This window comes from Cupriavidus sp. 05L310 (assembly GCF_056398185.1).
Genome location: NZ_JBFTOX010000006.1, coordinates 115344 through 169946, shown reverse-complemented (window position 1 = coordinate 169946; position 54603 = coordinate 115344). Strand labels below are relative to the sequence as shown.

The following is a 54603-nucleotide window of genomic DNA, read 5'->3' as shown; positions in this document are numbered from 1 at the left end:
TCAAGCAGGTCATCAGCAACTTTGTCTCCAACAGCATCCGCTTTACCGAGCAGGGCAGCGTGGATATCCGGCTCGACGGATCCACTGTGCGAGACGCCTGGCAAGCGCTCCACATCGTCATCCAGGACACCGGCATCGGCATTCCCCCCGGAGCAATCGGCAAACTGTTCCGCCCCTTCTCCCAGGTGGAATCGCCCGAGCGCGCGAATACCGGCGGCACCGGCCTGGGCCTCTCGATCGCGCAAAACCTGGTGCGAAGGATGGGAGGCGAGATCTCGCTTGAGAGCGAGCCCGGCCTCGGCACGAAGGTGGTGGTGCGCCTGAACCTCGAAGTTTCGGCATCCCCGCCCCAGGAAAGCGCTTCGATTGCCGGCACGCCCGACATCTCCGTGTTCCCCGCCGGCATGCGCGTGCTGATCGTGGATGACCATGCGCCTAACCGGCTGTTGCTGGAGCGTCAGTTGGAGCGGCTAGGCATTGCGGTAGATACGGCGGAAAACGGCGCCCTTGCCCTGGAAGCCCTGTTGCGCCACCCGCCAGACCTGATCATCTGCGACTGCATGATGCCGGTGATGGACGGCTTCAGCCTGGCCCGTGCAATTCGCGCGCGCAAGGACTCCCTGGGCAAGATACCGATCATCGGGTGCACAGCCAGTGCCCAGAGCGAAGATCATCAGCATGCGCTGGCGGCGGGAATGAGCGAGGTACTGGTCAAGCCAATGGGGCTGGTCGCACTGGAACGCGCCCTGCGCCGCCATCTGCGCGCAAGCCATGGTGCCGGGCAAGGCGATGCCACACCGGCCTGATTGCGCGCCGGAAGCGCACCTTGAAGTTGAAGTTGGGGTTGAAGTTGGGGTTGAAGTTGGGGTTGAAGTTGGGGTTGAAGTTGGGGTTGAAGTTGGGGTTGAAGTTGGGGTTGAAGTTGACGTCGAAGTTGACTCCAACCCCTACACCCAAACCCTCACGCCGCCCGGGGCGGCGGCCGCATTGCCAGCAGCGAAGCCTCAAGATGCTCCACCGTCGCGGCGAGAATCGGCAACAACGCCCGCGCCGCGGCCAGATCACCGAACTGCGCAACGGCTTCCAGCCGTCCGCATAGTGTCACCAGCGCCGCGCACTCCAGAATCCGGGCCGAGCCTTTGATCCGATGAGCACCACTGTCGAACCGCTGCCACGCGCCGTCCGTCAGCGCGGCGTGCATCATGGCGAGATCGATGCGGTTGGTGTCGACCAGGCTGTCCACCAGATCCCTGACGATATCCGCGTCGCCCCCGGCCAGGGTATCGAGCAAGGCGCCGACGGCCGCGCATTCGTCCGGCGACACCGCGACAAACCCGTGTTCAGCCAGCGCGCGCGCCAGTGAACTGGCATTGACCGGCGCGGTGAGCGTGGCATCGAAGGCCGCGCCGTGGGCCGCATGGGTTACGCGCTTGCCGGCATCGGCCGGCACCACCGCAAACAGCAGGCTATCCGGCGACAGGCCGAAGTCACTGCGAGCCGGTTCGCCCTCATGGTCATGCGCAAGCCAGACAAGCGCCAGCCGGATACGCTCGGTTTGCGCGGGACCGGCATCCGGCTCGGCCGCATCCCTGTGCTCGACGGAAAACCCCAGGCCCGCGAGCACGGTCGCGAGTCCGCTGATTTGCAACGCTTGCACGCCACTCTCGGTAGTGCTGAGTAATAGCGCGCGGATCATGAAATTACCTTCGGGAACATTTGCATTTTGTTGAGCCACTGTCAGCAAGTGGCCACAAGCTGGCGTCATTGCGCCGGTGTGAGGCGATATCGCCGGGCGAAATCGACCAGGTCCACCAGCGAGCTGACCTGCAGCTTGCCCATGATGCGGGTCTTGTGGCTGCTCACCGTCTTGTTGCTGATAAATAGCAGTTCGCCTATTGCTTTATTGGAAAAGCCCCTGGCCAGCAACTGCAGGATGACGATTTCCTTGTCCGACAGCCGAGCGAGCCGCTCTTCGTCCGCCAGCTGTGCAACCTTCGGCAGTTCGCGCTCGTAGCGCATCTCCGGAAACACCGTATAGCCGGCCATCACCGCTTCGACGCAGCGCACGATTTCCTTCATGTCCTGCATCTTGCTGACGAAGCCCTGGGCACCAGCGTGCCTCACCCGAGGAGCGAACGTGGCCTGGTCTTGTCCGGAAATCACCAGGATACGGATCGGCGGGTAGATCAGCTTCAGGCGTGGAATCACGTCAAGGCCGCTGATCCGGGGAATATCCAGGTCCAGGACGGCGAGATCCGGCTGGAACTGCCTGGCGGCTTCGATTGCAGCCTGGCCATTGTCCGCTTCCAGAATATGGCTGACCCCCAGCACTTGCGACAACTGGGCCTTGATCACCAGGCGGAGTGCCGGGTGATCGTCGACGACCAAGATAGTTGCCACTCGCATTCTCCCCAAAAAAAGCCAACAAGGAACTCACCTGCGCCGGGACACACCGATAATCAAAAGGTGGAGCGCGGATTATGTGGCGAATTTACGCTACAGCCGGCCAGAAATTTCCGAGCAAGTTATCGGAAATTTCCTAAAGAAGGGCTCCCGCAACCTCGAATCGCGCCTTCACAGCCAGGGCTCAGGCTGGACGTTCACTGATAAAAATGAATCGTGAATTGCGTTTAAGGAGAGAAAATCCTGCGCTGGACGCAGGCAGACCGCGATGCCAAAAAGGATCTCGCCGACTACTTCCGCGCTGAGTCCATCGTCGAAGTATGTTCTGCTTTCCTTGGTCACTCCCCCTCTTCTCCACGAGCACCCCGGAGCCCGGTCCCGCTTTTGCGTGGTCGGCACGAAACCCGGGTCTTGCCCGGACCGCCGAATGCTCCGAATCAAGCTGCTGAAAATTCCGCAAAAGACACAATATCCCCACTATCCCCTTGACCGTCGCCCGAGGCCGACCGCCACGGCATATTCCGCAGCGGCACGCCTGAAAGCGACCAATGACATGGATCACTGACATGGCGGGACGCAAAATGCGGAAATTTCGCAAACCAGCACCGTGCCGTCGGCGATACAGTCTGCAGTCACAAAACAGTACTTTCGCCGGCGCCCCGCGCCGCCATTGACCACCGTCAGCCGCACTGCCATTGGCGTAACGCGGCCTGGGCGGGAGAACACGGAAGCAAGCCATGAGCGATATCACCCCAATTTGCGCAACCGGGGCGCCGGAGCCACCCGCGCAGCTGGAACGGCTCGCGCGGCGCAAGCCATCCCGTCCGACGTACTCATGGATATGAGCCCATGCTGGCCGACGTCTCGCTCTCCAAATCCCGCATCGTCATCGCCGACGATCATCCCGTCATGCTGGTGGGCCTGCGCGGCTTGCTCGCGCAGTTTGAAAGCGTCGAAATCGCCGGCATTGCCCGGAACTCCACCGAGATCCTCGCGTTGCTCAGCCGGCAGCCCTGCGAGATCCTGCTGACCGACTATGCGATGCCAGGCGGCGCCCATGGCGATGGCCTGCACATGATCGAGTTCGTGCGCCGCCGCTACCCGGAACTGGCGATCCTGGTATTCACCATGCTGCACAACCCCGAGCAGATCAGCGAGCTGGTCAGCTTCGACCACTTGTCCGTGGTCAGCAAGCTCGACGACGCATCCCATATCCCGAAGGCGCTGGCACACCTGCTCGCCGGCGTGCGCTACCTGTCGCCGGCGATACAGCGGCTGCTGGACAGCATCGGCCCGCCCGCTGACCTGCGAGCCCGGTTCGGGCCGCTCAGCCCGCGCGAGGTCGAGGTGATCCGGCTTTACCTGTCCGGCATGTCCGTCAGCCAGATCGCGGTCAGCCTCGGGCGCAGCATCAAGACCATCAGTACGCAAAAAATGTCGGCCATGCGCCGGCTCGGGCTACGTGGCGACCTGGAACTCTATAACTACGCCGCTTCCATCGGCCTGCTCGGGCAGCACCACGCGCGCCGCCTGAACGCCACAACCCGGGAATAACGGCGCGCAATGATGCAGGCGAGCGCCCTGCCCCGCCGATACCCCGCCTCCAAACGCGCGCGAACGCCTCGAAGCCCTGCCCGGTGGCGAACGCGACGCCCGGGCTAGTTCGCCGGGACGCGAAGCGCCGCGCCACCGTCGGCACCGTCGGCACCGTCGGCACCGCGGTTCCGGTCCAACCGGTCCTTCGGCTCCGCCGACGCGGCCGCCGCCGCATGCATCTCGAACCCCGGCTCGGGAGACGGCACCGTGATGGTGCTCAGCAAGGACAGCGGACACCACCAAAGCGCTTTCAACGGATTCACTGGACTTTCCCCTGAGTGCCGGTGACCATGGTCGGGCACGATACACCGCTTAACGGCAGGAAGTGGCGATCCGTTGAACTTGTCACAAACTATTCTTCAAGCCAAGCGCCGGTTGTGCCGCGCGGAAAGCGCGGAAAAAAAGGAGGGACATCAAATGAACCGTCTTCGATACTCGGTCGACCTGTCCTACGAAGTCCTGGATGCCGAGGCGGACTTCCTCTTCAACATCGAAGCCGCCCGTACCGCCCGCCAGACGGTCGTTTCCGAGCGCCTGACGCTACCGCCCGTGCTGCGCATGGATCACTACAACGACCCGTTGCTATGCAACCGGCTGATCCGGCTGCGCGCGCCGAAGGGACATCTGGCCATTCACTATGAAGCCGTGGTCGATATCGACCATCGCCTCGACGAGCCATCGACCTTGTCGGAGGTCCCGGTCGCGCTACTGCCGTTCGAGGTGCTGCCTTACCTGGCGCCGAGCCGATACTGCGAATCCGACCGGCTGATGGAATTTGCCCTGCGGGAGTTCGGCGCCATTCCGTGGGGATACACCCGTATCGTCGCGATCCGGGAATGGGTGCGCAACCACGTGCGTTTCCTGTCAAAGTCCACCAACGAGCGCACCTCGGCCGTGGATACGATTGTCGAACGCACCGGTGTGTGCCGGGACTTTGCGCACCTGATGATTGCGATCTGCCGGGCCCTGAGCATTCCCGCGCGCATTTCCAGCAGCCTGGACTACGGCGCCGATCCCGCTCTCGGGCCGCCGGATTTCCATGCCTTTGTCGAAGTCTTCCTGTCGGGAAGATGGTACCTGGCCGATCCCTCCGGCACGTCCATTCCCACCGGCCTGCTGCGCATCGGCACGGGCCGGGACGCGGGAGAGATTCCTTTCGCGGCGATTTTCGGCAAGGTGGAATCCGAGCGGCCCTTCGTGCAGGTCCATGCGGTGACCGATGCGGCGCTCGGACTGGAGATGCCGCTTTTCACGGACTGGGGCATCTGTACCTGGTAGGACGGTTCTCCCCGGCCACGCCGCTTGCCGGGCCTGTCAGCGGAAATAGGCCTTGGTATATTCGTGCACATCGTCGCGGGCAAGCAGCTCGGCCGGCGCCATCCAGCAGTACGCGCTGTGCTGATCGGGCTGCCCTGGCGGCTTCCCGTCCGGCTCGCCACCCGGCAGGGTCCAGGCATAGGCAAGCACCACATAGTGCGTGGTAACGCCGGGTTCGCCGGCAAAGTTGTCCGCATAGTGATGTTCGAACACGCCGCGCGGGACTGCATCGCCACGCCTGGCCCCGGCGACGCCCAGTTCGTCCGCCACGATGCGGCGGAAGGCGGCGTCCAGGCCTTCGTCCTTGCGGATGCGCCCGCCCGGCACGAACCACACACCTTGCGCCGGCCGGTTACGGCGCCGGCCAAGCAGCACACGGCCGTGCGCATCGGTGACGAGCAGGTCGATCGAGACCAGCGGTGCATGGCGCACCACGAAGAAAAAATCCTTTCCGACGAGCATTGGGATCGGCTCCGAAATCGACAGGCAACATGCTGTTCCGCCGCGGAACAAGCCCGAAAGCTGTCGGCGCGACGCTGCCGGTGCAGAAAGACGCCTCGCCCACCGGGGGATAGGCGAGGCGCAAAGCGCGAACAGGTGGGTCAGACCTGCCCGCGACGTATGGAGCCTACCCGCGGCCGTGCGAATAGAACGTGGGCTAGCGCACCAGGCATTGCTGCGGCGATGTCACTGAGGATGGCAATGGCCTTGCCCGCACGGCCGGCAAGCTGGCTATCGGGGGCGGCGGCGCAAGCCGGCGGGCGCGGGCTCGTTGCCACGAAGCAACGCCAGACCCGCGTGCGCACGGCTTTGTGGCCGCTCCGGATGCATGGCCTGCGCAACGCTTATGGAAAAATCATAGGCAAAACAGACCCGGAGATGCGCCGCCACCGAACTAAAAATTTGCGTGCCGCTGCCGTTATTCCCTGAGCGGCGGGCTGCGCCACGCCGCATGTTGGCGCTGCCCGCGCCCGACAGCGCCATGGCGCCCACAGAAGTCCGAGTATCCCTATGCAAGACAATCTGCCACAGCTCGCCGCGCTATGCTGCACCTTTGCCGCCGTGCTCTGTACAGCACTCGCGATCCGGCGTGCCCGGAAACAGACCCGCGTCGATCACCGCATCTGCGACCTGGAACGGCTACTCCGCGAGCGCCTGCCAAAGCGGGACGACGCAGCGGCCGACACGCGCATCTTTGGCTAACGCCATGCATCTGCCGCGCTGCCCCGGAGGGGGCAAGGCACAAGCGAACGAGGACGAACCCGAGAACAGAGAGGAAAAATGGGGGCTATTCTCTATACGTTGTATCAACAAGAATACGTATGATCCGTCGCGTGACAAGTCGCAGTGCATAAGTTAATAGATCTGACAACTGGACCATGAGCGGTATTGCCGCCTGGAACGACTTGTTTGCCGATCTTCGCAGCGTGATCCAGCATGCCTACACAGGCCAGAGAGCCAACGGGGCAGGATCTACGAGGTGTGGATGTCGCGGGGTGTAAAAGGCCATTCTTCGGAATGGCTTTTTTTATTGCGCCAGGCGTCAGGCCGGCAGCCCTCGATGTCGGTAAAGCCGTGGAAAGGCGCCCGGCGCGCAGATTCGTCTCTTTGGACGACGCACGGGCGCACCGCGCTCGCGACACTGCTGCAGGTTCCCTGCCGGATCGCCGCAGGGAGGAACCCTGATCCTGGCTAAGGAAGCGTCGTGACCTACACAGCTTTTGACCTGACCGGAAAGGTTGCCCTCGTCACGGGCGGCAATAGTGGAATCGGACTCGGCATGGCCGATGCCATGGCGGCGGCCGGTGCCGATATCTCGATCTGGGGCACCAACGCCCGGAAAAATGCCGACGCGGCCGCGCGCCTGGCCGCGCACGGCCGCAGGGTGCACACGGCAGTTTGCGATGTGGGCGACGAGGCCGCGGTGCAAGCCGCCTTCGCCGAAACGGTCGCGACCCTGGGCCGCGTAGACGGCTGCTTTGCCAACGCGGGAATCGGCGCGCGCGGCGCCCGCTTCGAGACGCTCGGCACGGAAGACTGGCATCGCGTGCTGCGGGTCAACCTCGACGGGGCCTTCTTTACACTGCGCGCCGCCGCGCGGCACATGCTGGAACAAGGCGACGGCGGCGTGCTGGTTGGCACCGCGTCGGTGGCGGCCATCGAAGGGGCCGCGCGCAACCAGCACTATGCCGCCACCAAGGGCGGGTTGATATCGATGATGCGTGCGCTGGCCGTGGAGTACGCGCGCCACGGCATCCGCGCGCATTCCATCCTGCCGGGCTGGATCGCCACCGACATGACCGCCAGGGGGCAGGCGGATCCGGCGTTCCAGGAAATGGTAGGCAAGCGCGTGCCGATGCGCCGCTGGGGGGAGCCGGCCGACTTCGGCGGGATCGCCATCTATCTGATGAGCGCGGCATCCCGCTATCACACGGGCGATACGCTGGTCATCGATGGTGGCTATACCTTGTTCTGAGGGAAGAAGAGGTATCGGGGGACGCCGCTGCCGCACCCCCGATACGCATGGCGGCTAGAACCTTCCCGCGGCCTTCAGGATGCCAACCAGCCCTTCCGGCCATACGGTCTCGGTGGTCGAGGCCAACTCCGCCTGCGACCACCACTTGTGGTCCGCGATCACGCTCCTTTCATTGTCGGTCCAGTCGTCACGCGACAGCGCCTCGCCATTTGCCGCCACGACAAAATACCGCTCGACCGCCAGGACATGTTCTCCGTCAGGCAATTGCAGCGAGACCTCACGCGTGCTCACCGGCGCATCGACCGCGTCGACCCGGATCCCCGTCTCTTCGCGCAGTTCGCGAATCGCCGCCGCTTCGAAAGTCTCGCCGGCTTCCAGGCCTCCTCCGGGCGTAGCCCAATAGTCCTGGCCAGCCAGCGCCCCCTGCCGGTGGGTGAAACGAAACAGCAGCAGTCTTCGCGCCGGGCTGAGGACGAGAAGTCTTGCGGCAGGACGATGGCGCATTGCAGGCATCCGGTAACAGGTTCCGGCGGATTCTATGCGATTTTGCCAATCCGCCCCCATCCAGACGGCACGCCCGCTTCCTGCCGATACCTGCCAAGCCTTGCCGGCCTTAACTCGTGTCAACTCTGAAGCGCTCCCTCCAGGCAATCCTGCAAGCGCTCCGCATGGCCAGCGATCTTGTCGGCCTGATCGAGCCTGTTGATGATCCGCCGCGCATTCACGTAGTCCGTCTTGTCACCCGTGAGGTAGGCGGATAGCGTTTTCCCGGTGAATACACCTTCGCGCATCCCGATGGACATGATCCGATAGGCAGTCAGAGGATCCAGGACCCGCTCCGGGTCATCGACAAGCGAGGTGCCCAGTCCCAGACGCTTGCTCAGCTTTCCGTAGTTCCCGCGCCCGGTGATTTGCACGTAACCGCGGCCCTTGAACCGCAATCCGTCGCCGGCCTGCGTATTTCCAAGTGGTCCGGCCTTCGGCGGACGCTCGTACTGGAGAAAATACGAGTCCTTTCCGAACTCCGTGATGGGCTGCCAGCTATCCGCGCACTCGTGCTTCACGGTTGCCAGCATGTAGGCGACCCAGCGAACGTCCACGACGTCCGGATCGAGCTGCACGAAACCGAGGAGCCTGTCCAGGCCCGACAGCTTCGGCGCGGAGAGCGGCGCGAACGCCTGCTCATAGGCTGTGTAGAACGTCTGATGGTTGAACCACATACTTCGTCTATCATTTCCGCGGCGATTGCGCCAGGGGATTATAGGAGGTCGATGTATGCACGCCCCTCAGCCAAAAGAATGAACAACCCGGCAGCCGGGATATCGAACGCTGCCGCCATTTTTCCAGAACGAGGCGTCGGCCGGGGCCGTGGTTCAGCGCCGCGCAAGCGCGAGCGGGCGGCAAACGGCAGCCGGCACCTGACGTTCCGGTCCCGTAGCTGCGCCGCATGCAAATCCAGGTGCGCCAGCCGCGCGCTCCTACGCGGCCACGGACTGGTGCAAGCCGAATTTCACCCCTTGCGGATCGCGGCACATGCGGAACAGACCGAACCCGGGTTCACCGGGCCCGGCGTCATCGGCGTGACCGCCCAGGGCTTTCACCCTGGACACAGCGGCAAGCATGTCCGTCACCCGGAAAAAGACCAGCACCTGTGGCTCCGGATCATTGCCATGCAAGCCGACGCGGATCGACGGTGCCCGAAACCAGCCTTCACCGGCAAGCTCGGTGGGCTGGAAGGGCCAATCGAATAATTGGCGAAAAAAGTCCTGCGAGACGCGGGCATCCTGCCCGCCGATCTCAAGATAAGACACGCTGCCAGTCATATGGCACTCCTTGATCGCTGAAGTTGAATCCGGAGTATCTGGCCTGGCGGCGGATGCGGTCTTGAATAAAAATGACCTGCGTCCGCATGGACTATCTATGCATCCAGCAATGATGCGGGCTTCCCCGGCGCATCCGGGAACCCGGCCTGCGCATAAGCGGCTGGCGAGCATCCGGCAAACGCCTGGAATTCCCTGGTGAAATGACTCTGGTCGCTATAGCCGCATGCCGCGGCAACCTGGCTAAGCGCCATGCCCGGCGCCGAGGACATCAGGCCGTGGGCGCTGCCAAAACGAATGCACCGCGCCGCGGCCTTCGGACCCACGCCCAGGTGCCACTTGAAGCATGCCGCGAAGTGTCGTCCGCTCCATCCGATCCTGTCGCACAGTTGCCGGACCGGGACGCTCCCTTGCTCGCGCTCGAGTTCTTCCCATGCCCAGCGAAGCGCCGCGGGCACGGCCCTGCGGGGCGCCCCCAGGCGCCGCGCCAGGACCTGCTCGACGATCTCGAAACGCCGTTCCCATGCGGGCGCCCCATGCAGCGCCTCGGCCAGCAGGCCCGCCTCGCTGCCCCAGATGTCCGCGAGATCGACAACTCCGCCGGCAAGGACATCCGACGCGCCGTCAAACAGGCTGTAAGCCGCCCACGGCGGCAACTCGACTTCGACGCAGGACTGCGCGTCATCGTGCTCCACCGTGGTGGGCCCGGCTGGGTTGCCGACAACGAACGCCTGGTGGCGGCGCTGGTTCTTTCCCGCGCCAAGCAGGTAGCCGGCGCCAAAGCCGATCACCACTTTGATGCGCGGACTGACCACTTCCACGCGCCGCACGGTTCGTCCCAGGTCTTCGCTGAAACCGGACAGCGTGCAGCCCCAGGAGCACAAGCGCGCAAGGGGCGGGCCCGGCATGTACTGCCAGGACGACAAGGGCTGATCGCTCACAACCTCTCCCTCGGAATTCCAGCCGCGCATCGGACATCGCTCGCCGCGATGCGCGATGCGCGATGCGCGGGAAATAATGGTCCGGATAGCGCAGCCGGGCGAAAGCCGCAGTATGTTCCACTTTCCTCCCGCGCCCGCGCCGCCGTTCTAATCCACCTTGTTGAACAAGCTGCTCCCATGGTCATGCAGCAAGCCGATCAGGCGATCCGCCACCGGCGATAGCGGCACGTCCTTGCGATACGTCACACCAAAATTGCGCACCAGCGTGGCCGCCGCCAGGGGCACCTCTTGCAGTTGTCCGCCGCTTGCGCGCAAGGTGCGCCGCGAGACGAAGGTCAGCAATTCTGTGTCCGCCACCACGCGGGGAATCAGCGGGATCGAATTGGTCTCGATCTGCACCACGGGCCGGGGCAGGTCGCGCGACTCGAAGGCATGGTCCAGCCAGGTCCGGCTTGCCACCGCGCGGTTGGGCAGGGCCCATTGGCAAGCCGCGAGCGACTCCAGCGTGGCGCGCCGCGTCTTGAGGATCGGATGGCCCTTCGCTGCCGCGACGACCACGGTGTCCTTGAGCAGCGTCTCGCAGCGGAATTCCTCCTCCTCTTCCGGCACGAAGCCCAGCACAACGTCCAGACGCCCCTCGCGCAATTCGTCGCGTAGTTCGTAGTTGTTGCGGATCGTGAGCTGCAGCATCACGTCGGCGGCCTGCCGCAGCAGCATGCTGCAGATGCGGGGCAGCAGGTATTCCGCCCCAAGCGGGCCGCTGCCCAGCCGTACCGTGCCGGCTACCCCGCGCGCTATCGCGCTTACCTCGTCGCGCAACAGGTCGGCTTCCTGCAGCAGCAAGGTTGCGCGCGCCCGCAGCGCGATACCGGCCGCGCTGAGCTTCTGTCCCCTGCCATCGCGCTCGAACAACCCGGCGCCGAGCGACGCCTCCAGCCGGTCGATGGCCTTGGTGAGCGTCGGCTGGCTGCGGTGCACCAGTTCTGCCGCGCGCCGGAAGTTACCCGCGCTGGCCACGGCAAGGAAGTACTTGAGATCGCGGAGGTCCATGGAGTGCCTGGAGTCTGTGGGGTCTGTGGAGTGCGCTGCCGGGGGCAGCCTTGATTGATTACTAATATTTAACGAATTCCAAAAATTATAAGCTGGACGGAATCTGTCGTGAGGACAAGAATTCAGCACCGCATCGGCCGCACGCCGATTGTCCAATCGCCAGCTGACCATCTCCATGCCATATACCGTTTTCGTCACCGCTCCTCGCCTGGCCCCGGCCGGCGCCCGCCTGCTGCAAGCGGCCGGTTCGCGGATTCTCTATCTTGCCAATGCGGATGACGCTGGCGAGGTGGCGCGCATCCTCGCCACCGAACCGGTGGACGCCGTCATCTCCCGCACCGTCGCACTGAGCGGTGCGGCCATCGCGGCATGCCCCACGCTGAAGGTGATCTCCAAGCACGGCGTAGGCGTCAGCAACATCGATGTGGAAGCCGCAACCGCGCGCGGCATTCCCGTCTACGTCACGCCCGGTGCCAATGCCCCGTCGGTGGCCGAACTCACGCTCGGCCTGATGTTCGCGGCGGCGCGGCGCGTGGCGTGGATGGACCGGGAGATCCAGGCCGGCCGGTGGTCGCGCGCGCAGGACGGCATCGAGCTGCATGGCCGCACGCTGGGCCTGGTCGGCTTCGGGCAGGTCGCGCAACGGGTCGCCGGCGTATGCCTGGCGCTCGGCATGCCGGTGCTTGCCTTCGACCCGGCCCTGGCCGGGCACGCCAGCCCCGTGGAGGGCGTGGCCCTTGTCGGCACGCTCGATGCGCTCCTCGAAGCCAGCGACGTGCTGAGCCTGCACGTACCGCTGAACAGCCACACCCGCAACATGATCGGCGCGCCGCAGTTCGCGCGCATGCGGCACGGCGCCATCCTGCTCAATACGGCGCGCGGCGAAGTGGTCGACGAGCCGGCGCTGGTGCAGGCGCTGCAAAGCGGCCAGCTCTACGCAGCCGGACTGGACACCATGGCGGTCGAGCCCCTGCCCGCCGACAGCCCGTTGCGCGGCCTGGACAACATCGTCCTCACGCCCCATGTGGGCGGCTCCACGCCGGCCGCCCTGGCCGCGATGGCAAGCGGCGCCGCGCGCAATGTGCTCGGCTTCCTGCAGGGCACGCCGCCCGCGGCCACCGCCTGCGTCAATCCGCAGGTGCTGGACGGCGCCCCGGATGCCCTCAGCGCGTGACAGCGCGCCCCCAACCGACAGCAAGACACGAAGGAGACCTGGATGAGCAACGAAGCAAGCAGCACCGAAGCCGGCAACAAGGCATGGCCCGCGGGCTACCGCATCAACCCCTGCGCCGCCGGCCCCGCGCCGGATCTCGTCGCCGCCTTCCGCGAAATGCCGGTGGCGGCGATCGGCGATGCCATGAGCCGCAATATCGGCACCATCGGCCTGCGCCCCTATCACAGCCGGCCGGACACCGTCCTGTGCGGGCCGGCCGTCACCGTGCGCGTGCGCCCCGGCGACAACCTGATGATCCACAAGGCGCTGATGATGGTCCGCCCCGGCGATGTGCTGGTGATCGACGGCGGAGGCGACGTCACACAGGCGCTGGTCGGCGGCCTGATGCGCACCACTTGCCTGGCCAGACAGCTCGGCGGGCTGGTGATCGATGGCGCGGTGCGCGACGTACTCGAATGGGCGGAAGACGGCATGCCCATCTTCGCGCGCGGCAACACCCACCGCGGCCCGAGCAAGGACGGCCCCGGCGAGATCAACGTGCCGGTCTCGTGCGCGGGCATGGCCGTGCTGCCGGGCGACCTGATCGTGGGCGACGCGGACGGCGTGATCGCCGTGCCCGCCGCGGAGGCCGCCGAGATCCTGCAGCGCACCCGCGCCCACCTGCAGAAGGAAGCGCGGATTCGCGCCGACAACGCCGCCGGCACCTCGGACCCCGAACGGTTCGACGCGGCGCTGCGCGCCAAGGGACTGCCGGTCTGAATCCGGCGCGGCACCGCCCGCGCGGGTGCCAAGAAAAACAGGAGACAAAACATGCAACGACGCCATTTCCTCCAGGCCACCGCCGCCATGGCGCTGGCCACCGCCGGCATCGCCCGTGCGCAAGGCACGTGGCCACAGAAACCCATCCGGCTGGTGGTGCCGTTCCCGCCCGGCGGCGGCACCGACACCACCTCGCGGCTGGTCGCCGAGAAGCTGACCCTGACCGACCACTGGACGCTGGTGGTGGACAACAAACCCGGCGCGGGCGGCAATATCGGCCTGGACGCGGTGGCCAAGTCGGCGCCGGACGGCTACACCATTGGCATGGGCCAGGCCGCCAACCTGGCGATCAACCCCGCGCTGTACCCGAAGATGCCGTTCGATCCCCTGAAGGATTTCACGCCGGTCGCCGGCGTGGCGGAACAGCCCGTGGTGCTGGTGGTGCGCCAAGACTCGCCGCTGCGCACGCTGGCCGACTTCGTCAAGGCGGCCAGGGCGCGCAACGGCGATATGGGCATCGCCCAGGCCGGCAACGGCACCGTGGGCCACCTGGCCGGCGAGATGCTGGCGCGGCGCGCCGGCGTGCGTGTGCTGCAGGTGCCGTACAAGGGCGCCGGCCCGGCCATGACCGACCTGCTCGGCGGCCAGGTGGACACTTACTTTGGCAACACCGTTTCCGTGATGCCGCAGTTGTCGGCCGGCAAGATCCGCGCGCTGGCTGTGACCTCGGCGAAGCGCCTGCCTTCCCTGCCCGCAGTGCCGACGGTGGCCGAACAAGGATTCGCGGGCTTCGAGGCCACCACGTGGCTGGGCCTGGTCGGCCCCGCCGGCTTGCCCGCCAATGTCACCGAGCGGCTGGGCGCGGCGACCATCAGGGTGCTGGCGCGCCCGGACGTGCAACAGAAGCTGGCGCAGGAAGGCAGCGTGCCGACGCCGCAGACCGCGGCGCAGTTCGCCGCGCACATTCGTGCCGAGCACGCCAAATGGGGCGCGCTGATCCGCGAAGCGCAGATCAGGCTGACCTGAGACGCCAGACGGAAAGCAAGCCCAACCTTCTTCAACCGGAGTTTCTGCAAAATGGAAAGCGTTGACTGCGCCGTCATCGGCGCTGGCGTGGTGGGACTCGCCATCGCCCGCACCCTGTCCGCCGCCGGCCGCGAAGTGGTCATCCTGGAGGCGGAGAACGCCTTCGGCACCCACACCAGCGCGCGCAATTCGGAAGTCATTCATGCGGGCATCTCGTATGCGCCGGGCTCGCTCAAGGGCAGGCTTTGCGTGGCCGGCAAGGCGGCGCTGTACGACTACTGCGCCGAGCGCGGGATCGGTTACCAGCGCATTGGCAAGCTGATCGTCGCGGTACAGGAAGCCGACCTTCCCGAACTGCACAACTACGTGGAGCTAGGCGCGGCCCAGGGTGTCACCGACCTGCGCATCATCGGCGCCGCCGAGGCGCGCGCCCTGGAGCCGGAAGTGGCTTGCGCGGGGGCCTTGCTGTCACCGTCGACCGGCATCGTCGACAGCCACGGCCTGATGCTGGCCTACCTGGGCGACGCAGAACGCCATGGCGCTGCGCTGGCACTGAGTAGTCCGGTGCTGGCAGGACAGCCAACCCCGGATGGCATCGTTCTGAAGGTGGGCGGCGCCGAACCAACGGAATTGCTGTGCGGCACCGTCATCAACGCGGCTGGCCTTGGCGCGCAGCGAGTGGCAACGGCCATCGCGGGCATGCCGGCCGACAAGATCCCGCCGCTCTATCACGCCATCGGCCACTACTTCACGCTGGGCCGCCCATCGCCCTTCCAGCGCCTGGTCTATCCCACCGGCCGCGCTGCGCGCGCACGTAACGCTGGACCTGGGCGGGCAGTGCAAATTCGGCCCGGACCTGGACTGGCGCGACGGCGTGGACTACCGCTTCGACGCCTCGCGCGAAGCCGCGTTCTACCACGCCGTGCGCCGCTACTACCCCGGCCTGCGCGATGGCGACCTGCAACCCGGCTATACGGGCATCCGCCCCCGCCTGGCCGGCCCGGGGTCGTCAATGCACAACAGCGCCACCGACTTCATCGTGCAAGACGAGCGCGAGCATGGCATTCCGGGCCTGCTCAACCTGTTTGGCATCGAGTCGCCGGGGCTGAGCGCATCGCTGGCCATCGGTGGTTACGTCGGGCAACGGGTGGCCGCGCTGACGCCCTGATTGCCGGCCACGCTGGCAGGTTGCCATGGCGCCGCTGGGCGAGTAAACCTGACTGACTGCGGTCAGGCCGCCGGCGGCGCCGTCGAGCCGCGAACGATCAGCTCCGGGCACAGCACCACGCTGGCCGCCTCGGCGCCTGCGCCTTTGATGCGCGCCAGCAGCAAGGTGGCGGCCTTCGCCCCCATTTCGTGCACCGCGATGCGGATCGTGGTGAGCGGCGGCGTGAGTGCATCCACGAACGGCATATCGTTGTGGCCAACCACCGAGACTCGGCCAGGGCAGGCGATCCCCGCTTCGCGGAAATAGTCGTAGCATCCCAGCGCCACCAGGTCGTTGCCGGCGGCGATCGCAGTCAGGGCGGGAAACTGCGCGAGCAGCGCCTGGCATGCCTCGCGGCCCGCTTCGCGGCCGTAGTTCGCCGCTTCCACGATCATCCATTCGCTCTTGCGCAGCTTGTGCTTGCGCACCGCTTCGATAAAGCCCAGCTTGCGCTGGTGCCCGGTGGACAACGAGTCCGGACCGGCGATATGGCCGATACGGCGATGGCCCAGCGCAAGGAGGTGATCCACCGCCAGCCGCATCCCCACCATGTTGTCGCTGACCACGCAGGGCACCCTGCCGAGATCCTCCCCGCGATTGACCATGACTACGGGGATGTTCTGCTTGACGCAGTAATCCAGGACGGGATCCTCGCGCTCGGCGGTGGCGAGGATCAGGCCATCGACCTGGCGCCCGAGCATCTGGTCGATGACGAAGCGCTGCCGCGCCTTGTCGGCGCCGACATTGACCACGATGGGCACATAGCCTTGGGAGGCCAGCACGCCTTCGAGCCCGGCGAGGATGGGCGGAAATACCGGATTGGCAATATCCGGCAGCACCACGCCGATCAGTCCGGAGCGCTTGGTGCGCAAGCCGGCGGCGATGCGGTTCGGCCGGAAGCCAAGCTCATCCGCCATGCGCAGGATGCGCTCCGCCACCTCGTCCGCGACCAGGTGCCGGGTGGACGCATTCATCACCCGGGAGACAGTGGAGTAATGGACATCCGCCTTCGCCGCCAGGTCCTTGAGGGTAATGCGCTTACGCTGGTCCATGACGGCAGGCTGGGGGGTGCGGTGAATGAGAACATGCCATTTTATGCGAAGACGGCCGAACCGCCCTCCATCCCAGGCCGCCGTGGCCACGCGCGCTTGCGCGTGGCCACCTCAGCTTGCCGGCGCCCTACTGGCCAGCCTGCACGCCCGACTGCCTGACCACCGGCGCCAGCTTGGCGATCTCCGCCTTGATGTAGCGCTCGAACTCCTGCGGCGTGGACGTACGCGGCTCCGCCCCTTGCACCAGCAGGCGCTCGCGCACCGCCGGCGTGCCTAGCGCTTTCGCGATTTCGCCATTCAGCGCCGTGACGATTTCCTTCGGCGTACCGGCAGGCGCCAGCACGCCGAACCAGGACTCGAATGCATAGCCGGGCAGGCCCGACTCCGCCACGGTCGGGATGTCCGGCAGCGAGGTTGCCCGCCGGGGCGTGGTGACCGCCAGCGCCTTGAGCTTGCCCTGGCGCACGAACGGCATCGCCGAGACCGTGGGCGCGAACATCAGGTCGACGCGGCCCGCCATGACATCGGTCAGCGCCTCGCCCGTGCCCTTGTAAGGGATGTGCGCGATGTCCACACCAGCCTCCATCTTGAACAGCTCGCCGCTCAGGTGGGTCGAACTGCCGGAGCCGGCCGAGTCGAAGTTCATGGCGCCCGGCTTCGCCTTGGCGGCCGCCACCACGTCCTTGACCGAGCCCAGCTTGCTGGCGCCGTTGACCACCAGCACGTTGGGCACCGTCGCCACCAGCGTCACCGGGGCGAAGTCCTTGACGGTGTCGTAGGGCAGCCTGGGATACAGCGTGGCGTTGATGGCATGCCCGACCGACACCAGGATCAGGGTGTAGCCATCGGGCGCCGCCTTGGCGACCAGCGCGGCGCCAAGCGTGCCGCCGGCACCGGGCCGGTTCTCCACAATCATCTGGTAACCGCCGGATTCGCCCAGCCTGGTGCTGACGATGCGGGCGAGGATATCGGTGGCGCTGCCCGATGAGAATGGCACCACCAGCCGGATGGGTTTGGTGGGGTACCTGGCCGGCTGGGCATGTGCCTGCCCGGAAGCGCCCGGCAGGGCGAACGCACCCGCCACGCCGGCCGCGGCGGCGGCGGCGCGTATCAAGCTCTTTCGAATCACGTTTGTCTCCTCCACCGCCTCTTGGCCGGCCGGATCGCAATCCGGCCGCGGTTGGGCGGTGCGATGGTCAGGTTCGAGGGTTAGAAGTAATGGCGCATGCCAAGCGCGAAAGTTTGCGGATCGGCCCCCGCGGACACCCCTAGACCGTTGATGGCGAAATCGTAGATGGCGTTTTTCTTGTTATTGATGCGGCTGTAGTAGGTAAAGAGCGCGGTGCGTTTGGACAGCGGATAGTCGTAGCCGATCGTGATCTGTGTTGCGCCGGTATCCGCGCCGCTGCTGATGGACCCCACCGTCTCGGTGGCGTTGCCAGCACCGTTGCTTGCCAAGGTGAAGCCCAGTCTTATGCTGCCCGGCCCGAGCTTTTGCACCACCGAGGTGTAGTAGCCGTTGCGCGTCAGGTCGCCCGTGGCGGTGCGGTAGTGCAGCCGTTCGTAGACCGCCGCGATCCTGGTGGTCGGGAACTGGTACGACACCCCGACCTTGATGGCGTCGTCGTTGCGGCCGGCAGTCTGGTAATGCTGGTGCAGTTCGTAGGCCAGCGCCACATTGAGCGGCCCGCGGTCATAGGTCGCGGCGAACGAATACAGCGCCGGGTTACGCGGCGTCGTGAGCTTTTCCTCGGGCACGCCCCAGCCCACCCCTCCGCGCAAGCCGTTCCATTCGGCGCTGCGGTACTGCACGATGTTCTGCTGCCGGCGGTCGAAGGAGCTGGTGTTCTGGATGTTGTTCGTGGTCGATGCCGCGCCGTTGCTGATCAGGGCCATATACCCGGCCGTGGTCGGGTAATAGGGATCGTATTCCATGGTGGCTTCGGTGTACGGCGTGGTCCAGTGCCCCATGAAGAAGGTCCCGTAGCTGCCGGTCAGGCCAATGCGCGAGTTCCGTCCCGCAATCTGCCCGGTCCCGTTGTCAAGCGACAGGTTGCTTTCGATCTGCCAGATTGCCTTTAGTGTTCCGCCGAGTCCTTCCTCTCCCCGCAGGCCGAAGACCGACCGGTTATTGGTCAGCCGTCCCACGCCGCCCAGCGAAGTACCGTCCATAGCGGTGCTGGCACGCGAATACTCGATGCTGGTATTCAGACGCCCATAGATCGTCACCGAGGATTGCGCGTACACCGGAGCGCATGCCACCGCAACCAGCGCCAGCCACCGGTGCCCGGCAGCGCCTGTGCCACAACCCTTGCCTGCATCCTCCCACCCACGCCTCCAGGCTTCTTCCATGTTCCCTCCCCTTGGTACGGGATCGCAACGCTCGATTCACCACGTCAATTTGAAGCATGTGCAAACGTTTGCATTCAAACTAAAAAATCTGCGGGATCATGGCGGACAGGGCATGGCCAGCAGCAGCATGGCAGGACGGTTGCCCGGATTCTCCACCTTGCGGGCTTCGCCCGGCGCAAGCCGCACCGAGTCGTATTGCGCCAGTCGCACAACCTCCGTCCCGCTGCTGATGGTCACCTCTCCCTCCAGCACCACGTAGTGTTTTTCCAGGGGCGAAGCATCCAGCCCGGTATGGCCGCCCGGCAGGATGACCGAGACGCCTAACCAGAGCGACTCGGACGGCCCTGCCTCGTGGCCCTGCAGGCGCAGGCAGCGCATGCCCTCATGCCGGGGCGGAAAATACGCCGGCGCCGTGGCGAAACGCGTCGTGTTCACGGCGTCAGCACCACGCGTTCCCGGGCGCCCTGCAACACGGCGCGATACGCGTCGGCAGCACTGGCCAGCGGAAAGGTGTAGTCGGCGCGCACCGGGAAGGGCTTGAGCTGCTCTTCCGCGAACATCGGGGCGAGCTGATCGAAGACCGCCGCGCATGCGATGCTGTCCATCGCCAGCGTATCGATGCCCACATAGGTATGCTGGCCGCGGTAGAAGGCAAAGATGTCGAACGGCACGGCGCGGTCGATGGTCGAGATGAAGATCTGCGCGGCGCCGGTCGCCATGGCCTTGTTGGCCTGCTCGAAGTATGGGCTGCCGACCGTGTTGTAGACGATATCGGCCCCGTGGCCGTCGGTTTCTTCCCGCACCAGCTCGGCGATGTTGTCGCGGCTGGCATCCATTATGCGCACCGTGCTGCTTGCGTGGCCACGATACGGGCCGGCCTCTCGCTCCACGGCGAATACATGAGCGCCCAGCGCGGTGGCAATCTGGATGGTGGCCTGGCCAACCTTGCCGTTGCCGCCGCAGACCAGCACCACGCTGCCCGCCTTCGGCAAGCCGGCGCGCCGCAGGCCTTCGTAGGCGGTCACGAACGGGACGCCGACCGCGCCGGCTTCCCGCAGCGTGACGTTGGCAGGCTTCTCGCGCACCGCGGCGGCGTCCAGCGTCAGGTAACGGCTATGCGTGCCGTCGCGGCGAATGCCAAGCTCGCCGCCGCTGCCCCAGACTTCCTTGCCCAGCAGGTGCGCGGGACCGTCCACCACCACGCCGGCGTAGTCGCGGCCAGGCACGCGCGGCCACACGGCGTGCGGCATCAGTCCCAGCGTGGCCTTGACGTCGCTCGGGTTGACGCCGGCACTGGCCACCTCGATGACGCACTGGCCGGCAGCGGCGGCTGGCTTGGGAATGCCGACGAATTCGAGCCGCAGCTCGTCGATGTTCGCGGCCTTGCGGGAAACGCGGATAGTGTTCATCTTGTCGTGCACCTGGTTACGTTTGTAGGTAGTTGTGTTGTCAATATGAAGGAGCGCCGCTGGCAGGATTGCCTTCGCGCTCATGCCGCCCGCAGGCCGAGCGTGGCCCGGGCCTCGCGCGGCGACGCGATTGCGCCGCCCAGCGACGCGATGATGTCCCGCGCCTTGGCGACCAGCGCGGCGTTGTCCGGCGCGAGCACGCCCTTCTCCAGGTAGATGTTGTCTTCCAGGCCGACCCGGACATGCCCTCCCGCCAGCCACGACTGCGCCACGATCGGAAACTCCGCGCGCCCGATGCCGAAGGCCGACCAGTGCGCGCCCGGCGGCAGCATGTTGCGGGCATAGAACAGGGTTTCCGGCGTGGCCGCGAAACCGTATTTCACGCCGAGCACGAAGGTCCAGAGGCCGGGACCGTCCAGCACGCCGTCCTTGATGAAGTCGCGCGCCATGTGGAGGTCGCCGGAGTCGAAGATCTCAAGCTCAGGCATGACCCCCGCGCTGCGGATGACGGCCGCCATCTTGCGTACGTTCTTCGGCGTGTTGATGACCACGTCGGGGCCGGAGTTCATGGTGTTGAGGTCCAGCGAACACACGTCGGGGCGCAACGCGGCAATATGCGCCACGCGCACCTCCGGACGAACCAGCGTGGTGCCGGCGGCGGCCCGGCGAGGCTCGTCGTCGTCCGGTACGAAGCGTCCGCCAGGGCCGGTGGTGAGGTTGATGATCAGCGCCTTGTTGCGCTTGCGGATCTCTTCGATGACCTCGGCGTAGTACTCGAGCGCCATCGATGGCCGGCCGGTCGCGGGATCGCGTACATGGATATGGGCGACGGCGGCGCCGGCCTCGGCTGCTTCCAGTGCCGCGGTGGCGATCTGCGCGGGCGTCACGGGTAAGCCGGGATGTTGCTCGGGGGTGACGATGTTGCCGGTGACGGCGCAGGTGATGATGGTATTTCTGCTGTGCATGGCGGACGGGTTGATGTCTCGAAAACGGGTTCTTTGCGCTTCGGTGCGGGCCAGCGCAGCCGAATCACCCAAGCTGGCGCCCGCCGTCGACCACGATGGTGGTGCCGGTGGCAAATCGCAGCGAAGTCGCGCAGGCAACAATGGCATCGGCCACATCGTCCGGCCTGCCGATGCGCTTGAGCGGCGTGGTCTTCGCCGCCCGCTCGTTGAAGGCGCTGTCGCGCCCCGGCACGAAATCCGTATCCACCACGCCGGGCGATACGTTGAGCACGCGGATCTCCGGCGCCAGCGCGCGGCCCAGCGAGACGGCCATCATGTCGAGCCCCGCCTTCACGGCGCAGTACGCGACATTGCTGCCCATGCCGGTGCGCCCGGCGATCGATCCCACGTTGACCACCAGCCCTTCCCCGGTGGCCTTCAGGTGCGGGGCCATCGCGCGGATCGCGGCGAACTGCCCGCGCCAGTTGACGGCGAACATCTGGTCGATGAGCGCGTCGTCCAGCATGTCCAGGTCACCGTGCGGGATCGCCCTGGTGAAGCCGGCGCTGTTGACCAGCATGTCGATGCGGCCGTACTTGCGCTGGACTTCATCGGCAAGGCGCGTGAGCGAGGCCGTGTCGCTGACCTCCGCCACGCCAGCATGGTGATTGCCCGCCGGCAGTCCGGCCACGGCGTGCGCGGCGGTCTCCGGCTTGCGGCTGACCAGCACGACACTGGCACCGAGGCTTGCCAGCTTGTGCGCCGTGGCCATGCCGATGCCGCCCGTACCGCCAAGGATGACGGCGACCTTGCCGGCAAGCTGCGGCATCACCGCTTGATCTGAAATTGCCATATTGAGTTCTTCTGTCGTAGGTAATCAGTCGATGGGAGGCGTCGGGAAGGTCTGCTCGCCGGGCTCCAGCACGAAGTTGAAGTCGAGCGTGTAGAACGGCGCGGAGAATCCGCCCCACGGGCTGGCGCCGTCGTCCACGCGGCGGAAGTGCCCGACCAGTTCGCGGTGCACGCCGAAGGTCACGTCCGATTCCAGGTGTTCGGAGTCATCCGCGAACACCTGCGTCACCAGCGTGCGATAGCCTGGCGCGGCCGCGATGAAATGAATATGCGCGGGGCGGTACGGATGGCGGTTCTGTTCGGCCAGCAGCTTGCCGACGGGACCATCGGTGGGCACGGGATAGCCTGCCGGGCGCACGGAACGGAAATGGAAACGGCCGTTCGCATCGGTGCGAAAGGCACCGCGCAGGTTCTTGTCGGGCTGCGACGGATCCTGGTTGTCGTAGAGACCGACCGGCGATGCCTGCCAGGCCTCCACCAGCGCGCCAGCCAGCGGCTCGCCCGCGGTGTTGCGCACCTGCCCCGTCACGAACAGCGGCAGGCCCGGCGTCTCGCCTTGCACCACGCAATCCCCGCAGTCGTAGGACGGCGCGCCGCCGCGATAGAACGGCCCGAGCAGCGCGCCCGGCGTGCGGCCGCCGGTGGTGCCGTTGTTCATCAGCGTGACCAGCGTCGACAACCCCAGCACATCCGCCGCCAGCACTACCTCATTGTTGGTGGCGTTGGTGGCGTGGCCAAGCGCTGCGAGGTAGCGCAGCCCGGACTCGAACTCCTCGTCACTCGGGCGTACCTCCCTCAGGAAGGCATGCAAATGATCGACCAGCGCGTCGACGACCTGGCGCAGGCGCGGGTCGGCGGTATCGTGCATGGCCCGCTTCACCAGCTGGCTGAGCGTGTGTTCATCGTCCACCACGGCAAGGCCCTGGCCATGCCTCGGGGCAAGTATCGTCTCCATATGCCTCTCTCTCGCTACTTTTGTTTTGCAAACGTTTGCATGACATCCGGATTATGGGCCAGCTTTTGAAAAAATCAAGGGAATTTGCAATGCGATCTGGCAGGCGGATCAAGGCACCACGCTGCCCTGAGCGGCGGGTGCGGCTCCTGTCCGGAGGGAGCGATGCAGACGTTGAGACTCTCGCACCCATGGTTCCGTTCTATGCTGTAGTACAGGCAAGCGCCCGCCAATTCACAAACATGATCCCGCCATGCAAACCACGCCGCAATCGCCGTCGCAACCCCAGGCAACCGCCGGCAACGTGCTCAAGGCCGCCTGGCTTAGCCTGGTGGCGGGCTATGTCGACGTGGTCGGCTTTATCGCGCTGTTCGGGCTGTTCACCGCGCACGTGACCGGCAACTTTGTCATGGTCGGCGTGGAGCTGGCGCACTCGACCACCGGCGTGGCGGCCAAGATGCTGGCGTTGCCCGTGTTCGCCCTGTCGGTGGCGGCTACCAAGATCGCGATCGATGCCATGCAGGCGCGCGGCAAGCCGCCGCTTCCGCCGCTGCTGGTCGCGCAAGGGGTGCTGCTGGCCTGTTTCATGCTGGCCGGCTGCCTGGCTTCGCCCGTCACCTCACCCGACATGCCATCCGCCATCGCGACCGGCATGCTGGGCGTGGCCGCGATGGCGGTCCAGAACGCGCAGTCGCGCATCGTGCTGACCGACCATGTGCCGACCACCATCATGACGGGCAACAGCACGCAGGTCATCATCGACCTGGTAGAACTGGCCCGCGGTCCGGCCGACAAGATCGCGCCCGCGAAGAACCGGCTGCGCAAGATGGTCCCCGCCATCGGCGCGTTCGCCGCCGGGGCCGTGTCCGGGGCCTATGCCTACGTGTTTGCATCCTTCTGGTGCCTGGCGGTACCCATCGTCATCCTGCTGGCGCTCGCGTACAGCTACCGGTCCACGCAGACGGCGCCGGCCGCCGGCACTGGGCCGAACCCGGCCACGGCCGAGAGGCAGTCCTAGCGTCCCTGCCTTGCGCACCCGCCTTCTAAGCTAAGACGAAACCATCAGTTCGCGGCGCAGCGCGCGCTTTCTATACTCGGCGGTCGGCCGCCATGCGGCCTCCCAACCTAGCGAGGAAGCAGAGAATGAAGCGATGGCAAGCCGCCGCGATGGCGGCGCTACTGATGGTAACGGGCGCCGGCGTTGGCCACGCGCAGGAAAAAAGCAGGATCAAGGTCGGCGTGTCGGTGGGCAATGCCGAGCAGACCTTCGAAGTGGTGCGGAAAGTGGCGGCGCGCGACGGGCTGGAAATCCAGTTGATCACCTTCAGCGACTACCTGCAGCCCAATGAGGCGCTGGCCGCGGGCGACCTGGATGCCAACGCCTTCCAGCACAAGCCTTTCCTGGACAGCCAGATCAAGGCGCGCGGCTACAAGATCGTGCCGGTGGGCCTGACCCTGACCGCCCCGCTCGGCATCTACTCCAGGAAGTTCGGGTCGCCCGACCAGTTGCCGCAAGGCGCCCGCATTGGCATCCAGAACGATCCCTCCAACGGCAACCGCGCGCTGCTGCTGTTGCAAAAGGCCGGGCTGATCAAGCTCAAGCCCGGCGTGGGCGAGAACGGCGTCAACGCCACCCCGCTGGACGTGGTGGAGAACCCGAAGAAGCTCAGGCTCATCGAGCTCGACGCGGCCCAGTTGCCGCGCGCCCTGGACGACCTCGCCGCCGCGTCGATCAACAACGACTACGCCTACCGTGCCGGCCTTTCGCTGCAGCGCGACACCATCGCCGTGGAAGACGCGCGCGGGCCTTACGCCAACCTGATCGCTACCCGCGTGGAGGACAAGGACAAACCGTGGGTGAAGAAACTGGTGAAGGCCTACCAGTCCGATGAAGTACGCAGGTTTATCGAGACCGAGTTCAAGGGATCGCTGATTCCGGCCTTCTGACCTGGCACGGCAATCGCTTCCATGCCCATCCGTTCCGGCATTGGCCGTCATATGTGCGCCAGATAACATGAGGAGCTTGCTCCTCCTGCGGCCATGGCACATGCTGGGTTCAATAAGACGGCTGCGTCGGACAGCCGCCCGACTCCCCTCTCCCGCCCAGCAATTTGAACGCCATCGGGCGTTCTCCCGGAGGTGCCATGGCCATTTCCAAGGGCTTTACCGTCATTATCGGGATGATGGAGATCCGCGCGATGCAGCGGACCGACGAGGGAGAGGTACCGGCGCAAAAGTCTTCCGCCGATTCGTACCACGTCTACCATCGAGGCTCGGGGCGCTTGCGGAGCAAGGATCGGGAATTCGATACCGCCTTCGAGCGCTGCATCGCGAGAGCGCTAAGGCGCTGCGCATGGATACCGTTGGACTCCGAGCCAGGCCCGTCGCCTGGCTTTTTTTATTGACGCTGCACCGGCGGCGTCCATCCCCCGTGCCTGGCGTGGCTCAGCCTGCCGCGATGTGTCCTATAGTTCTAAGCCAGTGTTATCCAGCAAGGTTCACGGCTAGGTACGAGGAGGCGCATCATGGCAACCTGGAAGCCCGACCCCAGCTTTTACCCATCGCCCCGCCTGGCAGCAAAGGCGCCGCCCGAGGCACTCGCCTATGTGGCGATGTTCGATCCCACGCGTACCCAGCCCGACGGCATTGCCGTGGTCGACGTCGATCCCGCATCCGGGACCTATGCCACCATCGTCGGGCAGTTGCCCATGCCGTATGCGGGCGACGAATTGCATCACTTCGGCTGGAACGCCTGCTCTTCCTGCCTCTGCCCGAATGCCCCGCACCCGCATATGGAACGGCGCTACCTCGTGGTGCCGGGCCTGCGTTCGTCGCGCATTTACATCATCGACACCCAGCCCGACCCGCGGCGGCCGGCCATCGCCAAGATCATCGAGCCCGCCGATCTGGCCGAACGCACCGGCTATACGCGCCCGCACACCGTGCACTGCGGCCCCGCCGGTATCTACGTGACGGCGCTGGGCAATGCCGAGGGCAAGGGGCCGGGCGGCATCCTGCTGCTGGACCAGCAGGGCTTCGAGCCGCTCGGGCGGTGGGAGGTGGAACGCGGCCCGCAGTATTTTGCCTATGACGGCTGGTGGCACCTCGGCTACGACACGCTGGTCACCAGCGAATGGGGCACGCCCGACATGATCGAGGACGGCCTGGTGCCCGAGATCCTGCTTGGCTCGCGCTACGGCCGCCGCCTGCATTTCTGGGATCTCACCAGACGCAAGCACTTGCAGGAGATCGACTTCGGCGAGGAGTACCAGCTCGTGTTCGAGCTGCGCCCCGCGCACGACCCCACCAAGGCGTACGGCTTCGTCAATTGCGTGATCAGCCTGAAGGACCTGTCTTCATCGATCTGGGTCTGGTACCGGGACAGCGGCAAGTGGGCAGTGCGCAAGGTGATCGATATTCCCGCCGAGCCGGCGGACCCGGATCTGCTGCCGCCCATCCTCAAGGGCTTCAAGGCGGTGCCGCCGCTGGTCAGCGACATCGACCTGTCGATGGACGACCGCTTCCTCTATGTCGCGTGCTGGGGCACCGGCGACCTGCTGCAGTACGACGTCTCCGACCCGTTCGCACCGAAGCAGAGGGGGCGTGTGCGCATTGGCGGTATCGTCTCGCGCGCCACGCATCCCGGCGCCGGCGGCGCCGCGCTCAACGGCGGCCCGCAGATGGTGGAAGTCAGCCGCGACGGGCGCCGCGTCTACTTCACCAACTCGCTCTACGGCGCGGTCGATCCGCAGTTCTACCCGGAGGGGATCGACGGCTGGATGGTCAAGCTGGACGCCGCGCCCGAAGGCGGCATCGCGTTCGACCCGCGCTTCTTCCTGCGCTGGCCGGCGGGCCATCGTCCGCACCAGGTCAGGCTGCAAGGCGGCGACTGCTCGTCGGATTCGTACTGCTACCCATAGCGGCCCCGCCATGCCCGCCACCTCGGGCGTGCCGCTGGGCACGCACTTCGCCACGCTGTGGCCACTCTGGTGGCCCTGGCTGGCCATCGCCGCGCTGGGTCTGTTCCACGGCATCAATCCCGCGATGGGCTGGCTGTTCGCGGTAGCGCTCGGGCTGCATCGCGGACGGCGCAAGGTAGTGCTGCTGGCACTGCTGCCGATCGCGCTTGGCCATGCGCTGGCGGTAGCCCTGGTACTGGCCGCCACGCTCACGCTCGGCAGCCTGCTCGATCCCCAATGGCTGGCGCGCGCCGGTGGCGCGGTGCTGATCGCCTGGGCCGGCTGGCACGCCCTGCGCGGCCACCGCCAGCATCCGCGCGTGGGCATGCAGGCCGGCATGGCCGGGCTGGCGCTGTGGTCATTCCTGATGGCCGGCACGCATGGCGCAGGCTTGATGCTGGTGCCGGCGCTGCTGCCGCTGTGCAGCGCCGTGGCCGGCGGGCCGGCCGCCAGTGGCCCGCTGATGCCGGCGCTGCTGGCGCTGGGATTGCATACGCTGACCATGCTCCTCGCTATCGGCACCGTAGCGTTGCTGGTCTACGACCGCGTCGGCATAGCCTTCCTGCGCACGGGATGGATCAACCTCGACCGCGTATGGACGCTGGCGCTGACGGGCTGCGGCGCAGTGCTGCTGTTGGGGTAGGCAGGCAGCCGGAGCAAAGAAGAGCGATGGCGCCAGATCACGACTCGATGCAGCCGTGTGGCGCGCCCCCAAGGACGGGCCACACCCCGGCGCGATGCGAAGCGAGCCGTCAAGGTGTACCAGGCCGCATGGGGCGCCTCGTCGGCGGGCAAAAAGAGCGGAAAAGAGGGTTCAACCTACTTGGATGTCGGCATGACAAACTCTGCGCCTTTGCTAATACTTTCGGGCCAGCGTTGCATGATGGACTTCTGCTTGGTGTAGAAACGAACCCCTTCCTCGCCGTAGGCGTGCATATCGCCAAACAGGCTCTTCTTCCACCCACCGAACCCGTGCCAGGCCATCGGCACTGGAATAGGCACGTTGATGCCCACCATCCCGACTTGAATGCGCCGAGAAAATTCGCGGGCCACATTGCCATCACGGGTAAAGCACGCAACGCCGTTGCCAAACTCATGGTCGTTGATGAGTTGCACTGCAGCAGCAAGATCGGTCACGCGAACGCACGACAACACCGGACCGAAGATCTCTTCCCGGTAGATGCTCATTTCGGGCGTGACATGATCGAAGAGGGTTCCTCCAAGCCAGAACCCCCCATCGCAGCCCATGCCGGCGGTCGAGTATTTGAACGTCCGGCCATCGGCCAGCAACTGCGCTCCCTCCTTGACTCCTTGCTCAATGTAGCCAGTGATGCGCGCATGCGCCGCGGGGGTCACGATGGGCCCCATTTCAGCTTCCAGGTTGGTACCGTCGAGCACCTTCAGTGCTTTGGTGCGCTCCACCAGCTTCGGCATGATCTTGTCAGCCACATCCCCCACGAGTACCGCCACCGAAATCGCCATGCAACGCTCGCCGGCTGAACCATAGCCCGCTCCGATCAGGGCATCCACCGCCTGATCGACATCGGCATCGGGCATCACCACCATATGGTTCTTGGCCCCGCCGAGCGCCTGTACCCGCTTGCCGTGGCGTGCGCCAGTCTCGTAGATGTAATTCGCGATCGGCGTAGAGCCGACGAAAGACACCGCCTTCACATCCGGGTGCACCAGTAGCGCATCCACGACCTCCTTGTCCCCCTGCACCACATTGAACACGCCGTCAGGCAGGCCGGCCTGCTTCAACAAATCTGCGATAAACAGACTCGGGCTGGGGTCGATGGGGCTGGGCTTGAGCACGAAGCAGTTGCCCGCCGCGATGGCTACTGGGAACATCCACATTGGCACCATGACCGGAAAGTTGAATGGCGTAACCCCGGCGACGACACCCAACGGTTGTCGAAACGTCCAGTTGTCCATGCCGGTGCTGACCTGATCGGTGAAATCTCCCTTGAGAAGCTGGGGGATGCCGCACGAGAACTCGACAATGTCGATACCACGCGCCACTTCACCCTGGGCATCGGTGAAGACCTTTCCATGCTCGGCCGTGATGAGTGCAGCAAGTGCATCTTTGTTTCGGCCCAGCAGTTCCAGAAACTTGAACAGCACCCGGGTGCGCCGAATTGGCGGGGTATCTGCCCAAGATGGAAATGCCATCCGGGCGGAAGCAACTGCAGCCTCCAAATCCTGCTGATTGCCAAGGCGCACGTGACGACTGACAGCGCCGGTCGCGGGATTGTAGATGGGTTGAGTCCGGGTGCCACCACCCGCAGTGAGCGCGCCTCCGATGTAATGGGTGATTTCGCTGTTGTTTCTGGTCTCTGTCATGATGAAGTTCTCGCTGGAGAAAGAATAAATCCACGAATTGGGCAGGCCCTGCGCCTTGGCGCGTCCACACAAGGGAACAGGCGCGATCTCGGGCATCATGGTCGGCGCCTGACCCGTGGGCAGGAAGGAGGCACATCCTGGTGTGCCTCAGCAAGGTGGGCAGTCGCCGATGCCGGGTTTAGTGGGACACTGCCGAAATCCCCACCGCCGTCTCGGCGCGCACCTCTTGCGCCGGGAATCCTGCTCGGTCAAGTGAGGCCCGCCTGGTGCGATCCGTCAGGGACACGACAACGATCATCAGGAAAGCCAGCGGCATCGAGAACAGCGTGGGATAGTCATATGGGAAAAGCGGCGTGGCGAACCCGAAGATGCGCACCCACACCGCCGGCGACAGCACAACCAGGGTCAAGGCCACGCCCAGGCCAACGATGCCTCCGGCCAGCGCCCCCCGGGTGGTCAGGCCGCGCCAGTACATCGACATGAGCAATACGGGGAAGTTGGCGGATGCTGCGATACTGAAGGCCAAGGCCACCAGGAATGCAACGTTCTGATCGCGAAAGAGCAGGCCCAGGACGATGGCGACGACGCCGATGCCTATCGACGCCATACGGTTCACCCGCATCGCCTCGGATGGTGAAACATCATCGCAGCGCAGCACTTTGGCGTACAGGTCGTGTGCTATGGCGGACGCTCCCGCCAGCGTCAGGCCACTGACCACGGCGAGAATGGTGGCGAACGACACGGCGGCGAGCAGTCCGAACAGAAGATTGCCTCCTAGCGCCGTGGCCAGGTGCATGATCGGCATGTTTGAGCCGCCCAGCACCGGGCCACCGACCTTGCCATCGATATAGAACGACGGATAGTTCGGCAGGATCGCCATGGCGCTCAGGCCGAGGAAACAGATGATGACAAAGAACACCCCCATCAATCCCGTGGCCACGAATACCGACTTGCGGGCGGCACGCGCGTCCGGCACAGTGAAGAAGCGCATCATGATGTGGGGCAGCCCGGCGATCCCGAAGACCAGGGAGAGCGCCAGCGACAGGCCGGAGACCGGATTGCCCATCAGCTTCCAGGGACCCTTTATCGCCTCGCCGGCCTGGTGGTTATTCGCCGCAGTTGCGACAAGCGCGGAGAAGTCGAAGTCGAAGTAGTTCAGCGCCAGCGCCGTCAGGAGGACGCCGTTGCCGAGCATCAGGATGGCCTTGATGATCTGCACCCAGGTCGTGGCAACCATGCCCCCGACGACGACATAGACCATCATCAGGATGCCAACGCTGATAACGGCATAGGTGTAGTCGATTCCGAACAGCAACTGCACTAGTTGACCCGCGCCGACCATTTGGACAATGAGATAGAACAGCACCACGGTCAACGAACTGATGGCACTGAAGATCCGCGTGCTGCGTTCGTCGAGACGGAAGGAAACGATGTCGCTCAAGGTGTAGCGGCCCAGGTTTCTCAGGCGCTCGGCGACCAGGAACATGATGATGGGCCAGCCCATGAATGCGCACACCGCATAGATCAGCGAGTCGAACCCGTTGGAAAAGGCCAGGCTGGATATCCCCAGCAGCGTTGCGGCAGACATGTAGTCGCCCACAATGGCCAGCCCATTCTGCGTCCCGGTGATACCGCCACCGGCGGTGTAGAAGTCCGAAGTCGATCGTGTCTTGTGCGACGCCCAGTACGTTATGCCGAGCGTGACGGCGACGAAGCCGCCGAAAATCAGGATGGCTTCCGTGTTCATGTGCGCACCATTGAGATCAGGCGTTCGCACATCTTGTCGAACTGGGTGTTGGCGATATGGATGTAGGCTCCCGTCAGGAGCCACGACAACAGGATCAGACCGGTTGCGCACAGCAGACCGCTGGTCAACGTGCCCTTGCTGCTCAAAGGAACCGCCAAGAGTGCTGGCGCAAGCACGGCAGTCAGTATGAACCCCATGCAGAGCACAAGGCACACACCGGCGAACCAGAAGGCCACGCGCCGGCGCAGCGTCTTCAGCCGCTCATAGTCGGGGTGGCCGGGAAGTCGCCGGCAGATCTCTTCATTCGATAGCATTGTTTGTCTCCGTCCTTGTCGTCTTTTTTTTCCTGCATCCACACGCTGACGCCGATCAGCCATTCGGCCGAACCTTGTAGGCCTTCTTGTCCACGAACTCGCCCAGCCGCTCTTGCACGTCTCGCCCGGTTTGCACGACAGCGGCCATCAGCCCTTCGGCGAACAGCCCTTCGGTCGATGCCATGTCGGCGATACGGTTGATGGAACTGACGATCGCGTAGTTCGACAGCACCGCGTTGCTTGCGATCCTCCGCGCCAGCTCCAGGCCCAGGTCGTACGCCGATTTGGGGTTGGCCTCGGTATTGCAGACGTAGTGGGCCAGGCCCAGGCGCTCGCCTTCTTCTGCATCCAGCACACGCCCGGTCAGCATCATTTCCACCATCCGGGTGGCCGAGATGATCTTGGCGGTGCGTACCGTCGCCCCTCCGCCGGTGAAAATGCCGCGCGTCCCCTCTGGCAATGCAAAGAAGGTGCTCTTGTCGGCAACACGCACGTGCGCGGCGCTTGCCAGTTCCAGACCGCCGCCCACCACGGCCCCCTGCAAGCAAGCGATGACAGGGACGCCACCGTGCTGGATCTTGTCGAAAGCCCGATGCCATCCCTGGCACACGCGCATGAAGTCAACCGGGCTGCGCTCCTTATCGTGGTGTTCCTTGAGATCCAGACCGGCACAGAAATGATCTCCCTGCGCCGTCATGAGAATGGCGCGGATGTGGCTGGGGATGCTGGAGAAATAGGCGTCGATCTCGGCGATTGCGCGCTCGTCCAGTGCATTGCGCTTGCGCGCCTTGTTGAGCGTGATGATGCCGATGTTGCCCTGCTCGGACGTCAGCAAGAAGGGTTCAGTCATGGAACGACTCCTTTGGAATGGATGAAGGGGGAGGAGCACGACCGTCGTGCTATTGAGGTTTGGTCGGCAGCGGCAACGAGCGAAGCGCCGCTTTCTGTATCTTTCCTGTGGCCGTCATCGGCATGCGCTCGATGAACACGACCTTGTCGGGAATCGACCATTTCGCGACGCGCCCCTGATAGCGTGCGAGGATCTGCTCGGCAGACAGGCAACCTTCCGGTTTGGGGACGACAAACAGAACCGGGCGCTCGCCCCATTTCTCGCTTGACTCGGCGATGCAGGCCGCCAGTTCGATGCCGGGTTCCTCCATCGCAATGTTCTCTATCTCGATTGACGAGATCCACTCGCCCCCGGACTTGATGACATCCTTGCTGCGATCCGTGATGCGCATGTAGCCATCCGCATCGATGCTTCCGACATCGCCAGTGCGGAACCAGCCGTCCTCGGTGGCGGGCTCGGCTTTGCCGTAGTAGTGGGAGATGACCCAGTTGCCCTGGACCATGAGGTGCCCGGTGGACACCCCATCATGGGGCAACCGCTTACCTTCCTCATCGACAACCTTGAAGCGTGCGCCGAACAGCGGCCGCCCCTGCGATGCAAGCACCTGCAGCGTCTCGTCGCCGGGCAGCGACGCGTGCTTGGGTAGTAGCTGACAGACGGTTCCCAGCGGCGAGACCTCCGTCATGCCCCACGCGTGGCGCACTGTCACGTTACGTGCGCGAAAGGATGCAATCATGTGCGGCGGGCACGCGGCGCCACCGATGACGATGTGCTGGAGCGTGCTAAATGTCAGTGCCCGGCTTTCGACATGGTCCAGCACCCCTTTCCATACCGTCGGCACACCCGCCGATAGCGTCACGCCGGCACGCTCGCACAAGGCGTAGAGCCGCTCGCCCTGCATGTTCGATCCGGGTAGGACGATCTTGGCCCCGGACATCAGGGAGGAGTACGGCAATCCCCACGCATTGACGTGGAACATCGGAACCAGCGGCATGACCGCATCGCTGCAGGAGATCGCCAGCGCGTTTGGATGGCTGGATGCATAGGCATGCAGAACGGTCGATCGGTGAGAGTACTGCGTGCCCTTCGGCGCCCCGGTGGTGCCAGACGTGTAGCACAGCCCACATGCAGTGTCCTCGTCGAACTCCAGCCACTCGAAATTTCGAACGTCGTTTCCCAACCAGGCGCCGTAGTGCATCCCGGCATGGTCTTGATCGGCGTCCTCGTTGAGCAGAACCCAATGTGCCACCGACGGGCACCGCGGCTCCAGTTGCTCAACCAATTCTGCGAAGTGCCCGTCGTAGAACACCACGACATCCTGGGCGTCGTTGATGATGAACTCGATCTGCTCGCGACTCAGGCGTGGATTGACCGTATGGCAGATCGCTCCGATGCCGGCGGTGGCATAGTAGATCTCCAAGTGGCGATAGGTATTCCATGCCAATGTCGCCACGCGATGGCCCGGGAGCAATCCTCGATGCCCCATGCCGACAGCCAGATCCTTCACTCTGCGCCCAAACTCCCGGTATGTGTACGTATGCAGGCTACCGTCATCAAGCGCGGTCACGATCTCCTGATCCGCACTGCTTTCCAGGGCATGTGTGAGGATTGAATTGATGAGCAAGGGCATGCGCATCATGTTTCCCGGTTGCACCATGTTGTCGTCTCCTTTTCCTTTCACCGAAGAATAGGTGGCTTCGTTCCATCCCCCAATTGCCAATGGCGACGGCGAATATGCAAAAACTGCCAACATTCGACTAGCCAACGGAGCGGACTCAGGTAGACTGGGGGAAGGGCTGCGCCAAGGCGCGCATGCCCCGGTCGGTCCGGAAACCGGTATTGCTCAGTTCAACAGGAAGAGGCCGCCTCAGGAGGCGCAAGCGGATGCGTTCACCAGGAAGGGATCAAGCGGGCATTTTTGCGGCACTGCAATCCCCCTTTGCCTTCAAACACGCGGCGCTGGCGCGTGGGACCGGCGGCCCTTGCTGCTGCGCGAGGGTGCCATGGACAGCTTGAGCATCACAGCAAATGGAGGTCGGACGGACAAGGCGGCTGGATCCGTGTCAACGGCAACGGTCTCGCTCGAACTGGTGCAAGACTTACTGCTGAGCTTGCGAGCCTTGTGCTCAGAGCCGACTCTGGACGAGTGTTTGAAGCAGGCAGGTATTGTCAAGGAGTTCATCAGCCATCCCGCCTCCCGACTCACGCACGATCAACTCGTCAGGCTGTACCAGGAGAGCGCCGCCGCGACAGGTGACGAAATGATGGGGCTATGGAGCCGTCCCATACGGACCGGGTCCCTGAAGTACATCGTCCGTGCAGTAATGGATGCGCCAACGATCCGTGTGGCGCTGTACCGTTTCACGCAGGTCTGGAATTTGCTGTTGGACGACTACCGCCTGAATCTCGCGCAAGCTGGAGACAGCATGAGCCTGGAGTTGATTCCCCGCTCCACGAAGATTGGCGTGAACCGCTTCGGCCATGCCTTGCTATTGAAACTCACGCACGGCATTGTTTCATGGCTCGTCGGTCGGGAGGTCCCCGTGCAGAGGGTGGTGTTTGTTTTCCAACGCCCCTCCTTTGCAGCCGACTATCCGATTCTCTTCCCGGCCCCCATTGATTTTGGGGGGCAGTTCTCACATATCACGTTCCGCGCGGAGCTTGGAAGAATTCGGGCGGAACGCAACACGGCCGACGTACGCGAATTCCTGAAACGAGCGCCCCGTGATTGGATCTTCACCTCCTATCACGAGCACGTCATGCGACTGAAGGTGCGCGAGCTACTGTATGCGGACCTGGGGCGAACACTGGACGACGTTTCGAGCAAGCTCCACATGTCCTCGCGGACGCTGATCCGCAGGTTGCAGGACGAGAACCTGTCCTTCCAGGGCATCAAGGACGATCTGCGCAGAGACCTGGCTATCCTGAATCTTGCGCGTAAGGATGTCTCTCTGGCCGAGATCTCCTATGCACTGGGTTTCAGCTCACCCGCAGTTTTCCATCGTGCTTTCCGCCATTGGACGGGCATGACGCCGGGCGTGTACCGGGCCGCCCAACAGGAACTGCAGTCGCCCCCCGCAGGGGGGTGAAACCGCCTTTGACCTTAAGCCGTTGACGTTAAGCAGTTGCAGTTGCCGGGCAGGAACACAGCAATCAGCCACACATATAGAGCCCCCCCGCCCTGCGGGCGCCTACAAATCCCCCCCCTGACCGCTTTGCTCCCGCAACAACACCGTCATCCGCTGCGCAAGCGGCGAAAGATAAGCCCCAGCCCGCGAGATCACCCCCACGCGCCGGCGCAAATCCAGCTCTTCAAGCCCCAGGTTCAACGGCCGCAGGCCAATCTGCATCGCCTCCGAATCCCCGCCCGACACGCTCAACATCTGCGTGCCCCTCACCAGCTGGAACAACGAAGCGCTGCCAAAATCAGTCTCGATCCGCAAGTTCGGCTCGGCAAGCCCCTGCTTGCGAAAGGCCGCGTCGACCTGCTGCCGCAGGGCGATATGCGGCGCGGGAAGCAACCATTCCTGGCCCACCAGATCCGCCAGCCTCACCTTGCGCCGGCGCAGCAGCGGGTGCGCGCCATCAGCCACGACGACAAGGCGGTCGTCGAACAATTCTTCCACCGCGAACTCGCTCGCGCGCTGCTTCTGCATCGGCGCGACGGCAAGGTCCAGTTCGCCCGCCAGCAGCAGATCCATCAGTTCCCGCGCCATGCGCCTGCGCAGGCGAAGCCTGGCGACCGGCCGCTCCTTCACAAGCTGGCGGCAGGCGCCCAGGAAGAGCGCGTTGGGTATGGAAGGCGAATAGCCCAGGCGCAGGATGCCCTGCTCGCCGGTCCGGATGCCTTGCATCTCCTTGAGCGCATCCTCATACTCCAGCCGGATTCTCCGGGCGCGTTCGATAAACTGCGCGCCGGCTTGCGTCGGGGTCATGCCGTGGACCGTGCGCTCGAACAGGGGCAGGCCGATCTGCCCTTCCACCCGCTGCACCGCCTTGGTCAGGGCTGGCTGGCTGATGCCCAGCGACTCCGCGGCGCGGCCGATGCCGCCGTGGGCATCCACAGCCAGCACGTACTCAAGATCCCTCGTCTCCATTCTGACATTCCTGTTGGTTATGTCTTTATAGCCAGTACGGCATTGTGGTGATGCCACGCATCTTACAGACTACGGCAAAGAATCACCACGGAGACACAAAATGGGTTTCGCTTTCTTCCTGCGCCGCGCCGCACGCTATTGGGGGGACCACGCCGCGGTCCTCTATCAGGACCGGGTCCTGACCTACCGCCAGCTGGACGAGCGCTCCAACCGCCTGGCCAACGCGCTGCTGGGCCTCGGCCTGGTCAAGGGCGACCGCGTGGCGATTCAGTCTCGCAACCGTACGGAACTGGTCGAGATCGAGTGCGCCCTGTATAAGGCCGGCCTCGTCAAGGCGGCGCTGAACCCGCGCTTCACCGCCGCGGAAGCCTCGGATGTCGCCGAGAACTGCACGCCCCGGGTCATGATCGCGGGGCCGGGCTATACCGGCTACTCCCCGGCAACCGCGGGCTTCGGGTCGGTGGAGACCTTCATCGCCATCGGCGGCCCCGCAGCAGGTTATGCCGACTACGAGTCGCTGCTGTCAGGCGCAAGCGATGCACCCGTCGATGCCGCGCCGCTCTCCGATGACCTCGCCGTATTGCATTTCTCCTCGGGCTCCACCGGCAAGATCAAGGCGGCCATGCAGAGCTACGGCAACCGCCTCGCGGCGCTGCGCAAGATGCTGCTCGGCATGGACAACCCCGCCCGGCCCGGCGATCGCCTGGCGTTGATCGGGCCGGTCACGCACGCCTCAGGCATGTTAATGCAGCCCTACCTGTACACCGGCGCGACCCTGGTCCTGTTCGACAAATTCGAGCCCGCGCATTTCCTGGCGGAAGTGGCCAGGCTGCGCATCACCCATGTGTTCATGGTGCCGGCCATGATCAACATGCTGCTGGCCGAGCCAACCCTGGCCAGCGCCGACCTGAGCAGCCTCAAGACGCTGGCCTACGGCGCCGCGCCGATGGCGCCGGCCCGTATCCGCGAGGCATGGGAGCGTATCGGCCCCATCCTCTCGCAAGGCTACGGGGCGAGCGAGTCCACCTCCGGCGTGACCCGCCTCTCCACAGCCGACCATGCCGAGGCAATGGCGCACCGGCCCGAACGGCTGGCGTCCTGCGGCCGGGCCCTCGGTGAGACGCAGGTGTGCGTGGTCGACGAGCAGGGACGTGAAGTGCGCGGTGACGAAATCGGCGAACTGGTGATCCGCGGCGAGGATGTGTTCCAGGGCTACTGGGGCGAGCCGGCGCTGACGCGCGAGGCGCTTGCCGACGGCTGGCTGCGCACGGGCGACCTGGCCCGAGTCGACGAGCAAGGCTACATCTACCTGGTCGACCGCAAGAAGGACATGATCATCTCCGGCGGCTTCAATGTGTACCCGACCGAGGTCGAGGCTACCCTGTACCTGCACCCCGACGTGATGGAAGCCTGCGTGATCAGCGTGCCTGACGACACATGGGGCGAAAGCGTCAAGGCTGTCGTCGCGCTCAGGCCCGGCCGGCAAGCCAGCGCCGACGACCTCATCGCGCACTGCCGCGCACGGATCGCGGACTACAAGTCGCCGCGATCCATCGACTTCGTTGCCGACCTGCCCAAGAACGCCAGCGGAAAACTTGCCCGGAAACTGGTACGCGAGCCGTACTGGCAAGGCGTGTCCCGCCGCGTGAATTAAGGAGAATCGCCATGTTCGACCATCTGACCAACCCCACGCTCATCGAGACCCGCGCCGCGATCCGCCGCTATATCGACGAGGAATTGCTGCCGCTGGAACGGGAGCTTGGCCTCGGCTCGGAAGACGTCTGGCCCAGGGATGTGCTGCGCGGCGTGTGGCGCCGTTCCAGCGAGCTAGGGCTCTATGCCGCCTGCCTGCCGGTCCAGTTGGGCGGCAAGGGCCTGAATATCGCCGAGCAGTGCGCGCTGAAAGCGGACCTGGCCGCCAGCGGCGCCGTGCTGGCGCCGCATGTGCTGGGGGACCTGGGCGGCCCGCCGCGCGTCGGCAATATGCTCAAGTACGCGACGCCCGAACAGCTCGCGCGCTACTTCCAGCCGGTGATCCGGGGCGAGAAGTCGACCTGCTTTGCCCTCACCGAGCCGCATTCCGGCTCGGACGCCCAGAGCATCTCGACCACCGCCGTGGCGGATGGCGACGAGCTGGTCGTCAATGGCCGCAAGCACTACATCAGCGGTGCGCCATTCGCCGATTTCGCCATCGTCATGTGCGTGACCGATGCCACAGCCTCGCCGCCGGCCATCACGGCCGTGCTGATCGACCTGGACCTGCCCGGCGTCAAGGTCAGTACCGAATACGTGCCGATGTCGGGCCAGCATATCGATGCGGATATCGAGTTCACCAATGTACGGGTGCCGCGCGCCAATATCTTTGGCGGAGAAGGCAACGGCTTCAAGCTCGGCATGTCGCGCATCAACGTCAACCGGCTGCTGCACTGCCCTACCATGCTGGGGCTGGCCACCACGGCCTATCAAGCCTCGCTCGAATACGCCGGCAAGCGGCGCCAGTTCGGCGGACCCATTGCGCGCTTCCAGGCAATCCAGCACATGCTGGCGGACATGGCCGCCGCGCTGTGGGCTTGCGAGAGCATGATCGCGCAGACGGCGGCGCTGGCCGATAGCGGTGCCGACCTGCGCATGAAGGCCGCGGCGTGCAAGCTCTATATCTCCGAGCGCTGCTTCGAGGTAGCCGACAAAGCCGTGCAGATCCACGGCAATGTCGGTGTCACCCGAGGGCATCCGGTCGAGCAGGCCTTCCGCAAGCTGCGCATGTTCCGGATCTTCACTGGCACCAGCGAGATCCAGCGCAATACCATCGCCCGGGCAATTCTCGAGCCCATGCAGGCGCAAGCTTGAGCGGGCAGGCACAAGCAAACGTTGACGAGCCGGCGCGGCAAGACTGCGCGGCCCCAAAAAGGAGACAACCCATGAACCGCCGAACCTGGCTTGCCGCGGCAAGCGCGGCCGCCTTGAGCAGCGTGCTGGCCCCGGCGCGCGCCGCCGCCTATCCCAACCGTCCCATCCGCCTGATCGTCCCGTTCCTGGCAGGCAGCGCCCCCGACAATATCGCGCGGACGCTGGCGGCCGAACTGGGGCGGCAACTGGGTCAGCCGCTGGTGGTCGAGAACATGCCCGGCGCCGGCGGCATCATCGGCGCCGGCGCCCTGAAGCGCGCCGCGGCGGACGGATACACGCTCGGCATTCTCGCGAATACGCATGTCATCAATGTGCATATGTATCGCAACATGCCATACGATCCCGCGCACGATTTCACGTCCATCGCGGCGATCTCCGGCGGGCCGACCGCGCTCGTGGTCCCCGCGGATGCGCCCTACAAGACCGCGGGCGACCTGATCGCCGCGATGAAACGCGCCCCCGGCAAGCTCAACTACGGATCGGGCGGCAAAGGCAGCATCGCGCATCTGGCCGTCGAAACGTTGCTGCACCAGACCGGCACCGAAGCCGTCCATATCCCGTACAAGGGTGCGACAGAGATCATTACCTCCATGCTCAGCGGCCAGACCCAGTTCGGCATGCCCGTGCTGAGCACCGCGACCCAATACCTGCGCAACGGGCAGGTCCGGGCGCTGGCGGTGTCGTCATCCGCGCGCTCGGCTTATTTCCCTGAGGTACCGACGTTTGCCGAGGCCATGCCGCCCGGCTTCGTCCTCGATAACTGGACCGGCCTGTTTGCCCCCGCGCGCCTTCCCGCCGAACTCACCCAGCGGCTCTTTGCCGCCGTCAGCGAGTTGCAGGCCAGCGGGCGCCTCGATGCGCAGATCAAGGCCAACGCGGGCGAGCTGCGCCGCAGCGCCTCCCCGGCCCAGTTCAACGCAGCGGTAGCCGCCGACAGCGCCCGCTACGGCACGCTGATCCGCTCGATCGGCATGAACGGCGACGTAAGCTGAATCCACCTCACCCGGAAAGCACCATGAAACCAGAGTGGTCCTGCCTCAAGGACGTCAAGATCATCGATGTCAGCCAGTTGCTGCCGGGCCCGCACGCCACCAGCCTGCTCCTGCAACTCGGCGCGGATGTCATCAAGGTGGAGCAGCCCGGCATTGGCGACACCTCCCGGCAACTCGGCCCCGCGGTGTTTGCCCAGTTCAATCGCGGCAAGCAATCCATCGCGCTCGACCTGAAATCCGCGGAAGGGCGTAGCGCATTCCTCGGCCTGGTGCGGGATGCGGACGCCGTTGTCGAAGGCTTCCGGCCCGGCGTGATGCAGCGTCTCGGCCTGGGCTATGACATGCTCGCGGAAGTGAATCCCGCCATCGTGCTGTGCTCCATCTCCGGCTTCGGCCAGACCGGCCCCTATGCCGACCATGCCGGCCACGACCTGAACTATCTCGCCCTGGCGGGCTACTGGTCCGTCCCGGTCCAGGTGGCGGACAAGGTCTCGCGCCCGCGTGCCCGCGTCTCCGACTACGCGGCCTCGGGCTACGCCGCGCTCTCGCTGGCGGTGGCCATCATGAGCGCGCGCCAGAATGGCCACGGCCAGCATCTCGATGTCTCGATCCATGATGCCATCCTGTCCTGGACCGCGCATGGCGCATGGGCCGCGCGCGGCTACGAGGATCGCCCCCAGGAATCGCCCACCGTGATGCCGGACAACGATATCTTCGAGACACGCGATGGCCGGCACCTTGCCATGGGCATCCTCGAAAACAAGTTCTGGCTGAACCTGTGCGATGCCCTTGGCGCCGCGTTCCCGGCGCTGCTCGATGCCCGGTTCAGTTCCCGCGCGGGCCGACAGCAGCACAAGCCAGAGGTGAACGGCCTGCTCACGGGCATCTTCCTGACACGAACGCTCGCGGAGTGGGCCGACGCCTTCGCTGCGGTGGACCTTCCCTTCTCTCCTTCGCTAAGCGCGCAGGAGCTGTTTGCCGACCCGCATGTGCAGGCACGCGGCATGATCCGTGCATTGCCGGGGGAGCAAGCCATCACGCTCGGCTTCCCCGTCAAATTCTCCCTTGGCTTGCCGGCAAGCGACGACCACGTTCCGGCACTGGGCGAGCACGGCGCGCAATAAGCCAGGCGGCGTCAAGGTTGCGCCCGCCAGAGCGAGGGCGCAACCGGCTCCTCCCGCCGCCACGCCGCGCGGAAGGCCTGCGGACTGGCAAAGCCGCAACGCTCGGCAACGATCTCCACGGCCCAGTCGCTGTCCTTCAACAGCCGGCGCGCCAGATCGAGCCGTAGCTGCTGCTGGTATTGCTTGAGGGTAACGCCGCACTCCTGCTGGAACAGCCTGGCCAGATGCCGATAGCTCAGTGCGAAGCGTTCGGCCAGCTCACGATATGGCAACGCGCTGGCCGGCTGCCCGGTCAGGAAGTCCTGCACGGCATGGATGACCGGATGATGGTGATCGCGGTAGCGCAGCGGCACCTCAAGCGCCGGGTCCTGGCCCAGCCGGCGGAACGGGACCACGTTCTCCCGCGCGACGCGGATAGCGGCGGCCGTGCCGAACCGATGCCGGATCAGGTGCAGCGCGAGGTCGATGCCCGCCGCGACACCCGCCGAGGTGATCAGCGCGCCATCGTCGACCACCAGCCGGTTGGACAGCACGCGGGCCAGCGGATGGCGCTGCTGCAGCCGCGCCAGGTGATCATGGTGCGTGGTGCAGTTGCGGCCGTCGAGCAGGCCGGCCTCCCCGAGCAGGAAGGCGCCGGTGCAGACGCTGGCAAGCGTGATCTCGCCGAGCCGGGGCTTCGCCACGGTTTGCAGCCAACGGACGATCTGCTGCTGTTCCGGCGTGGACAGCGCGCTAACCGCCAGCTTGAAACCCACCACGATGACGACATCGCCGGCCACCAGCCGGGCTGGCAAAGGCCGCACCGCGCTGAGCGCCAGACCCTGGAAACTTGTCAGTTCCTTCAGCGGCCCCACGCAGACCAGTTCGACTGGCGAAATGCCAAGCGCCGCCACCGAGCCGAGGACCTGCATCGGTCCGCCGAGATCGAGGATGTGTACATTCGGTGGCAGTACAAGATAGATACGCTTCATGGCACATTTTTTTCCATATTCGTCCATTTTTCGAATAGCAGCCGATCTTGCTTGTGGTTAGTATGGCAGCGAATTTACCGCTTCGGCTATCACGGCTAACGCGGCTACCGATACGGAGGAAGGGAACATGCTGGAACTCAGGCCAACCTGCGAACACTGCAACAAGGCGCTCCCGCCAGCTTCGCTGGAAGCACGCATCTGTAGCTATGAGTGCACATTCTGTGCCGGATGCGTGGACGAAGTCCTGGGCAATGTCTGCCCAAATTGTGGAGGCGGCTTCGCGCCAAGGCCAGTCAGGCCATCGAAGAACTGGAAGAACGACAACTTCCTCGGCAAGGATCCCGCCAGCGCCAAGATCAAGCACAGGCCGGTAGATCCTTCCGCTCATGCGCGGTTTTCCGCGGGCATCGCGACGATCCCTCCCGAACAGCGATAGCGCGGCGGCACAGTCGCTGTAAACTCTGCCTCGTCGGACCATGAACGAGAGCAAGCGATGAGCAGCGAACTACAAGTTGAAGATATCCAGCCCGGCGACGGCAAAGCGGTCGTCAAGGGCGCCCTGATCACCACCCGGTACACCGGCTACCTGGAGGACGGCACCAAATTCGACTCCTCCCACGATCGCGGCAAGCCTTTCCAGTGCGTCATCGGGACAGGGCGCGTCATCAAAGGCTGGGATATCGGGCTGATGGGCATGAAAGTCGGCGGCAAGCGCAAGCTGCATGTGCCGGCCCATCTCGCCTATGGCGAGAGACAGGTCGGGGCTCACATCAAGCCGAACTCGAACCTGATCTTCGAGATCGAGCTGCTCGAAGTGTTGACGCGGGATGACTGAGGCCTCGTCTCCGCCTGAGCGCCCGCCGGCCACGCAAGCGCTGCATTGATACTGCGTCAGCGGCACGCGCTCTTTCCGGTGCCAGGAGGCGCTATATAATGCTGCGCCTCCCCTATTCCGAACAAGCGCCATGAAAACAGCCGCATTGTTGACTCTGGCACTAGCCATCCAAACATCGGCGCACGCTGCGGGGGACGTACAGGCCGGAAAGGCGTTGTTCACCACGCGATGCGCCTCTTGCCACAGCGTCGGGCCATCCGCGCGCGGTGCGTTTGGTCCCCAGCTCAATGCCATCTTTGGCAGGACCGCCGGAGGAACCAACGACTACACATACTCTCCGGCAATGAAGAAATCAGGGATCGTATGGTCTGAAAAGACGCTGAGCGATTTTCTCAGGTCGCCGGGCAAGGTTGTACCCGGTACCAAGATGCGTTTTTGGGGACTCGGCAACGAGCGGCAGATCGAGGACCTGCTGGCGTACCTGCATTCGTACCCGTAACGATCGAAAGCGACCAGCAAGGACTAGATTGCATTTCGCCAAGGGGGATTTCCGTGGAATACATCGACGTCATCTGGAGGCACGAGCTTTCCTCGGAGCCGGTTCGCCTTGTGTCGGAGCTCAATGGCAAGCGCTTCGAGACCTGGAAACTGGAGTTCTTCCCGGATGGAAGCGTAGGCTTCGCAAGCGTCGGGGCAACAACCGGAAGAACCCACCTTGGGCTCGTCCCCGTACCGCTTCTCGACGAGATCAACGCGGATCCGGAGTTTGACGGGGTGGCGATGACGCCCGAGGCGTTTGAAATCCTCTGGCTGCAACACGCGTGCCCGGCGCGGCATTGACGCAGTTTGTCCGGAATTCAACCTGAGTGCGACGATAGCCGCGAGAGCCATCGTCGCGCGCAACCTGCCCGACGAACACGAGCAGGTTTTACCGTACGCCCCATCCAGCGGCGACGAGTACGGCGCTTGAAGCGTCGGGCCAGGTGCCTGGGCCGGATTCGCTAATCCGCGCGCTGTGACGCCCACTCGCTGAAGCCAGGTCCACTGTAAATGGTTTTTCGCTTCGCCCACTCCACCTCGGCGGCAGTGGCGTAAGTGACCCCTGGCTCCCACCAAAGCGCGGCTTCCTGCTGGAAGGACGGCCGCTGTTCCATGCGAGCGATCAGCGAAACGAGTTTGGGGCGATCCGGAGCGCGCCAGGACAACCGCAACGGGCGAGTTTCAATGAACTGGCAAATGCAGGCGAGCAGGATATCCTGGGCGGATACCACGCCAGGGACAAAGCCGTCCGCAGTGCCGATGAGCTGAGACTCGAACCAATCGAGAAGATGCTGGTTGCGAATGGCGCACCGGGCCGCATGGCTGTTTTCTTCGTGGCGAATGCCGGACCATTGCAGCTGCGACACCGTCGTCGTCGACACGCCTAAGGTTTGCAGCGTGGCGAGAACGAGCTTGTCATGCCATTCTTCCCCGGAGCGCACATAACGGGCGGCCAGGGGCCGCATGCCTTCGGGCACCGCCGCAACCGGATAGGCCGACATGAGGTAATCCAGAATCACGGCCGAGTCCCATAGCGTCAGCTTGCCGTCGATCAGGGCAGGCACCTGAAGGGTTGGCGTGATCCTCGCGCGTTCCTCGACGCTGGGCGTCGTGAAGGTTTCCTCGCGCTCAAAATCCAGCCCCTTCTCGACGAGCACGATGCGCACGGCGCGGGCGAACGGCGATCCCGTGGTGAAGAACAGCTTGCGCATTTCAGCCTCCCAGCATGACGGCTCGCCTCGCGAGCCAGGGTCGCGAAGGCGGTTTGCCGGCAACCCCGGGCGATCCGGCGATCGCCCGGGGCTTCAGTATGCGACGATATACTTGCCTTTCCCCTGGCGCCAGCGCTCCCCACGGTTCAGATATGGAACACATCATTTTTCGCACCGCATTGCCGGCCGACCTTCCCGCCATCGTCGGATTGCTGGCGGACGATGCGCTTGGCAGCCAGCGGGAGACTGTCGGTTCGCCCCTGGACGAACGATACGTTGCCGGCTTTAAAGCCGTGGAAGCCGACCCGAATCAGCGTCTCGTGGTCGCCATGGATGGAGATGCGGTAGTCGGCACACTGCAGATATCGTTCATACCGGGCATTGCCCGGAGAGGGGCATGGCGGGGGCAGATCGAAGCAGTCCGGATCGCCGCACCCTACCGTAGCGCGCGGATTGGCCAACAGATGCTCGAATGGGCAATCTCGGCGTGCAGGGCTCGCGGCTGCGCGCTGGTCCAGCTGACTACGGACAAGGGCCGTCCGGACGCGCACCGGTTCTATGAAAGGCTCGGCTTTGTGGCCAGCCATGAGGGCTATAAACTGATCTTGTAGGTTCCCCGCGGCGCCAGCGCATATGGATTGCACCAAAGCTTCGTTGCCCGGGCCGCGCCGGTTGGCTACTGTCATTGGATACGGAACTGCCGCGCCATGCAGGCAACGTGGAGGAACGCCAATGAAAGACCTGATCGACTGGATCACCGCCATTGCCACCGTCGTGCTTGTCTACGCGGCACTGCGGCACCCGCTCTACCCGCCCCGCTTCGGCGCGGCGGACGATACGCCCGGAACCAGCCGCACCGGCCGCCATGCGGATCCGGGCAACGCGGACAGCGCGCGGGCCCACGCCACGCAGCGCTGACCCGGCAGGCGCCGCGCTTTCAGCGAGCGCATGGAGGAAAGGCTATTCAGCGCGCCTTTCCCGGTACACAGTCATCCACCATCCCCGCTATCCGGCTGGCACTCAGCCAGGGATGCCATTCATCCGCGCTGCGGATCTCGACATCCGAGCCTTCCTGGGCCCGACGCAAGCTGATCAGGTGAAAAAACCGGTAATCGGAATCCTGGGCGCGCCCGACCCGGATATCGACCCGCCCCGGCTCCGGGTATGCGACCACGCTGGCGTCATCCCCCAGCCTGCCTTTCAGGCACAGCACCAGGTCGCTGACACTGGCATTGGAATGCACGCGCCTTGGTTCCGACGCCTGTATGGAACTCGCGTTAACGCCACCGGCACAACCCGAAAGCATTAGCGCTTGCGCCGTCAGCGCGGCGGCCAGCAATACCAAACCTTTAGACATTCCCTCTCCTTGGGCAGATTGGGGAGTCATGTTACATCAGGTGCTTTTTAAAGCCGCTTTGCGTGCGCGTTTTCCGGCGTCATGCCTGGCCTTTGCGCCACATCTACCCACTGCGCCCTGACGAGCCGCGCCGGGTGCTCGGGCGAAATCCGGATGGCCGCATCCGTTGCGCCAGGAAGGCCATTACGGATTGCAGACTCATGGGTCAATTGCGTTGCGGGCGATCGATATCAGGGATGGAATCGGGAAAAGCAGTACCGATCCGTTCGACGACGCGATCGAAATAGCATTCGCAAATGCCTGCCAGATTCCTCCTGGAATCGGCGTCAATCAGCAAGGCGTTGACCAGGCTGCAGAACTCCAACAGCGTATGCCAGTCGCGGCCATTGCGAGCCAGCCGCGAAGCTTCGATGGCAAACACCGCGCCCACTGTGCCGTCGCGTAACTGCCCAAGCAAGCGCTCAAAGCCGCGCCGGCGCATGCCCGATCCCGAGCAACCCAGATCGCGTCACCAATGACATCAACCTCTTCCCAGCCCAGTGCCCGGGCCCCGCCCCGATCCACCAATCCATATTGCCGACGCTGGCTTTCCAGGTTGTACTGCGCTTGCCCGGGCGTAGACTGGCGGATATAGACGTTGCCTATAAACCTTGTTGACGCTTATCTTGGGTGGATTGGTGTGTGGCCCGTATGCGCCACCGCACGGGGTATAAGCCGTGAGTGCCTCTGTTCCGGCAAAACCACAACAGCCGCAGTCGGAAGCGATGATGCGGCGGGCGCCTGCCCTATTGCGCGTAGCCAGCGCGGGCGCGCTTCATTCAACGCGCCGCCCCTGTTTGCAAGAATTTACATTCTTTGCCTTCAAAATAGGATTTTCTGATTTTGTTCCACAGACGTCTCTGCTATAAGCGAAGGCTAGTCGATGGAGTTCGTCTTTATGGATACATCAGAAAAGCAATTTCCGTTCTTAGAAAAAGCACCATTCGTCCGCTGTGGAATCTTGGCAGCAAGACCTGCACAGTCTTAGACGCAGAAGAATTCGCACTTTCGACGGATCGAACCGCGTCGCCGCTGCGAAATCAACCACCGCCGCCCCCTCCGCCAAAAAAGCCGCCAAAGCCCAGGCGCCCGCCGAAAAGCTTGATCGAAGGCTTTCTAGACTTTCACGAATGACTGAATACGCCACCACCACCGAAACCAGCCCCCGCACCCGCTGCGCCAGCGGTAAAAAAGCCACGCGTTAAACTGTTTGACTTGCAAGATATACCGGGCGCTATGGAGCGCATCGAATGGCCCATGTCGGCTAAGGTCATGCGCAAGTGGTTGGCCGGTGATTTGAACTATGCCAACACCGACAAGGGGGCAATTAGAGGCATCAATCAAGACTGCAAGCCGTTCCCATCGAGTATGGTTGATACAACCATGTTTAAGTTGGCTTGGATATTTAAATATCCACGCGCCAAGGAAAAATTCGATTAACTTATAAACGAAAAGCCATTTAATTTAGATGCGCATAACATTTTAAAATTGATGTGCTCCCGCCGTGATCCTTCACCATACCATGTGGATACATGGAATAAATCCAGAGAAGACATACAGCAGTGGCATCAAGAGTATCAGTATCAGAAAAACTCCGTTGATAGCGATAATATATCAAAATTCCTGATGTGGCCTAAAGGCGTAGCGCACCCAAATGGGCTTTGGATGGACGATCTCTATGGTTCCCTTGGTGCCTTTTCGTTTTATGCCGCACTTGGTGGATTTTTTTATCATCGCATAGCACACACGCGCACCCGCCTGACGGTCACCGAAGTGTACATTTATATGCGCGACGTATTTACCTTTCACGACAGAACCGACAAAAAACCAATAATTATCCAAAATGGAACTCAATATTTTTGCCATTGGAACAAGACCGGTTTTATTATTGTTCTCGCCTCGACTGTAATTGGGGAGGTAACAACGGCGGATTGGCTAAATTATACAGTTGCGCGCGCCGGCGTTGTTTCCAAAAACACTGTCTATTATCCGATAAGAAATAGAGATTATCGGGATTTGCAATTGCGGCACAAACAAGGCGGGGATTTGGTGTTGTACTCAAATTTATACAGGGTACCACTGTACCCCCCGAAGGTCCTGGAATTTGATCAATGAAGCAAATGAAGGGGGGCAAGCGGAAATATTGGTTAGCAGGTACCGCACTGCTTGCGCTGGTCTTGGTGCCGTATCTATGGGGTGTGGCGCTACGGGGAACGGCGCACGAATGTGAGCGTATAAAGGAAGGTAGTCTTTATAGTGGAGAAATATGCTTCTTGAATAGCCAATATGGAATGCGCTTCCGCCTTTATGACGCTGAAACCGAGCAGCTACTGGCAGAGCGCACTTACAACGACCTAGACCCCGGGATCGTTTGGGGTGATGACAGAGTAACCTACAACTTAGGGGCATCTCCAAGTGAGTATGTGGAATTGCCCCCCACATGGTGGGATCGATTGCGTGCCAAGCTGCCGTAACGCGGGTCTACGCGCAATCGCCGCGTGCGGGTCGCCGCCGCCCTGGGCATGGGACACCAGGGAAACACCCAATCCACCCAAATTATGCAGCCCCAAAGAGCTGCTTATCTTGGGTGGATTGCCAGAAACCCACCATAATAGTGTCCGCACAAGGCTACGAAGCGTCGCTGCGTCAGTACCACTTGAAGATGCTCGTTGACGGCCAACTGGTTGAAAGCGTGGTCGACGAGCCGGCACTGCGGCCCGGCATCAACGCGGCAGGGCTGACGTACGACTACGACATGCACAAGATCGCAAGGCTGCACAATGCCCGGCGCGCCGGTCGTGATCGGTTTGCCGGAAGTCCCGTCCAGGCGCGATGATGCGCCCTGAACCTGCTGCGGTTCCATCCAGGCCTCGCATGCAGGAAGGGGAAGCGCTTGCCACACCAACTCACAAAGGGAATGCGCATGCTGCACAACGCCGCTGAATCTGTTCTGGTGCTGGTGGATCTCCAGGCCCGCCTGATGCCCGCGATCCATGAAAGCGATCGCGTCGTAACGGAAGCCGTGCGCCTGGCCAATATCGCGCGGGTACTGGGCGTGCCGGTGATCGGCACCGAGCAAAGCCCCGGCAGCCTGGGCGGGAATCTCGACGAGATCAGGCGACTATGCGATCAGACCGTGGCCAAGGACCACTTCGATGGCTGCCGGGACGGCTTGCTCGACGCACTCCCTGCCGGGAGGAAGAGCGTGGTGGTAGCCGGCTGCGAAGCCCACGTCTGCGTTTTCCAGACGGTCACCGGGCTGCTCGGCCACGGACTGAGCGTGACCGTCGTGCTGGATGCCATTGGCTCGCGCAAGGCCTCCAGCCGCGACGCGGCCATCGACAGGATGCGCAGGGACGGGGCCACCGCCGCCACGGTCGAGATGATTGCCTTCGAATGGATGCGGACGAGCCGGCACGAACGCTTCCGCGAGGTGCTTGGTTTCGTGAAGTAGCGCCTCGCGGGGAGGCCGCGGCGCAGGCTGAGACCCGCGCCACGCTTACGCTTGCGCGCCTGGAACCAAGCTGGCTATGGCGCTTGTCGCCCGGCCTGTGCCTCCCCATCCACCCGCACCGCAAGCCCGAGCGGATTACCGGTGCGCAGCGCCTGCGGCAGCAGGGCGGCCGGCATGTCCTGGTAGCACACGGGCCGGAGGAAGCGCGCGATGGCCAGGCTCCCGACCGACGTGGAGCGGCCGTCCGAGGTGGAAGGATACGGTCCGCCATGCACCATCGCATGACTCACCTCCACCCCCGTGCCAAAGCCATTGACGAGGATCCGGCCAACGCGGCGCTCCAGCGCGGGCAGGAAGCCGCGCGCGGCATCGTAGTCGGCCTCATCGATATGGATGGCCGCGGTCAGTTGCCCCTCCAGGGCTTCCACCACACGCTGCATGGCGGCCAGGTCGGGGCACCGCACCACTAGCGACGCCGCGCCGAAGATTTCCGCGCGCAGTGCTTCGTGCGCGAGGAAGGCCTCGGCGGTGGTCGAGAACAGCGCCGCCCGCCCCTGGTATTGCGCGCCGGCCTGGCCACGCGCAATGGTGCTGACCTGCGGATGGCAACCAAGGCCTTCGACGCCGGCGCCGTATGCCCGGTGGATGCCCGGAGTCAGCATGGTCGACGCCGGGGCTTGCGCGATCGCCGCTTCGGCCGCCGCCAGGAAACGATCGAGATCCGGCCCCTCCACCGCCAGCACCAGGCCCGGATTGGTGCAGAACTGGCCCGCGCCGAGCATCAGCGAGGCGGCGAAGGCCTTGCCGATGGCGTCGGCACGGCTGCCCAGCGCGTGCGGGAACAACAGCACCGGGTTGATACTGCTCATTTCCGCGTAGACCGGGATCGGCTCGGCGCGGGCCGCGGCCAGTTGCATCAACGCGGTGCCACCGGCGCGCGAGCCGGTGAAGCCGACCGCCTTGATACGATGATCGCTCACCAGCCCCTGGCCGATCCGCAGGCCGGAATCGAACAGCAGGGAGAACGTTCCCTCGGGCAAACCCGACTCGTCCACGGCCTTCCGGATTGCGCGGCCAACCAGCTCCGATGTGCCGGGATGGGCCGGATGCGCCTTGACGATAACCGGGCAGCCGGCTGCCAGCGCCGATGCGGTATCGCCACCGGCCACCGAGAACGCCAGCGGGAAATTGCTGGCGCCGAACACGGCCACCGGCCCCAGCGCGATATTGCGCAGGCGCAGGTCCACACGCGGCAGCGGCTTGCGCTCCGGCTGCGCGGGATCGATGCGCAGGTCGAGGAAATCCCCCTGCCGCACCACAGCGGCAAACAAGCGGAGCTGGCCCACGGTGCGCCCGCGCTCGCCTTCTATCCGGGCACGCGGCAGGCCACTCTCGCTGACGCAACGCTCGATCAGCGCGTCGCCAAGATCAAGGATGTTGGCGGCAATCTTCTCCAGGAACGCGGCGCGTTGTTCGAGCGAGGTTTCGCGGTAGACATCGAAGGCCTGCGCGGCCAGCGCGCAAGCCTGCTCCAGTTGCTGCGGCGTGGCGCCGCCGAAGGCCGGCCCCAGCGTTTCCCCTGTCGCCGGATCGACAGCCCGGATCTCGCCGTGAGTGCCGCGCACAGACTGGCGCCCGATCAGCAATTCGCCTGAGATATTCATGCTCTGTCCTTGAAATGAAAAGGCGGCGCGTTAGCAGCGCCGCCAGTTGTCCAATGCTTGCCAGCCGCTCACCTGCCCCAGCGCAGCACCACCGGATCGAGCCTGCGCGCGATCTTCAGCAAACCGGCGCGCGTGGCCGGGTGCATCGGCTGCAAGGGGTGGCGCACGGCGTCGGAAGCAATCACGCCACCCTCCTTCATCAGCACCTTGGCCGTCGCCAGCCAGCCTTGCCGGTTCTCGTAGTTGATCAGCGGCAGCCATTGCTGGTAGTGCTGCGCGGCGAGCTCCGAGTCGCCGGCCTGGTAGGCATCCACGATCTTGCGGATGCCATCGGGGAAACCCGCGCCGGTCATCGCGCCGGTGGCGCCCGCATCGAGGTCGGCCATCAGCGTGATGGCCTCTTCGCCATCCCACGGGCCCACGATGGCATCGCCGCCGAGCTCGATCAGTTCGCGCAGCTTGGCAGCGGACTGCGGCACTTCGATCTTGAAGTACGAGACGTTGGCGATCTCCTTCGCCATGCGCGCCAGGAACGCGGCCGACAGCGTGGTGCCGCTCACGGGCGCATCCTGGATCATGATGGGAATATCGATCGCGCCGGACACCGTGGTGAAGAATTCGTGGATGGCGCGCTCCGGCACGCGGATGGTGGCGCCGTGATACGGCGGCATCACCATCACCATGGCGGCGCCCGCGTCCTGCGCGGCGCGGCTGCGCGCGGCGCAGATGCGCGAGCTGAAGTGCGTGGTAGTGACGATCACCGGGACGCGGCCGGCCACGTGATCCAGCACGGTCGTCATCAGCAGGCTGCGCTCGTCATCGGTCAGCACGAACTGCTCGGAGAAATTCGCCAGGATGCAGATGCCGTCGGAGCCGGCGTCGATCATGAAATCGATGCAGCGGCGCTGGCCGTCGAGGTCAAGGCCACCTTGTTCGTCGAAGATGGTGGGTGCCACCGGGAATACACCACGGTAGACGGCATTGGCTTTGGGCATGTTCATGGTCTCTCCTCCTTGTTCTTGCCGGCGGCGCCGGGTCCGGCCGGAGCCCCACGTCGAGGGGGCTTGTGACAGGGATGCAATATACGGTGCGCCAGGCCGCGATGTATATTGAAACCTTTCCATCTCGTGATCGCTTTTGCGACTCACGTAGCTTTCGCCCCGGGTTCCCATGAAGGCCACGCTTGACGTTCTGATGTCCCGCCTGCGCATGAAGCAACTGCAATTGCTGATTGCGCTGGACGACCACAAATCCCTGCACCAGGCTGCGTCGGCCATGGCCATGACGCAGTCGGCGGCCAGCAAGGCCTTGCAGGAGCTGGAAGGCATGCTGGACGCGCCGCTGTTCGAGCGCTCCAAGACCGGCATGCGGCCAAACCAGTTCGGCCACTGCGTGATCCGCTATGCGCGGCTGCTGGCGACGGATCTCACCGCCTTATGCCAGGACATGGCCGAGATCCGTTCCGGCAAGGGCGGCCACCTGGCCGTCGGCGCCATCATGGGCGCGGTCCCGGATGTGCTGGTGCCGGCGCTGGAGACCATGCAGGACGAACAACCGAACCTGTCCATCGAAATCGTCGAAGACACCAGCCTGCGCATGCTCACGCTGCTGGACGACGGGCGCCTGGACCTCGTCATCGGGCGCGCGCTGGTAAGCGACCAGCCCGCCAGGTACCACTACCAGGCGATTGGCGACGAACCGATCTCGGCAGTGGTGGGCTACAGCCATGCCGCGCCGCGCGCCAGGACGCTCACCTTTGCCGACCTGGCCGGCTACCGGTGGATCGTCTATCCCGGCCAGATGCCGATGCACGAGTTGTTGCAGCGCGAGTTGGACATGGTCGGCGTGGGCATGCCGGCGAATGCGATCACCACCTCCTCCAGCTTCGTCACCGTGGCCTTGCTGCAGCGCAGCGCGAAACTGGTCTCGCTGCTGCCGACCAGCGTGGCCGAACTGTTCGCCCGGCAAAAGATGCTTCGCATCCTGCCGGTGACGATGCGGTCCCGGCAGCAGACCTTTGGGGTCGTGACCCGGCGCGGGGGCACGCTTTCCGCCGCCGCGGGCCAGTTGATCAAGCTGCTCCGCGCCGGGCAGGCGGAAGTCTGAGCGGCGCCTGGCATCCGTTGCGAGGTATTCCTTAAAGTAATCACCCATTCAATAAACGTCAGTAGTCACGCATCGCTCCCATCCTTATAGTTGCCCCATCCGCGCTCCGGCGCAGGCCCATAACAAGACATGGAGACAACAATGAAACGATGGATGACCGGCGCCTTTGCCGGCGTGATTGGACTGGCAACCGCCATGGCAACCGGCGTCCACGCGCAGGACACCCGCCCTGTACGGATGATGGTAGGCGCGGCGCCGGGCGGCGGCACCGACGTGATGGCGCGCATCGTCTCCGACAAGCTGGCCGCCATCCTCAAGCAGCCGGTCGTGGTGGACAACCGGCCTGGCGCCTCCAACACCATCGCCGCCGACATCACCGCCAAGGCAGCGCCGGATGGCAACACGCTGCTGATGGGCGTGGTCACCTCCCAGGCCATCGCGCCCCACCTGCTCAAGCTGCAGTTCAACCCGCTCAAGGACCTGGCGCCGGTGGCCCTGGTGTCGTCGGTGCCCAATGTGCTGGTGGTCAACAACCAGGTGCCGGCGCAAGACGTAAAAGCGCTGGTGGCGCAGATCCAGGCCAACCCCGACAAATTCCGCTACAGCTCCTCCGGCGTCGGCAGCACCCAGCACCTGGCCGGTGCGGCGTTTGCCCGCCAGATCCACGGCAAGCTGCTGCACGTGCCATACAAGAGCAGCAGCAGCGCGCTGGTGGACCTGATGGGCGGCCAGGTCGACATGAGCTTCGAGACCATGCCCTCCG

59 protein-coding genes and 2 pseudogenes (2 of these 61 running past the window's edge) are annotated in these 54603 nt (G+C 64.4%); 31 read left to right on the top strand and 30 right to left on the bottom strand.

The window, feature by feature from the left end; all coding sequences use genetic code 11:
- Positions 1-806: the 3' end of an ATP-binding protein gene (locus tag AC1DS6_RS05965; protein WP_441625272.1), read on the top strand. The gene continues 2494 nt to the left of window position 1, outside the view; the window shows 806 of its 3300 coding nt (coding positions 2495-3300); the start codon falls outside the window, past its left edge; the stop codon is at positions 804-806.
- A 155-nt stretch (positions 807-961) separates the two neighbouring features.
- Here AC1DS6_RS05965 and AC1DS6_RS05960 read toward each other — a convergent pair whose 3' ends face one another.
- The 3 genes from AC1DS6_RS05960 to AC1DS6_RS05950 form a co-directional block, all read right to left on the bottom strand.
- A complete protein-coding gene (locus AC1DS6_RS05960) occupies positions 962-1657 on the bottom strand; it encodes an Hpt domain-containing protein (RefSeq protein ID WP_441625270.1) in 696 nt (231 codons plus the stop codon).
- A 104-nt stretch (positions 1658-1761) separates the two neighbouring features.
- On the bottom strand, positions 1762-2400 hold the full coding sequence (locus AC1DS6_RS05955; RefSeq protein WP_441625268.1) for a response regulator: 639 nt from the start codon (positions 2398-2400) through the stop codon (positions 1762-1764).
- A gap of 174 nt (positions 2401-2574) precedes the next feature.
- Entirely contained in the window at positions 2575-2745 is a 171-nt protein-coding gene (locus tag AC1DS6_RS05950; protein WP_441625266.1) for a hypothetical protein, read from the bottom strand.
- A 507-nt stretch (positions 2746-3252) separates the two neighbouring features.
- Here AC1DS6_RS05950 and AC1DS6_RS05945 point away from each other — a divergent pair.
- The gene (locus tag AC1DS6_RS05945) at positions 3253-3957 is read left to right on the top strand and encodes a response regulator (RefSeq protein ID WP_477102261.1); all 705 of its coding nucleotides are present in this window, start codon (positions 3253-3255) and stop codon (positions 3955-3957) included.
- Positions 3958-4061: 104 nt separating this feature from the next.
- Here AC1DS6_RS05945 and AC1DS6_RS05940 read toward each other — a convergent pair whose 3' ends face one another.
- The gene (locus AC1DS6_RS05940; RefSeq protein WP_441625262.1) at positions 4062-4262 is read right to left on the bottom strand and encodes a hypothetical protein; all 201 of its coding nucleotides are present in this window, start codon (positions 4260-4262) and stop codon (positions 4062-4064) included.
- 154 nt (positions 4263-4416) lie between these two features.
- On the opposite strand from AC1DS6_RS05940, the gene AC1DS6_RS05935 reads away from it, so the two are divergent.
- Positions 4417-5277 (top strand): transglutaminase-like domain-containing protein, encoded by an 861-nt coding sequence (locus AC1DS6_RS05935; protein ID WP_477102260.1) that lies wholly within the window; start codon positions 4417-4419, stop codon positions 5275-5277.
- 36 nt (positions 5278-5313) lie between these two features.
- Here AC1DS6_RS05935 and AC1DS6_RS05930 read toward each other — a convergent pair whose 3' ends face one another.
- Positions 5314-5778: a GDP-mannose mannosyl hydrolase gene (locus AC1DS6_RS05930; protein WP_441625258.1), complete on the bottom strand. Its 465-nt coding sequence runs from the start codon at positions 5776-5778 to the stop codon at positions 5314-5316.
- A gap of 549 nt (positions 5779-6327) precedes the next feature.
- Between AC1DS6_RS05930 and AC1DS6_RS05925 the strand changes: the two genes are divergently transcribed.
- A complete protein-coding gene (locus tag AC1DS6_RS05925) occupies positions 6328-6519 on the top strand; it encodes a hypothetical protein (RefSeq protein ID WP_441625256.1) in 192 nt (63 codons plus the stop codon).
- A 502-nt stretch (positions 6520-7021) separates the two neighbouring features.
- On the top strand, positions 7022-7792 hold the full coding sequence (locus AC1DS6_RS05920) for an SDR family NAD(P)-dependent oxidoreductase (RefSeq protein WP_441625254.1): 771 nt from the start codon (positions 7022-7024) through the stop codon (positions 7790-7792).
- Positions 7793-7846: 54 nt separating this feature from the next.
- Here AC1DS6_RS05920 and AC1DS6_RS05915 read toward each other — a convergent pair whose 3' ends face one another.
- From AC1DS6_RS05915 to AC1DS6_RS05895, 5 genes are all read right to left on the bottom strand, one after another.
- Positions 7847-8296, bottom strand: coding sequence for an NUDIX hydrolase (locus AC1DS6_RS05915; RefSeq protein ID WP_441625252.1), 450 nt, complete (start codon positions 8294-8296; stop codon positions 7847-7849).
- A gap of 119 nt (positions 8297-8415) precedes the next feature.
- Positions 8416-9012, bottom strand: coding sequence for a hypothetical protein (locus tag AC1DS6_RS05910; protein ID WP_441625250.1), 597 nt, complete (start codon positions 9010-9012; stop codon positions 8416-8418).
- A 258-nt stretch (positions 9013-9270) separates the two neighbouring features.
- A complete protein-coding gene (locus tag AC1DS6_RS05905; RefSeq protein WP_441625248.1) occupies positions 9271-9615 on the bottom strand; it encodes a VOC family protein in 345 nt (114 codons plus the stop codon).
- Positions 9616-9710: 95 nt separating this feature from the next.
- Positions 9711-10553: an AraC family transcriptional regulator gene (locus tag AC1DS6_RS05900; protein WP_477102259.1), complete on the bottom strand. Its 843-nt coding sequence runs from the start codon at positions 10551-10553 to the stop codon at positions 9711-9713.
- Positions 10554-10700: 147 nt separating this feature from the next.
- Positions 10701-11603 carry a LysR family transcriptional regulator gene (locus AC1DS6_RS05895; protein WP_441625244.1) on the bottom strand — a complete coding sequence of 301 codons (903 nt, stop codon included), beginning with the start codon at positions 11601-11603 and terminating at the stop codon, positions 10701-10703.
- Positions 11604-11778: 175 nt separating this feature from the next.
- On the opposite strand from AC1DS6_RS05895, the gene AC1DS6_RS05890 reads away from it, so the two are divergent.
- From AC1DS6_RS05890 to AC1DS6_RS05875, 4 genes and pseudogenes are all read left to right on the top strand, one after another.
- Positions 11779-12777: a hydroxyacid dehydrogenase gene (locus AC1DS6_RS05890; protein WP_441625242.1), complete on the top strand. Its 999-nt coding sequence runs from the start codon at positions 11779-11781 to the stop codon at positions 12775-12777.
- 42 nt (positions 12778-12819) lie between these two features.
- Positions 12820-13536: an RraA family protein gene (locus AC1DS6_RS05885; protein WP_477102258.1), complete on the top strand. Its 717-nt coding sequence runs from the start codon at positions 12820-12822 to the stop codon at positions 13534-13536.
- A gap of 51 nt (positions 13537-13587) precedes the next feature.
- Positions 13588-14562 (top strand): Bug family tripartite tricarboxylate transporter substrate binding protein, encoded by a 975-nt coding sequence (locus AC1DS6_RS05880; RefSeq protein ID WP_477102257.1) that lies wholly within the window; start codon positions 13588-13590, stop codon positions 14560-14562.
- A gap of 51 nt (positions 14563-14613) precedes the next feature.
- Positions 14614-15730 (top strand): annotated as a pseudogene (locus tag AC1DS6_RS05875) (NAD(P)/FAD-dependent oxidoreductase).
- Between the two features lie 62 nt (positions 15731-15792).
- Here the strand turns inward: AC1DS6_RS05875 and AC1DS6_RS05870 are convergent.
- The 8 genes from AC1DS6_RS05870 to AC1DS6_RS05835 form a co-directional block, all read right to left on the bottom strand.
- Positions 15793-16821, bottom strand: coding sequence for a LacI family DNA-binding transcriptional regulator (locus AC1DS6_RS05870; protein ID WP_441625234.1), 1029 nt, complete (start codon positions 16819-16821; stop codon positions 15793-15795).
- A gap of 127 nt (positions 16822-16948) precedes the next feature.
- Positions 16949-17905 (bottom strand): tripartite tricarboxylate transporter substrate binding protein, encoded by a 957-nt coding sequence (locus tag AC1DS6_RS05865; RefSeq protein ID WP_477102266.1) that lies wholly within the window; start codon positions 17903-17905, stop codon positions 16949-16951.
- Between the two features lie 125 nt (positions 17906-18030).
- The gene (locus AC1DS6_RS05860) at positions 18031-19173 is read right to left on the bottom strand and encodes a porin (protein WP_441625232.1); all 1143 of its coding nucleotides are present in this window, start codon (positions 19171-19173) and stop codon (positions 18031-18033) included.
- 96 nt (positions 19174-19269) lie between these two features.
- A complete protein-coding gene (locus AC1DS6_RS05855; RefSeq protein WP_441625230.1) occupies positions 19270-19608 on the bottom strand; it encodes a cupin domain-containing protein in 339 nt (112 codons plus the stop codon).
- Positions 19605-20582 carry a quinone oxidoreductase family protein gene (locus AC1DS6_RS05850; protein WP_441625228.1) on the bottom strand — a complete coding sequence of 326 codons (978 nt, stop codon included), beginning with the start codon at positions 20580-20582 and terminating at the stop codon, positions 19605-19607. The genes AC1DS6_RS05855 and AC1DS6_RS05850 overlap by 4 nt, the downstream gene beginning before the upstream one ends.
- An 80-nt stretch (positions 20583-20662) precedes the next feature.
- A complete protein-coding gene (locus AC1DS6_RS05845; protein ID WP_441625226.1) occupies positions 20663-21547 on the bottom strand; it encodes a beta-keto acid cleavage family enzyme in 885 nt (294 codons plus the stop codon).
- 64 nt (positions 21548-21611) lie between these two features.
- Positions 21612-22379: an SDR family NAD(P)-dependent oxidoreductase gene (locus tag AC1DS6_RS05840; protein WP_441625224.1), complete on the bottom strand. Its 768-nt coding sequence runs from the start codon at positions 22377-22379 to the stop codon at positions 21612-21614.
- Positions 22380-22403: 24 nt separating this feature from the next.
- Positions 22404-23333: a dioxygenase family protein gene (locus AC1DS6_RS05835; RefSeq protein ID WP_477102256.1), complete on the bottom strand. Its 930-nt coding sequence runs from the start codon at positions 23331-23333 to the stop codon at positions 22404-22406.
- 250 nt (positions 23334-23583) lie between these two features.
- On the opposite strand from AC1DS6_RS05835, the gene AC1DS6_RS05830 reads away from it, so the two are divergent.
- The 5 genes from AC1DS6_RS05830 to AC1DS6_RS05810 all read left to right on the top strand — a co-directional run bounded on the left by AC1DS6_RS05830 (position 23584) and on the right by AC1DS6_RS05810 (position 27932).
- Positions 23584-24348, top strand: a complete 765-nt coding sequence (locus AC1DS6_RS05830) for a YoaK family protein (protein ID WP_477102255.1) — start codon at positions 23584-23586, stop codon at positions 24346-24348.
- Positions 24349-24473: 125 nt separating this feature from the next.
- Complete coding sequence (locus AC1DS6_RS05825) at positions 24474-25277, top strand: MetQ/NlpA family ABC transporter substrate-binding protein (RefSeq protein WP_441625218.1); 804 nt, start codon at positions 24474-24476, stop codon at positions 25275-25277.
- A 197-nt stretch (positions 25278-25474) separates the two neighbouring features.
- On the top strand, positions 25475-25735 hold the full coding sequence (locus AC1DS6_RS05820; protein ID WP_276291170.1) for a hypothetical protein: 261 nt from the start codon (positions 25475-25477) through the stop codon (positions 25733-25735).
- A gap of 120 nt (positions 25736-25855) precedes the next feature.
- Complete coding sequence (locus AC1DS6_RS05815; protein WP_441625215.1) at positions 25856-27250, top strand: selenium-binding protein SBP56-related protein; 1395 nt, start codon at positions 25856-25858, stop codon at positions 27248-27250.
- Between the two features lie 10 nt (positions 27251-27260).
- Complete coding sequence (locus tag AC1DS6_RS05810; protein WP_477102254.1) at positions 27261-27932, top strand: hypothetical protein; 672 nt, start codon at positions 27261-27263, stop codon at positions 27930-27932.
- A gap of 176 nt (positions 27933-28108) precedes the next feature.
- Here AC1DS6_RS05810 and AC1DS6_RS05805 read toward each other — a convergent pair whose 3' ends face one another.
- The 5 genes from AC1DS6_RS05805 to AC1DS6_RS05785 form a co-directional block, all read right to left on the bottom strand.
- Positions 28109-29632 carry a CoA-acylating methylmalonate-semialdehyde dehydrogenase gene (locus AC1DS6_RS05805; protein WP_477102265.1) on the bottom strand — a complete coding sequence of 508 codons (1524 nt, stop codon included), beginning with the start codon at positions 29630-29632 and terminating at the stop codon, positions 28109-28111.
- A 178-nt stretch (positions 29633-29810) separates the two neighbouring features.
- A complete protein-coding gene (locus tag AC1DS6_RS05800; RefSeq protein WP_477102253.1) occupies positions 29811-31379 on the bottom strand; it encodes a sodium:solute symporter family transporter in 1569 nt (522 codons plus the stop codon).
- Complete coding sequence (locus tag AC1DS6_RS05795; RefSeq protein WP_441625209.1) at positions 31376-31693, bottom strand: DUF485 domain-containing protein; 318 nt, start codon at positions 31691-31693, stop codon at positions 31376-31378. The genes AC1DS6_RS05800 and AC1DS6_RS05795 overlap by 4 nt, the downstream gene beginning before the upstream one ends.
- A gap of 55 nt (positions 31694-31748) precedes the next feature.
- Positions 31749-32543 carry a crotonase/enoyl-CoA hydratase family protein gene (locus AC1DS6_RS05790; RefSeq protein WP_441625207.1) on the bottom strand — a complete coding sequence of 265 codons (795 nt, stop codon included), beginning with the start codon at positions 32541-32543 and terminating at the stop codon, positions 31749-31751.
- A gap of 49 nt (positions 32544-32592) precedes the next feature.
- Positions 32593-34200, bottom strand: coding sequence for a long-chain-fatty-acid--CoA ligase (locus AC1DS6_RS05785; protein WP_441625308.1), 1608 nt, complete (start codon positions 34198-34200; stop codon positions 32593-32595).
- Positions 34201-34546: 346 nt separating this feature from the next.
- On the opposite strand from AC1DS6_RS05785, the gene AC1DS6_RS05780 reads away from it, so the two are divergent.
- Positions 34547-35632, top strand: coding sequence for an AraC family transcriptional regulator (locus AC1DS6_RS05780; RefSeq protein WP_477102252.1), 1086 nt, complete (start codon positions 34547-34549; stop codon positions 35630-35632).
- 102 nt (positions 35633-35734) lie between these two features.
- Here AC1DS6_RS05780 and AC1DS6_RS05775 read toward each other — a convergent pair whose 3' ends face one another.
- Complete coding sequence (locus AC1DS6_RS05775) at positions 35735-36640, bottom strand: LysR family transcriptional regulator (protein ID WP_441625203.1); 906 nt, start codon at positions 36638-36640, stop codon at positions 35735-35737.
- Positions 36641-36740: 100 nt separating this feature from the next.
- Between AC1DS6_RS05775 and AC1DS6_RS05770 the strand changes: the two genes are divergently transcribed.
- The 4 genes from AC1DS6_RS05770 to AC1DS6_RS05755 all read left to right on the top strand — a co-directional run bounded on the left by AC1DS6_RS05770 (position 36741) and on the right by AC1DS6_RS05755 (position 41663).
- On the top strand, positions 36741-38294 hold the full coding sequence (locus tag AC1DS6_RS05770; protein WP_441625201.1) for an AMP-binding protein: 1554 nt from the start codon (positions 36741-36743) through the stop codon (positions 38292-38294).
- Between the two features lie 11 nt (positions 38295-38305).
- The gene (locus AC1DS6_RS05765) at positions 38306-39487 is read left to right on the top strand and encodes an acyl-CoA dehydrogenase family protein (protein WP_441625199.1); all 1182 of its coding nucleotides are present in this window, start codon (positions 38306-38308) and stop codon (positions 39485-39487) included.
- A 71-nt stretch (positions 39488-39558) separates the two neighbouring features.
- Positions 39559-40539, top strand: coding sequence for a tripartite tricarboxylate transporter substrate-binding protein (locus AC1DS6_RS05760; RefSeq protein WP_441625197.1), 981 nt, complete (start codon positions 39559-39561; stop codon positions 40537-40539).
- 23 nt (positions 40540-40562) lie between these two features.
- Positions 40563-41663 (top strand): CaiB/BaiF CoA transferase family protein, encoded by a 1101-nt coding sequence (locus AC1DS6_RS05755; protein ID WP_441625195.1) that lies wholly within the window; start codon positions 40563-40565, stop codon positions 41661-41663.
- 11 nt (positions 41664-41674) lie between these two features.
- Here AC1DS6_RS05755 and AC1DS6_RS05750 read toward each other — a convergent pair whose 3' ends face one another.
- Positions 41675-42634, bottom strand: a complete 960-nt coding sequence (locus tag AC1DS6_RS05750; RefSeq protein WP_441625193.1) for a GlxA family transcriptional regulator — start codon at positions 42632-42634, stop codon at positions 41675-41677.
- A gap of 127 nt (positions 42635-42761) precedes the next feature.
- Between AC1DS6_RS05750 and AC1DS6_RS05745 the strand changes: the two genes are divergently transcribed.
- The 4 genes from AC1DS6_RS05745 (at position 42762) to AC1DS6_RS05730 (ending at position 44309) form a co-directional block, all read left to right on the top strand.
- Positions 42762-43070: a DUF1272 domain-containing protein gene (locus AC1DS6_RS05745; RefSeq protein WP_441625191.1), complete on the top strand. Its 309-nt coding sequence runs from the start codon at positions 42762-42764 to the stop codon at positions 43068-43070.
- Between the two features lie 57 nt (positions 43071-43127).
- Positions 43128-43469 carry an FKBP-type peptidyl-prolyl cis-trans isomerase gene (locus AC1DS6_RS05740; RefSeq protein WP_441625189.1) on the top strand — a complete coding sequence of 114 codons (342 nt, stop codon included), beginning with the start codon at positions 43128-43130 and terminating at the stop codon, positions 43467-43469.
- A gap of 130 nt (positions 43470-43599) precedes the next feature.
- Positions 43600-43968 (top strand): c-type cytochrome, encoded by a 369-nt coding sequence (locus AC1DS6_RS05735; RefSeq protein WP_441625187.1) that lies wholly within the window; start codon positions 43600-43602, stop codon positions 43966-43968.
- A gap of 53 nt (positions 43969-44021) precedes the next feature.
- Positions 44022-44309 (top strand): DUF6881 domain-containing protein, encoded by a 288-nt coding sequence (locus tag AC1DS6_RS05730; protein ID WP_477102251.1) that lies wholly within the window; start codon positions 44022-44024, stop codon positions 44307-44309.
- A 161-nt stretch (positions 44310-44470) separates the two neighbouring features.
- On the opposite strand, the gene AC1DS6_RS05725 is transcribed toward AC1DS6_RS05730, so the two are convergent.
- Positions 44471-45220 (bottom strand): glutathione S-transferase family protein, encoded by a 750-nt coding sequence (locus AC1DS6_RS05725; RefSeq protein ID WP_441625183.1) that lies wholly within the window; start codon positions 45218-45220, stop codon positions 44471-44473.
- A gap of 152 nt (positions 45221-45372) precedes the next feature.
- Here AC1DS6_RS05725 and AC1DS6_RS05720 point away from each other — a divergent pair, with 152 nt between their 5' ends.
- Together AC1DS6_RS05720 and AC1DS6_RS05715 are read left to right on the top strand one after the other, a co-directional pair.
- Complete coding sequence (locus AC1DS6_RS05720; protein ID WP_441625181.1) at positions 45373-45831, top strand: GNAT family N-acetyltransferase; 459 nt, start codon at positions 45373-45375, stop codon at positions 45829-45831.
- A gap of 121 nt (positions 45832-45952) precedes the next feature.
- The gene (locus AC1DS6_RS05715; RefSeq protein ID WP_441625179.1) at positions 45953-46138 is read left to right on the top strand and encodes a hypothetical protein; all 186 of its coding nucleotides are present in this window, start codon (positions 45953-45955) and stop codon (positions 46136-46138) included.
- Positions 46139-46184: 46 nt separating this feature from the next.
- Here AC1DS6_RS05715 and AC1DS6_RS05710 read toward each other — a convergent pair whose 3' ends face one another.
- Together AC1DS6_RS05710 and AC1DS6_RS05705 are read right to left on the bottom strand one after the other, a co-directional pair.
- A complete protein-coding gene (locus tag AC1DS6_RS05710; RefSeq protein ID WP_477102250.1) occupies positions 46185-46577 on the bottom strand; it encodes a hypothetical protein in 393 nt (130 codons plus the stop codon).
- Between the two features lie 205 nt (positions 46578-46782).
- Positions 46783-47058: a recombinase family protein gene (locus tag AC1DS6_RS05705; RefSeq protein ID WP_441625175.1), complete on the bottom strand. Its 276-nt coding sequence runs from the start codon at positions 47056-47058 to the stop codon at positions 46783-46785.
- A gap of 773 nt (positions 47059-47831) precedes the next feature.
- Here AC1DS6_RS05705 and AC1DS6_RS05700 point away from each other — a divergent pair.
- The 4 genes and pseudogenes from AC1DS6_RS05700 to AC1DS6_RS05685 all read left to right on the top strand — a co-directional run bounded on the left by AC1DS6_RS05700 (position 47832) and on the right by AC1DS6_RS05685 (position 50070).
- Positions 47832-48731: pseudogene (locus tag AC1DS6_RS05700) on the top strand (DUF6402 family protein).
- On the top strand, positions 48728-49090 hold the full coding sequence (locus AC1DS6_RS05695; RefSeq protein ID WP_477102249.1) for a hypothetical protein: 363 nt from the start codon (positions 48728-48730) through the stop codon (positions 49088-49090). The pseudogene AC1DS6_RS05700 and the gene AC1DS6_RS05695 overlap by 4 nt, the downstream one beginning before the upstream one ends.
- 140 nt (positions 49091-49230) lie before the next feature.
- Positions 49231-49452 (top strand): hypothetical protein, encoded by a 222-nt coding sequence (locus tag AC1DS6_RS05690; RefSeq protein ID WP_441625165.1) that lies wholly within the window; start codon positions 49231-49233, stop codon positions 49450-49452.
- 87 nt (positions 49453-49539) lie between these two features.
- Positions 49540-50070 (top strand): isochorismatase family protein, encoded by a 531-nt coding sequence (locus tag AC1DS6_RS05685; RefSeq protein WP_441625163.1) that lies wholly within the window; start codon positions 49540-49542, stop codon positions 50068-50070.
- 74 nt (positions 50071-50144) lie between these two features.
- Here the strand turns inward: AC1DS6_RS05685 and AC1DS6_RS05680 are convergent, their stop codons facing one another.
- Both AC1DS6_RS05680 and AC1DS6_RS05675 read right to left on the bottom strand, forming a co-directional pair.
- On the bottom strand, positions 50145-51734 hold the full coding sequence (locus AC1DS6_RS05680) for an aldehyde dehydrogenase (NADP(+)) (protein WP_441625161.1): 1590 nt from the start codon (positions 51732-51734) through the stop codon (positions 50145-50147).
- Positions 51735-51802: 68 nt separating this feature from the next.
- Positions 51803-52735, bottom strand: coding sequence for a dihydrodipicolinate synthase family protein (locus tag AC1DS6_RS05675; RefSeq protein ID WP_441625159.1), 933 nt, complete (start codon positions 52733-52735; stop codon positions 51803-51805).
- Positions 52736-52904: 169 nt separating this feature from the next.
- Between AC1DS6_RS05675 and AC1DS6_RS05670 the strand changes: the two genes are divergently transcribed.
- Both AC1DS6_RS05670 and AC1DS6_RS05665 read left to right on the top strand, forming a co-directional pair.
- Positions 52905-53840 carry a LysR family transcriptional regulator gene (locus AC1DS6_RS05670; RefSeq protein ID WP_441625157.1) on the top strand — a complete coding sequence of 312 codons (936 nt, stop codon included), beginning with the start codon at positions 52905-52907 and terminating at the stop codon, positions 53838-53840.
- 141 nt (positions 53841-53981) lie between these two features.
- Positions 53982-54603, top strand: partial view of a Bug family tripartite tricarboxylate transporter substrate binding protein gene (locus AC1DS6_RS05665; RefSeq protein ID WP_441625155.1) — the 5' portion only. The gene runs 347 nt beyond the window's last position; the window shows 622 of its 969 coding nt (coding positions 1-622); it begins with the start codon at positions 53982-53984; its stop codon lies off the right edge, out of view.

Bases quoted from the DNA above. Each gene is read 5' to 3' on its own strand.
- AC1DS6_RS05945 (WP_477102261.1), top strand. From the start codon at position 3,253: ATGCTGGCCGACGTCTCGCTCTCCAAATCCCGCATCGTCATCGCCGAC.
- AC1DS6_RS05935 (WP_477102260.1), top strand. From the start codon at position 4,417: ATGAACCGTCTTCGATACTCGGTCGACCTGTCCTACGAAGTCCTGGAT.
- AC1DS6_RS05930 (WP_441625258.1), bottom strand. From the start codon at position 5,778: ATGCTCGTCGGAAAGGATTTTTTCTTCGTGGTGCGCCATGCACCGCTG.
- AC1DS6_RS05925 (WP_441625256.1), top strand. From the start codon at position 6,328: ATGCAAGACAATCTGCCACAGCTCGCCGCGCTATGCTGCACCTTTGCC.
- AC1DS6_RS05915 (WP_441625252.1), bottom strand. From the start codon at position 8,296: ATGCGCCATCGTCCTGCCGCAAGACTTCTCGTCCTCAGCCCGGCGCGA.
- AC1DS6_RS05910 (WP_441625250.1), bottom strand. From the start codon at position 9,012: ATGTGGTTCAACCATCAGACGTTCTACACAGCCTATGAGCAGGCGTTC.
- AC1DS6_RS05905 (WP_441625248.1), bottom strand. From the start codon at position 9,615: ATGACTGGCAGCGTGTCTTATCTTGAGATCGGCGGGCAGGATGCCCGC.
- AC1DS6_RS05895 (WP_441625244.1), bottom strand. From the start codon at position 11,603: ATGGACCTCCGCGATCTCAAGTACTTCCTTGCCGTGGCCAGCGCGGGT.
- AC1DS6_RS05890 (WP_441625242.1), top strand. From the start codon at position 11,779: ATGCCATATACCGTTTTCGTCACCGCTCCTCGCCTGGCCCCGGCCGGC.
- AC1DS6_RS05885 (WP_477102258.1), top strand. From the start codon at position 12,820: ATGAGCAACGAAGCAAGCAGCACCGAAGCCGGCAACAAGGCATGGCCC.
- AC1DS6_RS05880 (WP_477102257.1), top strand. From the start codon at position 13,588: ATGCAACGACGCCATTTCCTCCAGGCCACCGCCGCCATGGCGCTGGCC.
- AC1DS6_RS05870 (WP_441625234.1), bottom strand. From the start codon at position 16,821: ATGGACCAGCGTAAGCGCATTACCCTCAAGGACCTGGCGGCGAAGGCG.
- AC1DS6_RS05860 (WP_441625232.1), bottom strand. From the start codon at position 19,173: ATGGAAGAAGCCTGGAGGCGTGGGTGGGAGGATGCAGGCAAGGGTTGT.
- AC1DS6_RS05850 (WP_441625228.1), bottom strand. From the start codon at position 20,582: ATGAACACTATCCGCGTTTCCCGCAAGGCCGCGAACATCGACGAGCTG.
- AC1DS6_RS05845 (WP_441625226.1), bottom strand. From the start codon at position 21,547: ATGCACAGCAGAAATACCATCATCACCTGCGCCGTCACCGGCAACATC.
- AC1DS6_RS05840 (WP_441625224.1), bottom strand. From the start codon at position 22,379: ATGGCAATTTCAGATCAAGCGGTGATGCCGCAGCTTGCCGGCAAGGTC.
- AC1DS6_RS05835 (WP_477102256.1), bottom strand. From the start codon at position 23,333: ATGGAGACGATACTTGCCCCGAGGCATGGCCAGGGCCTTGCCGTGGTG.
- AC1DS6_RS05830 (WP_477102255.1), top strand. From the start codon at position 23,584: ATGCAAACCACGCCGCAATCGCCGTCGCAACCCCAGGCAACCGCCGGC.
- AC1DS6_RS05825 (WP_441625218.1), top strand. From the start codon at position 24,474: ATGAAGCGATGGCAAGCCGCCGCGATGGCGGCGCTACTGATGGTAACG.
- AC1DS6_RS05820 (WP_276291170.1), top strand. From the start codon at position 25,475: ATGGCCATTTCCAAGGGCTTTACCGTCATTATCGGGATGATGGAGATC.
- AC1DS6_RS05815 (WP_441625215.1), top strand. From the start codon at position 25,856: ATGGCAACCTGGAAGCCCGACCCCAGCTTTTACCCATCGCCCCGCCTG.
- AC1DS6_RS05810 (WP_477102254.1), top strand. From the start codon at position 27,261: ATGCCCGCCACCTCGGGCGTGCCGCTGGGCACGCACTTCGCCACGCTG.
- AC1DS6_RS05805 (WP_477102265.1), bottom strand. From the start codon at position 29,632: ATGACAGAGACCAGAAACAACAGCGAAATCACCCATTACATCGGAGGC.
- AC1DS6_RS05800 (WP_477102253.1), bottom strand. From the start codon at position 31,379: ATGAACACGGAAGCCATCCTGATTTTCGGCGGCTTCGTCGCCGTCACG.
- AC1DS6_RS05795 (WP_441625209.1), bottom strand. From the start codon at position 31,693: ATGCTATCGAATGAAGAGATCTGCCGGCGACTTCCCGGCCACCCCGAC.
- AC1DS6_RS05790 (WP_441625207.1), bottom strand. From the start codon at position 32,543: ATGACTGAACCCTTCTTGCTGACGTCCGAGCAGGGCAACATCGGCATC.
- AC1DS6_RS05785 (WP_441625308.1), bottom strand. From the start codon at position 34,200: ATGGTGCAACCGGGAAACATGATGCGCATGCCCTTGCTCATCAATTCA.
- AC1DS6_RS05780 (WP_477102252.1), top strand. From the start codon at position 34,547: ATGGACAGCTTGAGCATCACAGCAAATGGAGGTCGGACGGACAAGGCG.
- AC1DS6_RS05775 (WP_441625203.1), bottom strand. From the start codon at position 36,640: ATGGAGACGAGGGATCTTGAGTACGTGCTGGCTGTGGATGCCCACGGC.
- AC1DS6_RS05770 (WP_441625201.1), top strand. From the start codon at position 36,741: ATGGGTTTCGCTTTCTTCCTGCGCCGCGCCGCACGCTATTGGGGGGAC.
- AC1DS6_RS05765 (WP_441625199.1), top strand. From the start codon at position 38,306: ATGTTCGACCATCTGACCAACCCCACGCTCATCGAGACCCGCGCCGCG.
- AC1DS6_RS05760 (WP_441625197.1), top strand. From the start codon at position 39,559: ATGAACCGCCGAACCTGGCTTGCCGCGGCAAGCGCGGCCGCCTTGAGC.
- AC1DS6_RS05755 (WP_441625195.1), top strand. From the start codon at position 40,563: ATGAAACCAGAGTGGTCCTGCCTCAAGGACGTCAAGATCATCGATGTC.
- AC1DS6_RS05750 (WP_441625193.1), bottom strand. From the start codon at position 42,634: ATGAAGCGTATCTATCTTGTACTGCCACCGAATGTACACATCCTCGAT.
- AC1DS6_RS05745 (WP_441625191.1), top strand. From the start codon at position 42,762: ATGCTGGAACTCAGGCCAACCTGCGAACACTGCAACAAGGCGCTCCCG.
- AC1DS6_RS05740 (WP_441625189.1), top strand. From the start codon at position 43,128: ATGAGCAGCGAACTACAAGTTGAAGATATCCAGCCCGGCGACGGCAAA.
- AC1DS6_RS05735 (WP_441625187.1), top strand. From the start codon at position 43,600: ATGAAAACAGCCGCATTGTTGACTCTGGCACTAGCCATCCAAACATCG.
- AC1DS6_RS05725 (WP_441625183.1), bottom strand. From the start codon at position 45,220: ATGCGCAAGCTGTTCTTCACCACGGGATCGCCGTTCGCCCGCGCCGTG.
- AC1DS6_RS05720 (WP_441625181.1), top strand. From the start codon at position 45,373: ATGGAACACATCATTTTTCGCACCGCATTGCCGGCCGACCTTCCCGCC.
- AC1DS6_RS05715 (WP_441625179.1), top strand. From the start codon at position 45,953: ATGAAAGACCTGATCGACTGGATCACCGCCATTGCCACCGTCGTGCTT.
- AC1DS6_RS05710 (WP_477102250.1), bottom strand. From the start codon at position 46,577: ATGTCTAAAGGTTTGGTATTGCTGGCCGCCGCGCTGACGGCGCAAGCG.
- AC1DS6_RS05705 (WP_441625175.1), bottom strand. From the start codon at position 47,058: ATGCGCCGGCGCGGCTTTGAGCGCTTGCTTGGGCAGTTACGCGACGGC.
- AC1DS6_RS05695 (WP_477102249.1), top strand. From the start codon at position 48,728: ATGAAGCAAATGAAGGGGGGCAAGCGGAAATATTGGTTAGCAGGTACC.
- AC1DS6_RS05685 (WP_441625163.1), top strand. From the start codon at position 49,540: ATGCTGCACAACGCCGCTGAATCTGTTCTGGTGCTGGTGGATCTCCAG.
- AC1DS6_RS05680 (WP_441625161.1), bottom strand. From the start codon at position 51,734: ATGAATATCTCAGGCGAATTGCTGATCGGGCGCCAGTCTGTGCGCGGC.
- AC1DS6_RS05675 (WP_441625159.1), bottom strand. From the start codon at position 52,735: ATGAACATGCCCAAAGCCAATGCCGTCTACCGTGGTGTATTCCCGGTG.
- AC1DS6_RS05670 (WP_441625157.1), top strand. From the start codon at position 52,905: ATGAAGGCCACGCTTGACGTTCTGATGTCCCGCCTGCGCATGAAGCAA.